The sequence below is a fragment of the Planktothrix sp. PCC 11201 genome, assembly GCF_900009135.1.
In the GTDB taxonomy this organism is placed as follows: domain Bacteria; phylum Cyanobacteriota; class Cyanobacteriia; order Cyanobacteriales; family Microcoleaceae; genus Planktothrix.
Map to the genome: position 1 here is coordinate 359142 of NZ_LT797711.1, position 57671 is coordinate 416812.

The 57671-nt window shown below is 40.3% G+C and carries 51 protein-coding genes and 1 pseudogene (2 of these 52 cut by a window edge); 17 read left to right on the plus strand and 35 right to left on the minus strand.

What is annotated here, in order from left to right; all coding sequences use genetic code 11:
• Window positions 1-1371, plus strand: the 3' portion of a protein-coding gene (locus PL11201_RS23905; protein WP_234996826.1) for a serine/threonine-protein kinase. Its footprint begins 315 nt before the window's first position; only the last 1371 of its 1686 coding nucleotides appear in the window; the start codon falls outside the window, past its left edge; it ends in the stop codon at window positions 1369-1371.
• A 233-nt stretch (window positions 1372-1604) separates the two neighbouring features.
• Here the strand turns inward: PL11201_RS23905 and PL11201_RS23910 are convergent, their stop codons facing one another.
• Window positions 1605-2144: a hypothetical protein gene (locus PL11201_RS23910; protein ID WP_079681349.1), complete on the minus strand. Its 540-nt coding sequence runs from the start codon at window positions 2142-2144 to the stop codon at window positions 1605-1607.
• Window positions 2141-3499 (minus strand): tRNA (N6-isopentenyl adenosine(37)-C2)-methylthiotransferase MiaB, encoded by a 1359-nt coding sequence (gene miaB / locus PL11201_RS23915; protein WP_079681350.1) that lies wholly within the window; start codon window positions 3497-3499, stop codon window positions 2141-2143. Before miaB ends, PL11201_RS23910 begins: the two co-directional genes overlap by 4 nt.
• Before the next feature lie 106 nt (window positions 3500-3605).
• On the opposite strand from miaB, the gene PL11201_RS26600 reads away from it, so the two are divergent.
• The 3 genes from PL11201_RS26600 (at window position 3606) to PL11201_RS23925 (ending at window position 4619) form a co-directional block, all read left to right on the plus strand.
• Entirely contained in the window at window positions 3606-3773 is a 168-nt protein-coding gene (locus PL11201_RS26600; RefSeq protein ID WP_159451576.1) for a hypothetical protein, read from the plus strand.
• Between the two features lie 109 nt (window positions 3774-3882).
• Window positions 3883-4128 carry a UPF0175 family protein gene (locus PL11201_RS23920; RefSeq protein WP_079681351.1) on the plus strand — a complete coding sequence of 82 codons (246 nt, stop codon included), beginning with the start codon at window positions 3883-3885 and terminating at the stop codon, window positions 4126-4128.
• Window positions 4125-4619, plus strand: a complete 495-nt coding sequence (locus tag PL11201_RS23925; protein ID WP_079681352.1) for a PIN domain-containing protein — start codon at window positions 4125-4127, stop codon at window positions 4617-4619. The genes PL11201_RS23920 and PL11201_RS23925 overlap by 4 nt, the downstream gene beginning before the upstream one ends.
• 46 nt (window positions 4620-4665) lie before the next feature.
• On the opposite strand, the gene PL11201_RS23930 is transcribed toward PL11201_RS23925, so the two are convergent.
• The 4 genes from PL11201_RS23930 to PL11201_RS23945 form a co-directional block, all read right to left on the minus strand.
• Complete coding sequence (locus tag PL11201_RS23930; RefSeq protein WP_079681353.1) at window positions 4666-5430, minus strand: Uma2 family endonuclease; 765 nt, start codon at window positions 5428-5430, stop codon at window positions 4666-4668.
• Between the two features lie 113 nt (window positions 5431-5543).
• Window positions 5544-7457: a S9 family peptidase gene (locus tag PL11201_RS23935; RefSeq protein WP_079681354.1), complete on the minus strand. Its 1914-nt coding sequence runs from the start codon at window positions 7455-7457 to the stop codon at window positions 5544-5546.
• Window positions 7458-7541: 84 nt separating this feature from the next.
• Window positions 7542-7967 carry a hypothetical protein gene (locus PL11201_RS23940; RefSeq protein ID WP_079681355.1) on the minus strand — a complete coding sequence of 142 codons (426 nt, stop codon included), beginning with the start codon at window positions 7965-7967 and terminating at the stop codon, window positions 7542-7544.
• Window positions 7946-8347 carry a HEPN domain-containing protein gene (locus PL11201_RS23945; RefSeq protein ID WP_079681356.1) on the minus strand — a complete coding sequence of 134 codons (402 nt, stop codon included), beginning with the start codon at window positions 8345-8347 and terminating at the stop codon, window positions 7946-7948. The genes PL11201_RS23940 and PL11201_RS23945 overlap by 22 nt, the downstream gene beginning before the upstream one ends.
• 195 nt (window positions 8348-8542) lie before the next feature.
• Between PL11201_RS23945 and groL the strand changes: the two genes are divergently transcribed.
• Both groL and PL11201_RS23955 read left to right on the plus strand, forming a co-directional pair.
• Entirely contained in the window at window positions 8543-10219 is a 1677-nt protein-coding gene (gene groL, locus PL11201_RS23950; RefSeq protein ID WP_079681357.1) for a chaperonin GroEL, read from the plus strand.
• A gap of 422 nt (window positions 10220-10641) precedes the next feature.
• On the plus strand, window positions 10642-14184 hold the full coding sequence (locus tag PL11201_RS23955) for a WD40 domain-containing protein (protein ID WP_079681358.1): 3543 nt from the start codon (window positions 10642-10644) through the stop codon (window positions 14182-14184).
• A 3-nt stretch (window positions 14185-14187) separates the two neighbouring features.
• Here the strand turns inward: PL11201_RS23955 and PL11201_RS23960 are convergent, their stop codons facing one another.
• The 4 genes from PL11201_RS23960 to PL11201_RS23975 form a co-directional block, all read right to left on the minus strand.
• Entirely contained in the window at window positions 14188-15855 is a 1668-nt protein-coding gene (locus PL11201_RS23960; protein ID WP_079681359.1) for an efflux RND transporter periplasmic adaptor subunit, read from the minus strand.
• Between the two features lie 110 nt (window positions 15856-15965).
• A complete protein-coding gene (locus tag PL11201_RS23965; protein ID WP_079681615.1) occupies window positions 15966-17471 on the minus strand; it encodes an RNA-guided endonuclease InsQ/TnpB family protein in 1506 nt (501 codons plus the stop codon).
• Between the two features lie 103 nt (window positions 17472-17574).
• Window positions 17575-18510: a cysteine synthase A gene (gene cysK, locus PL11201_RS23970; RefSeq protein WP_079681360.1), complete on the minus strand. Its 936-nt coding sequence runs from the start codon at window positions 18508-18510 to the stop codon at window positions 17575-17577.
• A gap of 59 nt (window positions 18511-18569) precedes the next feature.
• Window positions 18570-19007 carry an RrF2 family transcriptional regulator gene (locus tag PL11201_RS23975; RefSeq protein ID WP_079681361.1) on the minus strand — a complete coding sequence of 146 codons (438 nt, stop codon included), beginning with the start codon at window positions 19005-19007 and terminating at the stop codon, window positions 18570-18572.
• A 100-nt stretch (window positions 19008-19107) separates the two neighbouring features.
• Between PL11201_RS23975 and PL11201_RS23980 the strand changes: the two genes are divergently transcribed.
• The 5 genes from PL11201_RS23980 to PL11201_RS24000 all read left to right on the plus strand — a co-directional run bounded on the left by PL11201_RS23980 (window position 19108) and on the right by PL11201_RS24000 (window position 25281).
• Window positions 19108-21243, plus strand: coding sequence for a SpoIIE family protein phosphatase (locus PL11201_RS23980; RefSeq protein WP_079681362.1), 2136 nt, complete (start codon window positions 19108-19110; stop codon window positions 21241-21243).
• A 142-nt stretch (window positions 21244-21385) separates the two neighbouring features.
• Window positions 21386-21979, plus strand: coding sequence for an REP-associated tyrosine transposase (locus PL11201_RS23985; RefSeq protein ID WP_079681363.1), 594 nt, complete (start codon window positions 21386-21388; stop codon window positions 21977-21979).
• Window positions 21980-22070: 91 nt separating this feature from the next.
• Window positions 22071-24185, plus strand: coding sequence for a SpoIIE family protein phosphatase (locus PL11201_RS23990; protein WP_144017880.1), 2115 nt, complete (start codon window positions 22071-22073; stop codon window positions 24183-24185).
• A 110-nt stretch (window positions 24186-24295) separates the two neighbouring features.
• Window positions 24296-24889, plus strand: coding sequence for a slr1658 family protein (locus PL11201_RS23995; RefSeq protein WP_079681364.1), 594 nt, complete (start codon window positions 24296-24298; stop codon window positions 24887-24889).
• A 38-nt stretch (window positions 24890-24927) separates the two neighbouring features.
• Complete coding sequence (locus PL11201_RS24000; protein ID WP_079681617.1) at window positions 24928-25281, plus strand: slr1659 superfamily regulator; 354 nt, start codon at window positions 24928-24930, stop codon at window positions 25279-25281.
• A gap of 22 nt (window positions 25282-25303) precedes the next feature.
• Here the strand turns inward: PL11201_RS24000 and PL11201_RS24005 are convergent, their stop codons facing one another.
• On the minus strand, window positions 25304-25921 hold the full coding sequence (locus PL11201_RS24005; RefSeq protein ID WP_079681365.1) for a LysE family translocator: 618 nt from the start codon (window positions 25919-25921) through the stop codon (window positions 25304-25306).
• Window positions 25922-26028: 107 nt separating this feature from the next.
• On the opposite strand from PL11201_RS24005, the gene PL11201_RS24010 reads away from it, so the two are divergent.
• Both PL11201_RS24010 and PL11201_RS24015 read left to right on the plus strand, forming a co-directional pair.
• The gene (locus tag PL11201_RS24010) at window positions 26029-26766 is read left to right on the plus strand and encodes an HAD-IIB family hydrolase (RefSeq protein ID WP_079681366.1); all 738 of its coding nucleotides are present in this window, start codon (window positions 26029-26031) and stop codon (window positions 26764-26766) included.
• 36 nt (window positions 26767-26802) lie between these two features.
• Window positions 26803-27750: an NAD(P)H-dependent glycerol-3-phosphate dehydrogenase gene (locus tag PL11201_RS24015; RefSeq protein ID WP_079681367.1), complete on the plus strand. Its 948-nt coding sequence runs from the start codon at window positions 26803-26805 to the stop codon at window positions 27748-27750.
• A 269-nt stretch (window positions 27751-28019) separates the two neighbouring features.
• Here the strand turns inward: PL11201_RS24015 and PL11201_RS24020 are convergent, their stop codons facing one another.
• Complete coding sequence (locus PL11201_RS24020) at window positions 28020-29096, minus strand: DUF3616 domain-containing protein (RefSeq protein ID WP_079681368.1); 1077 nt, start codon at window positions 29094-29096, stop codon at window positions 28020-28022.
• Between the two features lie 192 nt (window positions 29097-29288).
• Here PL11201_RS24020 and PL11201_RS24025 point away from each other — a divergent pair, with 192 nt between their 5' ends.
• The gene (locus PL11201_RS24025; protein WP_079681369.1) at window positions 29289-30944 is read left to right on the plus strand and encodes an alpha-amylase family glycosyl hydrolase; all 1656 of its coding nucleotides are present in this window, start codon (window positions 29289-29291) and stop codon (window positions 30942-30944) included.
• 44 nt (window positions 30945-30988) lie between these two features.
• Here PL11201_RS24025 and PL11201_RS24030 read toward each other — a convergent pair whose 3' ends face one another.
• The 8 genes from PL11201_RS24030 to PL11201_RS24065 all read right to left on the minus strand — a co-directional run bounded on the left by PL11201_RS24030 (window position 30989) and on the right by PL11201_RS24065 (window position 39854).
• Window positions 30989-32431, minus strand: a complete 1443-nt coding sequence (locus PL11201_RS24030; RefSeq protein ID WP_079681370.1) for an FAD-binding domain-containing protein — start codon at window positions 32429-32431, stop codon at window positions 30989-30991.
• 283 nt (window positions 32432-32714) lie between these two features.
• On the minus strand, window positions 32715-33269 hold the full coding sequence (locus PL11201_RS24035) for an NUDIX hydrolase (protein WP_079681371.1): 555 nt from the start codon (window positions 33267-33269) through the stop codon (window positions 32715-32717).
• A gap of 31 nt (window positions 33270-33300) precedes the next feature.
• A complete protein-coding gene (folK, locus tag PL11201_RS24040) occupies window positions 33301-33783 on the minus strand; it encodes a 2-amino-4-hydroxy-6-hydroxymethyldihydropteridine diphosphokinase (RefSeq protein ID WP_079681372.1) in 483 nt (160 codons plus the stop codon).
• Between the two features lie 201 nt (window positions 33784-33984).
• Window positions 33985-35418 (minus strand): calcium-binding protein, encoded by a 1434-nt coding sequence (locus PL11201_RS24045; protein ID WP_079681373.1) that lies wholly within the window; start codon window positions 35416-35418, stop codon window positions 33985-33987.
• Between the two features lie 242 nt (window positions 35419-35660).
• Complete coding sequence (locus tag PL11201_RS24050) at window positions 35661-35978, minus strand: hypothetical protein (protein WP_079681374.1); 318 nt, start codon at window positions 35976-35978, stop codon at window positions 35661-35663.
• Window positions 35979-36038: 60 nt separating this feature from the next.
• The gene (locus PL11201_RS24055; RefSeq protein WP_079681375.1) at window positions 36039-37886 is read right to left on the minus strand and encodes a globin domain-containing protein; all 1848 of its coding nucleotides are present in this window, start codon (window positions 37884-37886) and stop codon (window positions 36039-36041) included.
• A 93-nt stretch (window positions 37887-37979) separates the two neighbouring features.
• Window positions 37980-38918 (minus strand): bestrophin family protein, encoded by a 939-nt coding sequence (locus tag PL11201_RS24060; RefSeq protein WP_079681376.1) that lies wholly within the window; start codon window positions 38916-38918, stop codon window positions 37980-37982.
• Between the two features lie 48 nt (window positions 38919-38966).
• Complete coding sequence (locus tag PL11201_RS24065) at window positions 38967-39854, minus strand: LysR family transcriptional regulator (RefSeq protein WP_079681377.1); 888 nt, start codon at window positions 39852-39854, stop codon at window positions 38967-38969.
• A 133-nt stretch (window positions 39855-39987) separates the two neighbouring features.
• Here PL11201_RS24065 and PL11201_RS24070 point away from each other — a divergent pair, with 133 nt between their 5' ends.
• Window positions 39988-40482: a hypothetical protein gene (locus PL11201_RS24070; protein ID WP_079681378.1), complete on the plus strand. Its 495-nt coding sequence runs from the start codon at window positions 39988-39990 to the stop codon at window positions 40480-40482.
• An 82-nt stretch (window positions 40483-40564) separates the two neighbouring features.
• Here PL11201_RS24070 and PL11201_RS24075 read toward each other — a convergent pair whose 3' ends face one another.
• The 14 genes from PL11201_RS24075 to PL11201_RS24140 all read right to left on the minus strand — a co-directional run bounded on the left by PL11201_RS24075 (window position 40565) and on the right by PL11201_RS24140 (window position 55227).
• On the minus strand, window positions 40565-41923 hold the full coding sequence (locus PL11201_RS24075) for a hypothetical protein (protein WP_079681379.1): 1359 nt from the start codon (window positions 41921-41923) through the stop codon (window positions 40565-40567).
• 84 nt (window positions 41924-42007) lie between these two features.
• The gene (locus PL11201_RS24080) at window positions 42008-42532 is read right to left on the minus strand and encodes a YqhA family protein (protein WP_079681380.1); all 525 of its coding nucleotides are present in this window, start codon (window positions 42530-42532) and stop codon (window positions 42008-42010) included.
• A gap of 28 nt (window positions 42533-42560) precedes the next feature.
• Window positions 42561-42905, minus strand: coding sequence for a hypothetical protein (locus tag PL11201_RS24085; protein ID WP_079681381.1), 345 nt, complete (start codon window positions 42903-42905; stop codon window positions 42561-42563).
• A 231-nt stretch (window positions 42906-43136) separates the two neighbouring features.
• The gene (locus tag PL11201_RS24090) at window positions 43137-44171 is read right to left on the minus strand and encodes a chemotaxis response regulator protein-glutamate methylesterase (RefSeq protein ID WP_079681382.1); all 1035 of its coding nucleotides are present in this window, start codon (window positions 44169-44171) and stop codon (window positions 43137-43139) included.
• Between the two features lie 60 nt (window positions 44172-44231).
• Entirely contained in the window at window positions 44232-46475 is a 2244-nt protein-coding gene (locus tag PL11201_RS24095; RefSeq protein WP_079681383.1) for a hybrid sensor histidine kinase/response regulator, read from the minus strand.
• A 2-nt stretch (window positions 46476-46477) separates the two neighbouring features.
• Window positions 46478-47218: a chemotaxis protein CheW gene (locus tag PL11201_RS24100; RefSeq protein ID WP_079681384.1), complete on the minus strand. Its 741-nt coding sequence runs from the start codon at window positions 47216-47218 to the stop codon at window positions 46478-46480.
• Window positions 47219-47235: 17 nt separating this feature from the next.
• Window positions 47236-48945: a HAMP domain-containing methyl-accepting chemotaxis protein gene (locus PL11201_RS24105; protein ID WP_079681385.1), complete on the minus strand. Its 1710-nt coding sequence runs from the start codon at window positions 48943-48945 to the stop codon at window positions 47236-47238.
• A 1-nt stretch (window position 48946) separates the two neighbouring features.
• Window positions 48947-50206, minus strand: coding sequence for a CheR family methyltransferase (locus PL11201_RS24110; protein ID WP_079681386.1), 1260 nt, complete (start codon window positions 50204-50206; stop codon window positions 48947-48949).
• 8 nt (window positions 50207-50214) lie between these two features.
• The gene (locus PL11201_RS24115; protein ID WP_079681387.1) at window positions 50215-51813 is read right to left on the minus strand and encodes a methyl-accepting chemotaxis protein; all 1599 of its coding nucleotides are present in this window, start codon (window positions 51811-51813) and stop codon (window positions 50215-50217) included.
• A gap of 116 nt (window positions 51814-51929) precedes the next feature.
• Window positions 51930-52388 (minus strand): chemotaxis protein CheW, encoded by a 459-nt coding sequence (locus tag PL11201_RS24120; protein ID WP_079681388.1) that lies wholly within the window; start codon window positions 52386-52388, stop codon window positions 51930-51932.
• A gap of 6 nt (window positions 52389-52394) precedes the next feature.
• Complete coding sequence (locus tag PL11201_RS24125; RefSeq protein ID WP_234996827.1) at window positions 52395-53204, minus strand: ligand-gated ion channel; 810 nt, start codon at window positions 53202-53204, stop codon at window positions 52395-52397.
• 327 nt (window positions 53205-53531) lie between these two features.
• Window positions 53532-53939: a fluoride efflux transporter CrcB gene (gene crcB / locus PL11201_RS24130; RefSeq protein WP_079681389.1), complete on the minus strand. Its 408-nt coding sequence runs from the start codon at window positions 53937-53939 to the stop codon at window positions 53532-53534.
• 62 nt (window positions 53940-54001) lie between these two features.
• Window positions 54002-54397 (minus strand): fluoride efflux transporter CrcB, encoded by a 396-nt coding sequence (gene crcB, locus PL11201_RS24135; RefSeq protein ID WP_079681390.1) that lies wholly within the window; start codon window positions 54395-54397, stop codon window positions 54002-54004.
• A gap of 440 nt (window positions 54398-54837) precedes the next feature.
• Window positions 54838-55227 carry a hypothetical protein gene (locus PL11201_RS24140; RefSeq protein WP_079681391.1) on the minus strand — a complete coding sequence of 130 codons (390 nt, stop codon included), beginning with the start codon at window positions 55225-55227 and terminating at the stop codon, window positions 54838-54840.
• Between the two features lie 82 nt (window positions 55228-55309).
• Here PL11201_RS24140 and PL11201_RS24145 point away from each other — a divergent pair, with 82 nt between their 5' ends.
• Together PL11201_RS24145 and PL11201_RS24150 are read left to right on the plus strand one after the other, a co-directional pair.
• On the plus strand, window positions 55310-56245 hold the full coding sequence (locus tag PL11201_RS24145) for a LysR family transcriptional regulator (protein WP_079681392.1): 936 nt from the start codon (window positions 55310-55312) through the stop codon (window positions 56243-56245).
• 129 nt (window positions 56246-56374) lie between these two features.
• Window positions 56375-56587, plus strand: a pseudogene (locus PL11201_RS24150) (transposase); the annotation flags it as partial.
• 138 nt (window positions 56588-56725) lie between these two features.
• On the opposite strand, the gene PL11201_RS24155 reads toward PL11201_RS24150, so the two are convergent.
• A protein-coding gene (locus tag PL11201_RS24155) for a hybrid sensor histidine kinase/response regulator (RefSeq protein WP_079681393.1) crosses the window boundary here: on the minus strand, window positions 56726-57671 show its end. It continues 3152 nt past the right edge of the window; only the last 946 of its 4098 coding nucleotides appear in the window; the start codon falls outside the window, past its right edge; its stop codon occupies window positions 56726-56728.

Consider the following 57671-nt stretch of genomic DNA (forward strand, 5'->3'; position numbering starts at 1 on the left):
CAATTGGGAAAACATCCTCAAATTCCTCAACTGTTGGCTAACTTTGAACAAAATCAACAATTGTTTATTGTCCAAGAATATATTCAGGGAAAAACCCTATTTGATGAATTAAAACAAGATGGATTATTTACAGAAAAAAAAATTTGGCACGTTTTAAAACAAATTCTGCCTATTTTACAATTTATTCATGAACAGAATATTATTCATCGAGATATTAAACCTGCTAATTTGATGCGACGTTGTTCTCTCCCCGCCTCTGGGGACGAATCCTTAGATCCCGTGGTTGATTTAACCCAAATTCCTCCTACTATTCAAATGGGAGATCAAGAACAAGCTCAAATGAGTGCCAAACTCAAACAAAAAATTAGTGATATTTTTTCAGAGGAAAATTCTGACTTGAAAATCAGTAAAAATCTCAATAAAAATGATATTGTTTTAATTGATTTTGGGATTTCTAAACTATTAACAGGAACGGCTTTACTTGAGAGTGGAACTCGGATCGGAACACCGGATTTTGCTGCTCCTGAACAAATGAGAGGAAAGGTTTACCCCGCCAGTGATTTGTATAGTTTAGGAGTAACTTGTTTATATTTAATCACGGGAATTTCCCCCGGAAGATTATATGATGATCATGATGAAAAATGGAATTGGCGGAGTTATTTACCCCCTCAACAAATTATTAGCGATCGCTTAGAAACCATTTTAAATAAATTAATTGCGATCGCCATTAATCAACGTTATAAATCCGCCGAAGCAGCCTTAAAAGCTATTCAATCTTCTGAAACGCCTGTGAATCTGGCGGTTAAACCTGTTATTCCTATTAGAAAAACATCTAAAAAAGTTATCCAGACTCCCGCTAAAACACCTAATTTATTAGAGAGAATTAAACAAAATTTAGGCTATCAGCCCTTAAATGATCCTTTAAAATCCGCCGTGGGAGTTGATTATACTCAACTCCAAACCCTCTTAGCTCAAAAACGCTGGAAACAAGCGGATCAAGAAACTTGGGCTGTCCTCTGTCAAGCCCTAAAAAAATCTAAAAAAACCTATTTATACGCCCAGGATTTAGTAAATTTACCCTGTGAAGATCTACAAACCATTAATCATCTTTGGGTAAAATATAGTAATAGTCGCTTTGGATTTAGTATCCAAAATCAAATTTATCAAACTGTCGAAGGAGATTATGGAAAATTTTGTCAGCAGGTGGGATGGTTAACCTATAATCCCCATAATCCTGATTATGGCATCGAATATAAAACATCCGCTCCTATTGGACATTTACCCACCCGCAATTGGATAGTTAGCACCGGAAAATGGTGGAAAAACCTAGAAATTTTAGCCGAAAAATTAGAAAGTTGTAAAATTAATTAGTAATGAATAAAAACCCAGTTTTTCCCAGAATACCTTCACCTTGATTATCCTTCTTTGTGTCTTCGTGCCTTTGTGGTTACTTTAAAAAGACTACGGTATTGTCGAAAAAATAGGGTTTTTATGGTATAGCAGTTGCCACATCTATTAGGACATTCTTGAAAGCTAAAAGCTACTTATAGTAAGTATTTACCTATTGCCCATTGCCCATTCCCTATTGCCTCTTGCTATATAATTCAATTAGCAGCAATCGGTTGTACAAACTGTTGATTGGCTCGCACAAAACAGTGGGAAGGAACGCTGGTTTGATCGGTTTTTTCAACATAAATCCAAGGTTGTTGTTTCGTATCGTAAACCACACCAAACCCCGCCGGGCCTAAATTAATTTCAAAGTCCTGTCCTGGGGGAAGTTTTCCAACCACAGGCCAATTTTCAATATTTAATTCGGTTTTATTACCGGGATTTTCTAATTGTGAATAATTGGTATTTCCTAACATCCGACAATCAATTCCTTGAATATTGGATTGGGCTGCTTCCCAGGAAAAATGGGGCGATCGCTGATAATCTCCATTCGCCCGAGGTTGGGGAATAGACCCCTCCTCTGTCTGGGTTTGGGTAACGGGAGACTCCGAACTTAATCCGCCGTTATCAAGGGGGACTTGGGAAGGTGTATTGAGGGAATTTTGACAGGCGATCGCCCGGACACCGATCCCCGTTAACACCAAACCCAAACCCAAAGATAAAATCACCGATCTTAAATCATTTTTAGCGGTCATACAGGTATACACAACTCAACAGGTTCCCCAGTTAAACTAAAGGGTCTTACCTGGGTTATTTTCACTTTCACCTGTTGACCTTTCAATTCCGCTAAATTTCCTGAGAAAAAGGTTAACCGATTTCCCCGGGTGCGTCCCATCACTTGAGATGGATCTTTAGAGTTTGTACCTTCGACTAACACTTCTTCAATTCTGCCCAAATAACGCTGGGAACGTTCAGCCGCCTTCACAGAAACTAAGCGATTTAATTGTTGTAACCGATCGGCTTTTACCTCCTCACTCAGTTGATTTTCCCACAACGCCGCCGGAGTTCCAGGACGGGGAGAATAGGCGGCGGTATTTAATAAATCAAAGCCAATATCATCCACTAATTTCATGGTATTTTCAAACTGTTCCTCGGTTTCCCCTGGAAAGCCCACAATCGCATCCGCACTAATAGAAGCATCGGGGATATATTCCCGAATGGTATGAATAATTTGGCGATATTTTTCTTGAGTATAACCCCGGGACATGGCTTTCAAAAGTTGATTATCTCCCGACTGAAAGGGAATATGAAAATGTTCACAAATTTTCGGAAGTTCTGCACAGGCTTGAATTAATCTTTTGGTAAAATAACGGGGGTGACTGGTGGCAAATCTAATCCGTTCGATGCCAGGAACATCATGAATAAAATATAATAAATCCGTAAAATTATATAAATTCCGACCTCCAGGACTTGAACCGGGCAAATCGCGGCCGTAGGCGTCAATATTTTGCCCTAATAACGTGATTTCTTTATACCCTAAACGGCTTAATTCTTCGATTTCTTCTCGAATAGCTTCTGGGCGGCGCGATTGTTCAATCCCGCGGACATTGGGAACCACACAATAGGTACACCGTTCATTACAACCATAAATCACATTAACCCAGGCTGTTACCTGACTATCTCGACGGGGTTTTGTAATATCTTCGATGATTTCTATGGGTTCTGTTGCAACAATTTGATTGCCTTGAAAGACCTGTTCTAATAAGTCTTGTAAACGGTTAGCGTGTTGTGGCCCCATCACCAAATCCACTTCAGGAACCCGACGCAGTAGGGTTTCTCCTTCCTGTTGGGCAACACATCCGGCGACAATAATGGTTAAATTTGGTTCTTCCTGTTTGCGTTTTGCCTGTCTTCCTAAATAGGAATAAACCTTTTGTTCGGCATTATCTCGAATCGTACAAGTGTTATAAAGAATCACATTGGCATCATTGGGATCTTCGGTAAAATCAAAGCCCATTTCTTCTAAAACGCCAGCCATGCGTTCGGAGTCGGCTTTGTTCATCTGACAGCCGAAAGTTGTAATATGATAACGTTGGGAATTTGTAGTCATCGAATTTTAGAAGTCTCCTATGTCTATAAAAAGGTTAATTCTGCCTTTCTATACAGTTGATTATAATTCATTTTGTCTATTTTTGTGAAATTTACGTTTGAAAACGATGAAACCCAAACAGATTGTCTACACGGTGGCTGCCATTTCGATTATTGGGTCTTTCCTATTAACGACTCAAAACCCGGCTTTAGAATTATCATTTTTGGTCGGATTTTTATTAGCGATTTTAACCAAAGGAATTAGAAAACGGCGTTCTGTGTCTAAAGATATTTAAAGATTATTCTTGAAACTGGCAATGATGCTGAATTTGGAAAATTTATCACAAATTCAATATTATCGCTTATACTAAAATTATACCATCAATCATTTTAGGTATAACCCTGATGAGTGTTCTGATTCCAGATGAGATCCTCCGAGCTACAAAGATGACTGAGGATGAATTGAAGTTAGAAATTGCTATTTTGCTATATCAGCAAGAAAAAATTAGTAGTGGTAAAGCTCGGACTTGGACTAAGCTAACTGTGATTGAGTTTCAACATGAACTTGCTAAAAGAGGTTTGTGTATCAACTATGGCGTAGAGGATTTTGAAGCAGATATAAAAACATTGCAATCAATGGGGTTATTGTGATTGTTGTTAGTGATACTTCACCTATTACCAATTTAGCCGCAATTGGGAAATTAGAACTGCTGGAAAAACTTTATACTCGTGTACTCATTCCCACAGCCGTTTATAATGAAATGGTAGGAGTTGAATCTCTAGTTCCTGGTGCTGTAGAAGTTCAAACATTACCTTGGATTGTCACTCAATCTGTTGTCAATTATGAGCGAGTAAAAGAAATATTGGAAAGCCAAGAAAATATTGATTTGGGGGAAGCAGAAGCAATTGTACTGACTTTAGAATTAAGTGCTGACCTTCTGTTAATCGATGAACGTCGAGGTAGATTATTAGCAGCAGAATATGGGTTAAAAGTAACAGGTTTACTAGGAGTTTTACTACAAGCTAAACGGAATGGTTTGCTCTTGATTCTTAAACCGCTTCTTGACCAACTAATTGACGAAGCGGACTTTCGAGTTAGTCACGAGTTATACACAACTATTTTGCAAGCTGCGGGTGAGTAACCTACTCATAAAAGACTTGTTTTATTTCCATATCCTCTGAATAAGGTTAAACCTCTCCAATATCTAAACCCAAAGCTTCAGCAATTTGTTCATTCGTTAACCCCATTTCTCGTAACCGAGGAATAGCATTCCGCCGAGATTGTTCAGCAATTTCTGCCCTTAAATGTTCCTTTTCAGCCAGTTCTTTTCCGGTGGGAATAATAACTCCTTGATCATCGCACCACCGTAACCAAAGCTCCTGTTTTTCTTCATAGATTCCTGACCAAATAGTTAATCCTAAACCAATTTGTTCTAACCAAAATATTGATTGATTTTCAATTTCTGTTGTTTCCAATAATTGATAGTGTCCCTCGCGTAGAACATAAACTCGTAATAAAATATCGCCCAATTGTTGTAAAGGGTCAAATACAACATAATAGGTGACCCGCATCCGTGCATAATTAATTAACTTACTGCCAAGTTCATTTCCTTCTTGATTAGAAACAATTTCAATTACCACATCGGGCGGTTTACCAAACTCCCAAATAAAATAAGTCCGATTTCGTTTTTCTCGAAAATCTGGTGGGACTTCCACATCTAAAGATAAAAATACATCCGGTACAATGGGAGGATGACGGAGTGCATAGAAAATACCCACATTGGCATCCGCTAAAAATGTTGAATTTTCTCCCAATCTTTGCCAAGAACTATATAAACATTCAACTAATAAACGCTGTAACTTTGCAGATAGAAAATTATCCACAGGAGTATCATCCTCGGTAATAACTTCTGTTAAATCAATTGTTGGAGGTTGAATTGGTGTGACAGACATAATTATTCATGCTATCTGTTTATAGACCATTATAGCAATTCTTGCCAACATTGTAGGGGTTGGGTCTTCAAACCCAAACAATTTTTTTTAAAAACCCCTACAGTGAAATGGGTTTATTTTGCAGGTTTAAAACCAAAGACCTTGGCATAAAAACCAAATTCACCATCAATAGCAAGTTTAATATTTTCTGCTTTTCTGAAGCCATGTTGCTCTCCTTCAAACAGAACATAATCCACCGTAACACCCTTAGCTTTTAACGCTTCTACCATCATTTCTGCTTGGTTGGGAGGCACAATTTTATCCTCTGACCCCTGAAAAAATATCACCGGACAGGATAATTTATCAACGTGATAAATCGGAGAACGCTGTTGATAAATAGCCTTTTCTTCAGGATAAACCCCAATTAAACCATCCAAATAACGGGATTCAAATTTATGGGTATCGGTTGCTAAAGCTGCTAAATCACTGACTCCATAATAACTCGCCCCCGCCTTAAATACATCCTTAAATGTTAAAGCACATAAAGTGGTATAACCGCCCGCACTTCCGCCTGCAATTGCCATGCGGTTTCCATCGACTAAACCCTGTTCTGCCAGATATTTTGCCCCGTTACAACAATCATCAACATCCACAATTCCCCAACTTTTATTTAACCGTTGACGGTACTCCCGTCCATAACCCGTACTTCCCCCATAATTGACATCTAAAACGGCAAATCCTCGACTTGTCCAGTATTGAATTTTTAAGCTCAAACTACTAGAAGTTGCTGATGTTGGCCCCCCATGACTTTTCACAACTAAAGGCGGTTTTTCTGCCTCTGAAACTTGATAATCTTTGTTTTGAGGCGGATAGAAAAATCCATAGGCGGTTTTCCCATTTTCTGTCGGAAATTCTATGGGTTGTGGGACGGATAAATAGCCTTTATCTAGTACAATTTGACTGGAACGCCGTAATACTTCTAGTTCTCCTGTTTCTAAATTAAGCCGTACAATAGCACTACTTTCAGTAGGAGAACTCCCAATAAATAAGACTTGATTTCCAGAAACGGTCAAGCTATCAATTGCAGTATAAGGAATATCAATATCCTCTAATTTATGAGTTTGAGTATCTAAACTCGCTAGATAGGAAGTACCCTTTTTACTGTAGGTACAAATAATTTTTTCTGCCGAACTAAACCCATAGGTTGACATGGAAAATACCCACAGGGGTAAACCAAATTCCGCCGCCATGGGATGTAACGCTTCTATATCTCCTGTATAGCGATATAAGTTCCACCAATTCGAGCGATCGCTAACAAAATATAAGATTCCATCCGGTGACCATTGGGGTTGAAAAATCGATTCTTCTAAACCCCCCGCAATTAATTGTTTTTCTCCTAATAACCCCTGGGAATTAACCTCAGCCACCCATAATTCCGTCCCATCCCAAGGCATATTCGGATGATTCCATGAAATCCAAGATAATTTGTTACCATCAGGGCTTAAACGAGGAAAAGCATAAAAATCATTTCCCTCAACTAAAACCCGAATATCCTCACTATTATTCAGATTAATACTAACAATTGTATTAACAGGTTCTCCCCCTTGGGTATGATCTTCTCTGACACAAATTAACCGTTGATTTTGAGCATCAATTATCCCATCTGCATAACGATATTCTGCTTCTGGAGTAATAGGTTCGGGAGTAATTTGATAGGGGGTATTTTCCCCTTGAATGTTCTGTTTGTAAAGACGTTGATCAACAAAATTAGAAAAATAAACTGTTCCTTGATTAACAATATAGGAACCCCCGCCATATTCATGAACACGAGTTCTAACATTAAAAGATTGAGGTGTAACATCATTTAATTGTTGGTCAGGTGTTAGACGAACAATAACGCTGCGTCCTGCTTCCGATGGCCGTCCTTCTATCCAATAAATATTATCCCCATCCCAGCTTACTCCCCCTAGTCCAACGGTTCCTTCTACCATTAAATCGGCGGTAATTGGAGATTTCCAAGTTCCGTATTTTTCAGTTTTTTTGCTCATATTTTGATGATCTGATTTTTGACAATATTAAAAATTTTAACACTTGTAGTGAGTCCTTTAGGACTCTGAGGCGTGAACGCCTCACTACAAGGAACCTGGTAAAATTCCGAGTTGTAAATTCTCGCCAATTTGGTAAATATAAGCATCTTCAACCAACATTCGATTAACTATACTATTGGTCATGCGTCTTCCTGATAAGTCTATATTCCAATGTTGTTGATCTTGACTTAAGCCCTGAATTAATTCATCGTTAGGACTAACAGCGACAATTGCTGTCCAATCAATTTTTAATTCGGGTTTAACTTCGCGAAAAACGGATAATATCTGCTCATAAGTTTTAAGAGGCCCTTCATCATCATAGAGAGGTAAAGCAAACATCAGATGCCATGTTTCCGGTTCTGTCGCATACAGCCACAAAGCTGAATGAATTGATACACCTGCGGTATTGAGAGCATCTATTAATCTTTGACCTTCTTCTATTTCTTGATTTACCAATGTTGCTGTAGCCATTGTAAAACTCCGTGATTAGGATCGGTAATTGCTGAGTAAATATCGTGGGCTTCTTTTTGGTTATATTTTTTATAACGGCTTTCTTCTGACCATACTTTAATTATTAACCATTGAGCTTTATAGGTTAACTCTAATTGTTCAAGAATATCATACCCAGCAAGTTGCGCCAGTTCTTTTAAATCATGGGTGTAAATTTTCCTCACACTTTTTAGGTCAGGGAAATCATATTGTTGAGTTTTTTTAGCGATGCAAGCCTTCAAAGCACATTCAATCACATAACCGCTTAGATAGTAAGCACCGGAATATTGGTGATTGTCTAAAAGCACTTTTGCGTCTTGAAGTCGAGTAAGTGCTAATTCCTGGAAATCCTGTCTATTCAAAAAATTAGTATACCTCCAAAAAACTCGCCCTATTGATTATAGAACCCATTTTAATATCTTTTAAACTTGCCTTTTTCAATCAGCAACCGAACAGAGACAGATTAACCCGACCTACCGATAATGACGGATTTCCGAACTAGCACTCGAAACCCTTGAGTGCTAAAGTAACTTATTGGTGATTAATGATATTGTAAGATGGCTAAAATTGTTTCGTTTGGTGAAGAATCCCGTAGAGCCTTAGAAAAAGGTGTGAATGCCCTAGCCGATGCGGTGCGAGTCACCCTTGGCCCCAAAGGTCGGAATGTCTTATTAGAGAAGAAATTTGGTGCTCCCGAAATCGTCAACGATGGGATTACCGTCGCTAAAGAAATTCAACTGTCCGACCCCCTGGAAAATACTGGCGCCCGACTGATGCAGGAAGTCGCCTCTAAAACCAATGAAGTCGCCGGAGATGGGACAACCACCGCCGCCATTTTAGCCCAAGCGATGATTCGTGAAGGGTTGAAAAACGTCGCAGCAGGCGCCAACCCTGTCGCCCTCAGACGGGGAATGGACAAAATTACTCAAATTTTGGTCGAGGAAATTCAGGCTATTGCTAAACCCGTAGAAGGGGATGCGATCGCTCAAGTCGCCACGATTTCGGCCGGAAACGACCCTGAAATCGGTCAAATGATCTCTTTGGCGATGGAAAAGGTGACGAAGGACGGGGTAATTACCGTTGAAGAATCCAAATCCATCACCACAGAATTAGATGTGGTCGAAGGAATGCAACTCGACCGGGGCTATATTTCCCCCTATTTTATCACCGATAATGAACGGATGGTGGTGGAATTTTCTAACGCCAGAATTCTGATTACTGATAAAAAAATTAGTTCCATTCAAGACCTAGTGGCGGTCTTAGAAAAAATTGCCCGTTCGGGTCAACCTCTGTTAATTATTGCTGAAGATATTGATGGGGAAGCCTTAGCAACTTTGGTGGTGAATAAAGCCAGAGGCGTGTTAAATGTGGCGGCTATTAAAGCCCCCAGTTTTGGCGAACGTCGCAAAGCTTTATTACAGGATATTGCGGTTTTGACGGGCGGACAATTAATTTCTGAAGAAGTGGGATTAAGCTTAGATACCGTTTCTTTAGAGATGTTAGGAACGGCCAGCAAAATTACCATTGAAAAAGATAATACGATTATTGTTGCCGATAGCACCACTCAATCGGATGTGAAAAAACGGGTTGAACAAATTCGCCGTCAACTGGAAGAAACCGACTCTGAATATGATGCGGAAAAACTCCAAGAGCGAATTGCGAAATTAGCCGGAGGGGTGGCTGTGATCAAAGTGGGAGCCGCCACGGAAACGGAAATGAAATCTCGGAAACTGCGGATTGAAGATGCCTTAAATGCCACTAAAGCCGCCGTAGAAGAAGGGATTGTTCCTGGGGGCGGGACAACTTTAATTCATCTGGCTAAAAAAGTCGATGAACTGAAATCCCAACTCAGTGATGAGGAAAAAATTGGGGCGGGAATTATTGCCAAAGCCCTGGAAGCTCCTTTATATTATATTGCCAGTAATGCTGGAGCCGAAGGCGCTGTGGTGGTGGAAAATGTCCGCAATACCGAGTTTAATATTGGTTATAATGCCTTAACTGGAACCTATGAAGATTTAATTGCTTCTGGGATTATTGACCCGGCAAAAGTGGTACGTTCTGCCCTACAAAATGCTTCCTCGATTTCAGGGTTAGTATTAACAACTGAAGCCTTAGTGGTAGAAAAACCCGAGAAGAAATCCGCCGATATGGATGCTATGGGCGGCATGGGCGGTATGGGCGGTATGGGCGGTATGGGCGGTATGGGTGGCATGGGTGGCATGGGTATGATGTAATAAGAAACCTATCCTCGGCGATTAGAAATCGCGGCTATACAGACGAAACCCACCTTCGTGGGTTAGAAACCTGAGTTTTCTCTTAGGACTTGGTTTCTGTAGAATACTTTTAACTTACACCGCCGGGAAGTCCCCCGCTCTACCTGTACCCAGGTGAGCGGTGGGATCAAAGGCGGGTCAACGTAGGTACGGAGTTGACCAAATCTTTTTTCAGTATATAGAAGGCAGGGAATGGGGAATAGGAATAGAATAGGAATAGAATATCCCCGGCGATTGGAAATCGCAGCTACACAGACAAAACCCAGCTTCGTGGGTTAAAAACCTGAATTTTCACAGACAAAACCATTAGTCCGCGAAGGCGGACTTCGTTTGTGTAGTAGCGAATTATATTCGCCGAATACTTGTAAAACTTGTAAAACTACATGATTGATTCTGTCTATCAAATTGGGGGAAGTTTAGCTCAAGACGCTCTGACTTATGTGGTGAGAAAGGCGGATTCTGATTTGTATGAGAAGTTGCAACAGGGGCATTTTTGTTATGTTTTAAATTCTCGGCAAATGGGAAAATCTTCCCTACTGGTTAAAACTCGTTATCGTTTACAACAAGAAGGGTTTCAATGTGCGACTTTGGATATGACTCGCATTGGTAGCGAAATGGTGACGGAACAACAATGGTATAAAGGAATAGTTACTGAGTTATGGCGCGGATTTAATCTTTTAGGTAAATTTAATTTAAAAAATTGGTGGAAAGATGAAGAAGATGTTTCTGTGATTCAACGTCTGAGTAATTTTATAGAAGATATTTTATTGGTGGAGTTTCCCGATCAAAAATTAATTATATTTGTTGATGAAATTGATAGTATTTTAAGTTTAAATTTTAAAGTAGATGATTTTTTTGCCTTGGTTCGGTTTTGCTATAATCAACGGGCAATTAATCCTGAATATAACCGCATTAGCTTTGCCTTATTTGGAGTTGCCACACCTTCAGCTTTAATTTCCGATCGCACTCGCACCCCCTTTAATATCGGAAAAGCCATTGAATTATCAGGATTTACCCTGAATGAAGTTCAACCTTTAATTGAAGGATTAGAAGCAAAAATTACTAATCCTAAAGCCATCATGGGAGAAATTATTGCTTGGACAGGGGGACAACCTTTTTTAACGCAAAAATTATGTCAATTAGTGATCAATTCCACGAAAGAAACAATTCATGAAATATTAACTATTCCCCCCGGAACCGAAGGATTTTGGGTAGAATCCTTAGTGCGATCGCATATTATTTATAAATGGGAATCCCAAGATGAACCAGAACATTTAAGAACTATCCGTAACCGCATTAAAAATAACCCCGATCACATTGGCAGAATTCTGGGAATCTATCAAGATATTTTGCAAAAATTAGAAGTTTTAACCGATGATAGTAACGAACAATCAGAACTCATATTATCCGGTTTAGTCATTAAACAGACCGGGTTTCTGCGGGTGAAAAATCGAATTTATCAAGAAGTCTTTGATTTAGATTGGGTTAACCAACAATTGAGTAACCTGCGGCCCTATTCTCAAGCCTTTGATGCCTGGGTAGAATCTCAACAAAAAGATAGTTCTCGACTATTACGAGGACAGGCATTAAAGGAAGCCCAAAACTGGTCAAGTGGTCGCAGTATTAGTGATTTAGATTATCAATTTTTGGCTAAAAGTGAAGAATTAGATCGGCAAGAAGTTCAACAAGCATTAGAAACTGCCAGAATGCGGGAAGTAGAAGCCCGACTTACCCAAGAAAAACGAACAGCAAAATTGCAAAGGTTTTTACTTATATCGGTTAGTAGTGCCTTAGTAATTGCAATAGTATTAGGTGGAATTAGTTGGTTTCAATATCATCAAGCTAGGGTGAATGAACACCAGTCAAAAACCAACGAAGTTAAGGCTCTTAATCAATCTGCTGAATCCTTATTTGCCCTAAATCAAAGATTTGAAGCCTTAATTCAATCCATGAAATCCTATCGACAATTGCAAACCCTATCGGATGTGGATACAAAAATTCGCCAGAATGTAAAATTGACCTTACAAAAAGCTGTTTATGGGATTCAAGAATATAATCAACTGTTGGGGCACACCAGTATTATTCATACGGTAAAATTTAGCCCCAAAGGAGATTTAATTGCCTCTGGGAGTCAGGATAAAACCATTAAACTGTGGAAACCAGATGGCACACTTTGGAAAACCCTGGCCAGACACCAGGATGGAATTGTCGGTGTCGCCTTCAGTCCCCGTCAACCCCTTCTCGCCTCAGCTAGTTACGACAAAACTATTAAACTCTGGAACACCAATGGTACCTACTTAAGAACCCTGACCGGACATCGGGATGGGGTCGTGGCGGTAAGTTTCAGTCCGACTGAGGATAAACTGATTTCTGCGAGTTTTGATCAAACCCTGAAATTATGGACAACAGAGGGGAAACTCTTAAAAACCATCGCCGCCCATACCAATAAAATTAAAACCGTTGTCTTTAGTCCCAATGGTCAGGAATTTGCCTCGGGAAGTGCCGATAATACGGTTAAAATTTGGACATCCGATGGCACACTATTGAAAACCCTCACCGGACATCGGGCTGAAATTATGTCGGTGGCTTGGAGTCCCGATGGTCAAACCCTAGCCTCCGCCAGTCGAGATAAAACGGTTAAATTGTGGAGTTGGGAGGGGGAGTTAATCCATACCTTCGGCCCCTTTGAGGATGAAGTCTGGGGTGTGACCTTTAGTCAAGAGGGCAAATTATTAGCAGCGGCAATTCGTAATCAACAAATCCAAATCTGGCGTAAAGATCCCACAACTTCCTCGTATAACCCCTATAAAACATTATGGCAACATCAGGCAGAAGTGAGTGATGTTGCCTTCAGTCCCGATGGTCAAACCATTGCTTCCGCCAGTTGGGATAAAAGCGTTAAACTCGCGAAAACCGGATATTCTTTGGTGATGCCCTTGATAGGACATCAAGATACGGTTTGGGGCATTGCCTTTAGTCCCGATGGTCAAACTATTGCTTCATCTTCCCTGGATAAAACCATTAAACTCTGGACAAAGAAAGGGCGATTATTACAAACTCTAACTGGACATGAGTTGCGGGTGAATCAGGTAGAATTTAGTTCCGATGGTCATTGGTTAGCTTCAACCTCCGATGATGGCACGATTAAACTGTGGAAAAAAACTGCTCAGGGACTGTTTGCCCCCCAGCCCGATAAAACCCTATTGGGACATATTTGGGGGGTTTGGGGCGTAAAGTTTACTCCCGACAATCAATCAATTGTTTCTGGAAGTTGGGATAAAACCGCTAGAATTTGGGGCATCGATGGCAAACTTCGCTATACCTTTAGCGGTCATCGAGGTCAGGTTTGGAGCATTGTCATTCAGTCAGAGGGTAAATGGGTTGCTTCAAGTTCCGATGATAATACAATTAAACTCTGGAAATTCAACGGTCAACTGTTACAAACCTTAACTGGTCATCAAGATGGGATTTGGGGACTGGCTTTGAGTCCCGATGGACAGATTTTGGCTTCCGCCAGTCGAGACGAAACCATAAAATTATGGCGTTGGAGTCCTAGGATTAAATCTTTTATTTATGAAAATACCCTCAAGGGACACACCGCCAACGTGATGGCCGTCGCCTTCAGTCCTGACCAAAAATTATTAGCATCAGTCAGTCAAGATAAAACGATTAAACTTTGGAAACTCGATGGTACTTTAATTAAAAGTTTGAATGGTCATAATGGTGAAGTTTATAATGTTAAATTTAGTCCCGATGGTCAAACTCTGGCTTCCGTGAGTGAAGATAAAACGGTGCTGTTATGGGATTTAGATCAAGTTTTAAACTTGAATGAATTCGCCTATGCTTGTAACTGGATAAAGGATTATTTAAAAAACAATACACAATTGAGTTCCGAGGATAGAATGTTATGTCCATCCCGCCCCTAGGGATTATTTATCTATTTTCTCCTTAAAAATAGCGTCTAATTTTTGTCCTTTGGGTAACTCAATAAACACCCGATCTCCGGTTTGTAAACCTTTTAAAACCTGAATTTGATTCCCGATTTGGGAACCCACGGTAACCGGGTGGAATTGGGGTTTATTATTGGCATCAGGAAGTAAAACCCCCGCTTGACCTTTATTGGTAACAATGGCCACGGTGGGAACCACTAACGCCTGTTTGAGTTTCTCCCCAAGAAAACGTAAATCCACATTCATTCCTGACTGAAGTTGATCTTTTCCGGTTTCGATGATAATTCGAGCTTGAAATAACGTTACATCCCGTTCTTTTACCGCTTCGGGTGCAATAATATTAACTCGACCTTCAAACACCTGATCGGGATAGGAGTCGGCAATAATTTCCACGGGTTGATTGGGTTTAATTTGAGAAATATCCGCCTCGGGAATTTTCGCTAAAACTTCTAAATCTTTGGCTAAGGCTACAATTGATGTGGAAGTGGCAGAAGTGGCATCGGAAGCCGAAGTCGCTGGAGTTACAAAGGCGCCTTCCACGGCATAACGTTGGGTAATAATTCCTGAAAAGGGAGCGCGAACTTTGGTATCTTCGAGTTGCACTTGATAGAATTTTACCTGTCCTTCGGCTTCAGCAACTTCCGCTTTTGCCGCGGTAATTTCTTCTGAACGAGTGCCATTTTTTAACTGATTTAATTTACTTTCGGCTTCCGCAACTTCCGCTTCTGAACGAGCAATTTCTTCTGAACGAGTGCCATTTTTGAGTTGATTTAAGGCTTGACGTTCCTGTTCGACATTGGCTTGTCGTTGTTGAATTTGCGATCGCTGAACTTGTTGTAATTGTTCTAAGCGTTGTTCCGCTTCATCTTGTAAGGCTTCTAACCGTCGTTGATCGCGCAAATATTCATCTAATCGATCCTGAGAAATTGCCCCTTCGCCTTTCAAATTTTGATAGCGTTGTACCCGTTCCGTCGCTAATTGTAATTCGGCTTTGTTGGCATCAATTCTCGCTCTGGCTTGAGCAATTTCATCATTTAAACTTCCTGATTTAGCATCTTTTAACCGAGATTCCGATTCTTTTAATCGAGCATTCGCTTGAGCTATTTCTTCGGGACGACTCCCCGATCGCAGTTGGGCTAAATTGGCTTTCACCTGATTTAAACGAGCTTGAGCTTGATCAATTTCCTCCGGCCGGGTTCCGGTTTGCAGCTTGTCTAAATTAGCTTTAACCCGATCTAAACGGGCTTGAGCTTGCAACAGTTGAGCCTCAATTTCCCCACTTTCCATCCGCGCCACAATATCACCAGCTTGGACAATATCCCCCTGTTCCACATACAATTGTGCTAACCGCCCTTGGGTTTTGGGGCTGAGGTTAACCCGGCGCACGGGCTGAATTACTCCACTGGCGGTAATTTTCACCGTCAAATCCTTGGCTTCCACCGGAACTGTGAGGGCAGCGATCGGGTCTGGTTTGTTTTGGGTACGACTGCGGGCTAAATAAAAGGTAGCGGTCAGGGTTAGGAGTCCCGTAACCAAAATTGCAACCATCCAAGGTTTCCATCGCCTTCGGGGAACTTCCGAGAACTGAACGGGATGTTTGACTTCCCCATTGCGTTGAGCAGTTTCCTCTTTTGGGCCAGTTAACATAACAGATGCGGGTATGGGTTGATGGGGAACAGAATCAGCCCTGAAGTTCGGGACGTGATTCTTTGACACTCCCACCCCTGAAGGGGATGGGATTCTTTAGGAATTTCGCCCTAAATATCCCAGAGAGACAATTGCTTATACTCTGGGTTCTCGCCCACACGCCGTTTGCCACCTCGACCTGGCTCAGTGCAGGCTTTTTGGGGCAGCGTATTATCTGACGAGCGTTCATACATTCCGACATAAAAAGGAGTCGTTTGTACTGGTTTCGACGAGTCCCGCCGTACCTTTTTCGATTTAATCATTTTGACAATATTTAACCCGTAGGTTTCTATTGCCTGAGTTTTTACATTCCTGGCCGCTTGTAAATTAGCATCATCAATATGTCCGCAATTAGTACAAATAAACTTTTCACCATGGCGACTATTTTTATCGACGTGCTTACATTTACTACAAGTTTGACTGGTATATTTGGGATTAACTTTATACAATTTCTTGCCTGACTTCACAGCCAAATATTCAAGTTTTTGAGTTAAATTATACCAACCTGCATCAGCAATAGAACGATTCAATCCCCGTTTAGCTGATTGACCGTTAGACAAAAATCTACCAGATTCAGACTTAACAGGTTTGCACCGTTTCATCATGTTTTTAACTTGCAAATCTTCAACAGCAACAGCATCAGCTTTTCTGACAATTCGATTAGCCACGTCCCATTGATAAGATTCTCGTCGCTGTTGAATTCTGTTATGTAATTTACTTACCCTAAGTTGAGCTTTACTACGATTTTTGCTTCCCTTTTGTTTACGACTAACCCGCCTTTGTCTAATTTTCATTAAACGCTTAGTTTTTTTATTAGTAGCAAAACGGGGGTTTTCAATCGCACTACCATCTGATAAATAAACCAATTTTCCTAATCCCATATCGCCGCCGATAATGGTTTTAATTTCACTGTCTGGGATGACGGGAAAATCTGGCACTGTCTGGTTTTCAATCCTAACTGAAACGTACCAACTATCGGCTTTCTGTCTAACTGTAACCGTCTTAATTTCAAATCCATTGGCAATAGGACGGGAGTTATAAAAACGCATCCATCCGATTTTAGGTAAATAAATTTTATTACCTTTAATTTTGATTCTTCCTGGTTTGTAACTAAAGGATTTAAAATCGTGACGGCGTTTAAACCTGGGAAACCCAGCACCCTTAAAAAACTTATTAAAAGATTCGTTAACCCTGGCTGGAATTAACTGCAAAACCCCAATATCAATTTCTTTGTACCAAGGTCTAGCATCTTTTAATTCTTGCAAATTTGCGTCTTGCATTAAAACTGCTGTGCGTTTAGGAGATTTATCTTTTTCCCCTTCTTTCTTGGCTTTACCACCACCATCTTTCCAGGGATTAGCTAATTGCGTCCCCTTTACTAAACTGCAAGTTAAAGGTGTGATTTCAATTTGAGTTTTTAAATCACAGTAATCACCGCAAATAAATTGCTGATGCCATCCGTCAATCCGGTCGCGCAAACACCAGTTATAAGTCGCCCTCAGCAGATCAAGCCATCCCGACAATTTTTGGGACTGTTGATTGTTATGGCGTAACTTGTACTTGTAACTCAAAATCAATTTGATCACCTCCTAAATTTATCTTATCGTAACTAACTGAAGTTAGAGGCACGAAGCCCCGTCACTTCAGTGCGGGGTGCTGACATTTCTTTACGGTTAACCGTCAACCCTCTTGGAATAAGGGTGTACTCAAATAACGTTCCCCAAAACTCGGTTGAATCAAAACAATTAGTTTGCCTTGATTTTCAGGACGTTTACCCACTTGAATCGCCGCATATAAGGCCGCCCCGGTGGAAATTCCTGATAAAATCCCTTCTTCCCGGGCAATCCGACGGCCGAAAATCATGGCATTTTCATCAGTAACTTGAATCACTTCATCAATGATATCTACATTCAAAACCGGAGGAATGAACCCGGCTCCAATCCCTTGAATTTTATGGGGGCCCGGTTTACCCCCTGATAAAATCGGACTATTGGCGGGTTCGACTGCGATCGCCTGAAAATCCGGTTTGCGTTGTTTCAGGACTTCCGCCACCCCGGTTAAGGTGCCTCCGGTTCCCACCCCGGAGATTAAAATATCTACAGAGCCATCGGTATCGGCCCAGATTTCCTCGGCGGTGGTTTTGCGGTGAATTTGGGGGTTAGCCGGATTCTGAAATTGTTGCAACATATAGGCATCGGGCAGGGTATCGACAATTTCCTGTGCCCGGCGGATACAGCCACTCATCCCTTCAATTCCCGGGGTAAGTTCCAGTTCGGCTCCATAGGCCTTTAACATCGCCCGCCGTTCTGAACTCATGGTTTCGGGCATGGTTAAAATTAAACGATAGCCCCTAGCGGCGGCCACCATGGCCAAGGCAATTCCCGTATTACCCGATGTTGGTTCAACTAATACGGTCTTACCAGGGGTGATCAGTCCTTCTTTTTCGGCGACATTAATCATATTTACCCCAATCCGATCCTTCACCGAAGCCGCGGGGTTCATGCCTTCTAATTTGACCACAATTTGAGCCACACACCCTTCCGCCTTGGGAATCCGGTTGAGTTGGACTAGGGGAGTGTGACCGACTAATTCCGTAATGTTATGGGCGATACGCATATTGACTCGAAGATAAAGAACATTGATACAAATTGTTTGAGGAACTCATCCCTAAGCCTTCAGATGTAGTACATGATATCCTTCTGCTGTCGGGCATCCCTTTGTTCACAAAGGTCTTTCAAGCTGTATTTTTGTAATACAGAATTCGCCATTTGCTCTGCTTCTTGCCAAAATTCCCAGATCACTGTACCTTCAACGGTATGAGGGCAGGAATTCTGAGGAGACGCTTCAGGATCTGATCCTTCTAAGCAGTTCACCACATCAAACAGAGTAATTTTCCCGGGTTCCTTCCCCAGATAATATCCACCTTTAGAGCCTCGTTGACTGCGAACAATACCACTGCGCCGCAAGGTCGCCAGCAATTGTTCCAGATAGCGATCGGGAATGTTATGCTGGGCTGAAATTTGCCGCACTTGCCTAGGTTCAGGGTTATCATAGTGAGTTGCCAACTCCATCAGGGCGAGAAGGGCATACTGACTTTTACAAGAGAGTTCCACGCAGAAATCATTCAAAAATGTTTCACTGTTCTAGTATACTCCGGTTCTCCCCTCGGAATTTGTTGGTTTGGCGACGTTATACCCGATACAAAATAGGTCTATGAATTTTTCTAGCAAAACTCCCTTTCGGTTTCAGCCTGCTGGCAAAATCCGATTAAAAACAGCTTTGGTATTTCCGTTTATTTTGCAGATTACAGTCGCCGTAGGATTAGTTGGTTATTTTTCCTTTAGAAATGGTCAACAAGCGGTGGAAAATTTAGCCCAGCAGCTAATTCAAAGTGTTAGTGTGCGGATTGAAAATCATGTCCTAGGATATTTTAATAAATCTTTTCAAATTCTGCGAGTTACAGAAGATAATGTTAAAGCGGGAAATTTAGATTTGAATGATTTTGAAGGGCTAAAACGGTATTTCTGGAATGTCGTGTTAGAGGGAGATTTAGAAAGTTATATTTTTTACGGAAACGAACAGGGAGAATTTATTGGAGTTGAACATTTAGAAACGGGTAAAATCCAACTAAAAATTCGCACCCTTGAGACTGAACCCATGCGGGAGATTTACCGTTTAGATGACCAGGGAAATATAGCTGAATTTTTAAAACAAGCCGAATATGATCCCCGAAAACGACCTTGGTATCAAGTCGCAAAACAAGCTAAAAAACCAACTTGGAGTTCAATTTATCCCTTCTTTTCTCGTAAAAATACCGATACAGCATTAGGAATATCAGCAGTTTTACCTATGTTTGAATATGACCAAAACTTGCAAGGAGTTTTATGTGTTAATATTACCTTATTAAGAATTACAGAATTTTTAAAAGCACTCTATATTAGTCCCCATGGACAGAGTTTTATTATTGAACGTTCGGGAGATTTAGTTGTTAGTTCTAAGATTGAAAAACCCTTTAAAATTCGAGGGAAAGGCGAAGATGCAAAAATCGAGCGTTTTCCCGCAAATAAAACCGAAGATATTACTATTCGGAATACTGCCAATGCCTTTCTGCAAAGGTTTGGTAGTTTTGTGGCGATTCAAAATAGTGAACAAGTCAAATTTCAACAGAATGGGGAATGGTATTATGCTCAAATTTTACCGATTCAAGATCAAAAAGGACTCGATTGGTTAGTTGTGGTTGTTGTCCCCGAATCGGATTTTATGACAGAAATTCAACGCAATACTCAAATTACTATTGGGTTGTGTTTAATTGCCTTGGGATGGGCTACGGGAATAGGAATTTTAACCGCCCGTTGGATTACAAAACCCATTTTTAGACTGAATGAAGCTTCCCATAAATTGGCAAAAGGAGAATTAAATCAACTCGTGAAAGTCAGGGGCATTCAAGAGCTTGAAACTTTGGCAAATTCTTTTAATGGGATGGCGGAACAATTAAAAGAGTCTTTTGATACCTTAGAGGAAAAAGTCAAAGAACGTACCGGACAATTGGCGGAAGCTAATCAAGAAATTAGTACCTTAAATACTCGACTTAAAGCTGAAAATTTACGCATGGGTGCAGAACTCGATGTTTTACGAGAAATGCAGCAATTAATTCTTCCCAAACCCCAGGAATTAGAGGAAATTCAAGACTTAGATATTGTGGGATATATGGAACCTGCCGATGAAGTTGGGGGCGATTATTATGATATTTTAGCCACCCATGGAATTGTTACCATTGGCATTGGAGATGTTACGGGTCACGGACTAGAAAGCGGAATTTTAATGGTGATGATTCAAGCCGCAGTTCGGACATTAAAGGAAGTAGAAGAACACAATCCCGTCAAATTCTTGAATACTTTAAACCGCATGATTTATTATAATATTCAACGAATGAATTCTGATAAAAATTTAACCTTAGCGATTTTAAATTATGCCGAAGGTTTATTAAGTATTAGTGGACAACATGAGGAAATATTGATCGTGCGTCAAGGAGGAAATATTGAACGAATTGATACAATGGATTTAGGTTTTCCCATTGGTTTAGATGAAGATATAACTGAATTTATCAGTCATACTTTAATTACCTTAAATTCTGGAGATGGAGTGGTTTTATATACCGATGGTATTACTGAAGCCCAAAATAGCCAGAAAAAATTCTATGAATTGGAAAAACTTTGTATTATTATTAGTAAAAATTGGCATCAGAAAGCAGAAGCAATTAAAAATGCTGTGATTGAGGATGTAAAATCATTTATGGGTAAACAAAAGCAATTGGATGATATTACTTTATTAGTCATCAAAAAGAAATAACCCCGTTGTTGCGCCGTTGTTGCGCTTCAGCGCACTCTTACAACATAGTTTATAATAGAATGACCCAACTATTGTTGTGAAGCACTGAATTTTGGGGGTTAAAGCCTAACAACAATTTTACTATAGATAATCACAGAAAAAAATGTACGAGTATCGTAAACTCAACCCTGAACAACGGCAAAAATTAATAGAAGAACGCTTACAAAAGGGATATCCACGTCATAGTCCCCCCCATTTAATTGAAAATCAACCTTTTTATCTGTTAACAGCCGCTTGCTATGAACATCAACATCGTTTGCATACGGTCGCCCGTCGTCAACCACTTTTTCAGGAGTTATCAGAAGTATTAATTCAGGAAGAAATTGAAATTATAGCTTGGGTAATTTTGCCCAATCATTATCATATTTTAACATCAACTGTTGATTTTCAATGGTTAGGTAAACAGTTAAGATTAATTCATGGGAGAACGGCCCATCAATGGAATTTAGAAGATCAGGTCAAAGGTAAATTGTGGTGTTGTTATAGCGATCGCGCTATTAGAAATAACCAACACTATTATCAAGTGATCAATTATATTCATTATAACCCGGTTAAACATGGCTTTACAGATTCCCCTTATTATTGGGAAAATAGTAGTGTTCATAGATATTTAGAAGAAAAAGGGAGAGACTGGTTAAGAAATTGTTGGGTTGAATATCCTGTGCGAGATTATGGTCAAAAATGGGATATTTGTTAAAAACCTGTTTAAGAGTGCGCTAAAGCGCAACAACGGCGCAACAACGGCGCAACAACAATGGATGATTTATTCCCCTTTGCAAATAAAGCCTATGTCCAATCAATTTCTCTATCCTTGGGTTAAACCATTGTTAAAAAAAGTTTCTCTGAGAAATCTGCTGATTTTTCCCTTTGTTTTCCAAATTTTTATCGCCGTTGGATTAGTCGGTTGGTTATCATTTCAAAATGGACAACAGGCGGTTAATGATTTAGCGAATCAACTCCAAAATGAGGTTAGCTATCGCATTAGTCAAAAGTTAGATCATTATTTAGCATTGCCCATTCAGGTGAATGAAGTTAATGTTAATTTGCTCAATTTAGGAGTCTTGAATTTACAGGATTTGGACAGTATTCGACGCCATTTTTGGAAGCAGATGAAAGTCTATCCTTCCCTGGGTTATTTTAACTTAGGTACTGTAGATAATCTGTTTCTTGGAGTCGGTCGAGAAGATGATGGAACCCTCTATGTAGAATTAATGAAACCAACGGATAATTTTTATTATAACCGTTATTTATTAAATGATCAAGGTGATCCGACAACCCGGATTATCAGGGAGGAATATCTTTACAAAGAAGATAAATGGTATAGTGATGCAGTCGCTGCGGGAAAACCAATTTGGAGCAAAATTTATCAGTGGGGTGATCGCCCGGAAGTGATTTCTATTGCTTCTAGTTCTCCTATTTATGATCAACAAAAAAACTTAGTCGGAGTGATCGGAATTGATCTGATTTTGACCCAAATTAGTAATTTCTTAAAACAGTTAGAAGTGACTCCTTCGAGTAAAATTTTTATTGTAGAACGCAATGGTTTAATTGTTGCGAGTTCCAGTGATGAAAAACCCTATTTAGAAGTCAACGGAGAATCTAAACGGTTGAGTGCTTTTCAGAGCCGTGATCCCTTAATTAAAGCATCGAGTCAATATCTCCTAAACCGATTTAGCGATCTGAGTAAAATTCAAACAAAACAGAGTATCAATTTTCAATTAAATGGGGAAAATATTTTTGTTCGGGTGCATCCTTGGCAAGATCAATTTGGCTTAAATTGGTTGATTGTGGTTGCCGTTCCTGAGTCAGATTTTATGAAAGAAATTGATAGGAATACCCGCAGAACTATTCTATTATGTTTAGTAGCATTAGCGATCGCAACCGGGATGGGAATTTTAATTGCCCATTGGATTACTGAACCGATTTTGAGATTAAATCGAGCTTCTCAAAAAATCACAACTGGGGACTTAAATCAAGTCGTTAAAGTTAAACGAATTATTGAACTGAGAGAACTGGCTAATTCTTTTAATAAAATGGCGGATCAACTTCAAGATTCCTTTGAAAATTTAGAACAAAAAGTTATAGAAAGAACGGCGGAATTAGCCTCTGCCCATGCTCAGATTTTAGTCTTGAATCAACGGTTAAAAGCGGACAACTATCGGATGAGTGGCGAACTAGATTTACTCAAAAGAATGCAACAGTTAATTCTACCCAAGGCTGAGGAATTAGCTTTAATTGAAGGATTAGAAATTGCGGTTTACATGGAACCTGCCTATGAAGTGGGAGGAGATTATTATGATGTTTTATATATGAATGATGTAGTTACTATTGGGATTGGAGATGTTACGGGTCATGGATTAGAAAGCGGAATTTTAATGGTAATGACCCAGGCGGCAGTTCGAGTGCTTAAGGAAATTCAAGAACGTGACCCAGTAAAGTTTTTAAATATTTTGAACCGAGCAATTTATCGCAATGTTCAACGCATGAATTCTGATAAAAATTTAACTTTATCAATTTTAAATTATAAAAATGGTCATCTGAGTATTAGTGGTCAGCATGAGGAAATATTAGTGGTGCGTCATGGAGGAAAGGTTGAACGAATTAATACCGCAGATTTAGGTTTACCCATCGGTTTAGATGAGGATATTTCGGAATTTATTGGTCAAGTTATGGTTGAATTAAAAGTCGGAGATATTATTGTTCTTTATACCGATGGCATCACCGAAGCTAGAAATATCAAAAAAGCTCAATATGGTTTGGAAAGACTGTGTGCAGTTGTCGGTAAAAGTTGGGATAATTCGGCGGAGAAAGTTAAGCAGGATGTGATTGCGGATGTTAAACTATTTATGGGAGAACAAAAACAGCTTGATGATATTACCCTACTGATTTTAAAGCAACGCTAACGGACATTATTAAGATAACACAAATTTTAGTTTTTATCAAGCAAAATCATGCTAGACTAGAGAAGGTGTTATTTCATAATCTGATTTGTTCTACTAAAGGTTAAATCGTTATGATCCAAATTTTCGGAGAATTTTTGCACCAATTTCCTCCCGATCATGATTCCTTAGAGTTGACCTTTACTCCCACATCCCGACCGATTAAACAGCGCTGGCGCAATAATCGATTATCGGCCCATTTTGTCGCCGATTACTTCTCATCCTTTTTACCCTTGGATGCCGATAATCCTACCAGGGAAAAACGGATTCAACAGGGAAAAGGAGCGGTGAGTTATGTCGCCAATGAGTTATTAGAAAATGCCATGAAATTTAATGATGAAAGTGTGAAATCTAAAATCAGATTTGGCATTCACTTTATTGAAGATGAACAGACGGTCACCGCCGCTATTTTTGCCACGAATTCAATTAGCTTAGAAGGAGCAAAAAAGTTTCAGGATTTTATTCAAGAATTATTGCATCAAGATCCAAATGAATTGTATTTTCATCAAGTTGAACGGAGTGTAGAAGATGACAGTGATAACGCTTCCGGTTTGGGTTTACTGACGATGATTAATGATTATCAAGCGCAACTGGGTTGGAAATTTGAATCGATCTCCAATCAAGTGACTCTGGTTTTAGTGACCACAATGGCTCAAGTAACCGTGTAGAATTAATGTATTTGCAGAATCAGATAGAGGTAGAAAAAATGGTAATCCAGGAAATTAAAGGTGAAGACCATATCGTTCAATACGATCCTGAATCCGTAACCATTTGTTTTCAAGGAGAACTCAGTTTAGGGGGGCCAATTGAATATAAACCGATTAAAGACTTACTCGAAGAAGTAACCGCCACGGAACCCACAATCATGACGCTGAATTTGAGAAGTCTATTATTTCTCAATAGTTCTGGGATTAGTTTATTGTCAAAGTTTGTTATGGGATTACGCAAAAAACCCAATATTCAATTAATTATTTTAGGATCTAAAGAAGTAGCTTGGCAAGATAAATCTTTACAGAATTTAAAGAAGTTTTTGCCTAGTTTAGAGTTAAAAGTTGAATAGTTTTTTATTATGCCTGTATCATTTAACCTTCTGTCATCAAACTGAATAATGCAGCTAAACCAAACCCAATAATTATAACTCCTGAAATCCGGTTAATCCATTGTAAAGTATGAGTGTTAATTCTATCCTGAAATAAACTAACCCCACTGACTAAGATAAACCACCATAATGCCGATCCTAAAAAGACTCCTAAAACCAGGGTTCCCGCATCCCAATAATTGTTTTTTATGCCTAAACCCAATCCAGCAAAAATAGCAATAAATGATAAAATAGTAATGGGATTAGTAATCGTTAGAAAAAAGGTTGAAGCATAAGCACTGATCATTTTTTTCGATGGGTTTGCCACTGCTTGTGTGGGTTTTTCTGAGGCTATTTTAAATCCTAAATAACATAAAAATAATCCGCCCATTAGTTTTAATCCCATTTCTTGACTCACCAAATAATTAGAAATGATGGTCAATCCAAATCCAGCAATAAAGCCATATAAGGCATCAGCAGTAGCAGCTCCTAGCCCGGTGAAAAATCCGGCCCAATACCCTTGAGACAAACAACGACGAATACACAAAATCCCGATTGGCCCAACGGGGGCGGCAATGGAAAAACCAATGATTAAACCTTTAGCTAAAAAACTGATATCCATAATCAATTTAAACAAAAAACTTAGATAGCCCTAAAGGGCTTACTACTGTGTGTCTGTTTGTCTTATGATGATCAATAGGCAGAATAATAATAACTCAAAACGCAACCATGATCACTAATAATACTTTGGTTTTAGCAACGGATTTAGATGGGACATTTTTAGGGGGTTCTCCACAGGAAAAACAGGAATTTTATAACTATTTGCAGTCAAAACGCGATCGCCTATTATTAATTTTTGTCACAGGTCGTAGTTTAGAATTGACCCTGCGTTTATATGAAGAAAAAAACCTCATCATTCCCCGACCGGATTATATTATTGGAGACGTAGGAACAACCGTTTATGAGGGAAAAACCTTAAAACCCGTGGCTCAAGTGCAAAATTGGATTGCTGATATTTGGGGAAATTCCAGCGAATTTGCTACCAAAATATTAGTCGATGAACCGGGATTAACCTTACAACCCCTATCGCCTGAATATCGAGTTTCCTATTATTATAAACCCGATCAAAATCAAGATCGAATTGTTAAAAAAATTCAAGATGCCGGATTTGATTGTATTACCTCTGCCGATAAATATTTGGATATTTTACCTAAAGGTGTTGCTAAAGGTTCAACCTTGCTCAAATTAATGGATTTTCTAACAATATCTCCCCATCAAGTGATTACATCCGGGGATTCCTTAAATGATTTATCTTTATTTGAAACCGGACTTAAAAGTATCGCAGTTGCCAACTCAGAATTAAAATTATTTGAAAAAATTAAATCATTAAAAAATGTTTATTATAGTCAGTTTCCGGGAGTTACTGGAATTTGGGACGGAATTAAATATTATGATAAAACCTTCTAAGCTCCGATTGAGATTATAATTTAAGATTCTACCATTATGGTTCACGTTCCTGTGTCCGATCACCCCTTAACCTTAGCCATTTTAGGTGCGGGAGCTTGGGGTTCTGCCCTAGCCAAATTAGCCCATTATAATGGTCATACTGTCCAGATATGGTCACGGCATTTGGGCAATTCCTTAGCCGAAAGTATCAACTCCATCGATGTTTTAGTTTCTGCGATTTCGATGACAGGAGTTGCCGCCACTATTGAGCAACTGCAAACCCTAAAATTACCCGATAAAATCCCAATTGTCACCGCCACTAAAGGTTTAGATCCCCATAGTACCCGTACTCCTTCCCAACTTTGGGGAATGGGGTTTTCTGACCATCCAATTGTGGTTTTATCCGGGCCGAATTTATCCGCAGAAATTGAACAGGGTTTACCCGCCGCCACGGTGGTAGCTAGTGAAGATTTAGAGGCGGCAAAGATTGTACAACGGGTATTTGCTTCTAATCGATTTCGCGTTTATACCAGTTCCGATCCGATGGGAACAGAATTAGGAGGAACCCTAAAAAATGTAATTGCGATCGCGGCGGGGGTTTGCGATGGGTTACAGTTAGGAACCAATGCTAAATCCGCATTATTAACCCGTGCCTTAACCGAAATTATTAGAATTGGAACCCATTTAGGGGGGAAAACAGAAACGTTTTTTGGATTATCTGGTTTAGGGGATATGTTAACCACTTGTAATAGTGCTTTAAGCCGTAATTATCGGGTGGGTTATGGATTAGCAGCAGGCAAAACCTTAGAACAAGTATTAACAGAATTAGGTAGTACAGCCGAAGGCGTAAATACCACTAATGTTTTAATTGAAATTGCCCACCGAGAACGGATTCCTATACCAATTTCCTGGCAGGTTTATCAGCTTTTAAATCATCAAATCACCCCAGAAAAAGCAGTAGAAGCCTTAATGGAAAGGGATTTAAAACCCGAATTCTATGGTTAGAAGATCAGGGGAGAAACCCATGGGGTATCAGACCCAACACTCCACTCAAGAGTCGGGTTTAACCCAACACCGTTTGATTGTTAAAGATTTTTCTGCTAATCTCTATCTATAGATAGAGGCACGATTAGAGGAGATTCCCATATATTGATAAGCGTACTGGGTGCAATCCTTTATTCCCTCTGGTTAGTCTGGTGGAAACGGAGAGTCAAGTCAATCGAGTTATCGGTTGTGACTCTCTATTATTTTTTGGGGGGTTATTTTGTCTGAGTCTAGTGGGACAAATGGAAAATATCTGCAAACACTTCCCATTCAGATAAAATTCGCCTAGGATCGGGTGAATCATACACCACTAATAAACCGGGTTGTCCTAAACTATTAAAAAGTTCTAATCCCTCTGCTTTATCCCCATCCACATCAGCAGGGATATCGAATAAAATCTCTAACTGATCAGAATTAACATCAGTAATCGTATTACCAGATTGAGTCAAAGCATTTTTCCAACGATAGACTTTCGAGGTTCCTGATAAATCCATGGTCGGCCCAGCTAAAATAATTAAATTTTCCCCCTGTAAACATAAATCTCGAATTCCTAAACCCTTTAATTCAAAAAAGTGCTTTCGATAAAGTTTTCCCTTTTCTCCGATTTCTTTGAGGGTTAAAACCCCAGGTTTTTTTTCTTCAACTTCTAATTCTAAAATAATCGCAAATCCGCGTAAAACAGGCCCCCGTAGTCCTAAGAAAATTTTGTTTTTATCAACCGCTAATCCTTCGATATCCAATCCATTTTCCTTGGAGGGGAGAGATGTTGATATAAATAAACCTAAATGTTCATCGGTTTTTAAAGCCTCCATCAGTTGATTGCCATTTTCAGTTGTTTGCAGAACAGCGGCTTTGAAGGTTTGACCGCCCAACTCAGGAGATGAAAAAGACTGAACTAACTCTCCATTTTTGATCGGGATACGGGCTAAAAGATAACGATTCTGTTCTGCTTTAATTTGGCTCAAACGCTCAATATCTAAACCAGAATCTTTGCCATTTGGTTTTTTGCGTTTGAGACTATGGGAACCGACCAACCAAAGATAGGAATTATCATAATCTAAGCCTTCAATATCAATTTCTTCGCCTTGATTCTTTAAGGGAATAAAATTTCCTAATTCAAAATGTTGATGCTGACCAAAAACCGAGGGTTCAAGGAGAGAAAATCTCTCAATTCCTGTGCCTTCATCTGCCCCTAACCATAAATTCCCATCGGGTGTTAACGCCACCGCAGATAAGTTATTTAATAGCAGATTCTGGGCTGTATCAAAACGTAAAAGTAGACGACTGAGTAAAAAACCTTCTGACATTAGTTTATCCCTGAATTAATTATTAGATTAATTTCTAGTTTACTCAATTAGATCAATCTTGACTAGGGTTGAGCTTGAAGACTCATATCAAAATATGAATAACTCAGAAATTATGTCTCATTCTTTTGATAGATGATTTATGAAATGCTTTTCTATACAATCAGGGACACACATAACTTTATCAATAAAAAAATGTCTAATTTAATTGAATTTTCTCTTTTCGCTCCTTATAACAAAGAAGCCACTTTAATCGGAAACTTTTCTAAATGGAAAGATATTCCGATGCAAAAGGATGACGAGGGTTATTTTCGGACTCAAGTTGAGTTAGAAGATGAAATCTATCAATACAAATTTCGAGTCCGTTCAAAAAGTTGGTTTTTAGAACCTGACGAGTGGATAGAAGTTGTTGACCCCTACGCCACTGATATTGATGATGAGACTCAAAACGGCATCATTAGGATTAAAGACGGGGAAAAAATTGTTGATACTTATGTTTGGAAAAATGATGACAAACCCTTACCCCCGGATCATAAATTAGTGATTTATGAAATGCACGTCGGGGATTTTTCGGGGGGAGAAGATGACATCTATTCCAGGGGTAAATATCAGCACGTTATGGAAAAGTTAGATTATTTGTGTGAATTGGGGATAAATGCGATTGAATTAATGCCCGTCAAAGAACATCCAGGGGATCATAGTTGGGGATATAATCCTCGCTATTTCTTCGCATCCGAGTCCAGTTACGGCACAACCGAACAATTAAAAAAACTCATTGATGAATGTCACGGGCGAGGAATTCGAGTATTAATTGATGGGGTTTATAACCATTCCGAAGCCGCCTGTCCCTTAACTCAAATTGATCATGATTATTGGTATCACCATAGCCAGCAAGATACGGAATGTAACTGGGGGCCAGAATTTAATTATGAACAGTATGATGAACAATTAGGCACTTATCCAGCCCGCAAATTTATCGGTGACACGATCAGATTTTGGGTAAAAGAATATCACATTGATGGGATTCGTTATGATGCAGCCAAGCAAATTGGCAACTATGATTTTATGAGTTGGGTGGTGAACGAAGCTAAACAGGAAGCTGGGGTAAAACCCTTTTATAATGTGGCTGAATATGTGCCGGAAAGCCCCAGTATTACCAACAGTGATGGGCCGATGGATGGCTGTTGGCATGATAGTTTTTATCATATTCTCACGGATCATTTATGTGGCGATACCTTTGATTTAGAACAACTCAAAGATATTTTAGATGGTAAACGTCAAGGGTTTATGGGGCCGAATAATATTGTGAATTATTTGGGTAATCATGATCATAATCGCTTAATTGTGGAATTAGGAAATCGCGGAATTTTTGATGATGAAGTCTTTAAACGGGTGAAATTAGGGGTGGCATTATTAATTACAGCCGTAGGTATTCCGATGATTTGGATGGGGGAAGAATTTGGAGAGTATAAACCCAAAACCATTGAATCTGCGAAACTGGATTGGAAACTCTTGAAAAACGACAGTAATCAGAGTTTATTTCAACATTATAAAGGCTTGATTTTTCTGCGGGAAACTAATCATGCTTTATATAGTGGCAATATTGATTTTTTCCATGAAGATCCTGATAATAAAGTTTTAGCTTATACCCGATGGAATGATCAAGGTTCTCGGATTGTGGTGGTTGTGAATTTCTCTGACAATTATTTTGCGGGTTATCAAGTTTCTCACTTCCCAGCTAATGGGACTTGGCATGAGTGGACAAGTAATTATGATATTCAATCGGGAGATGATAATATTCTGATCGATTTACCTGAATATGAAGCTAAAGTTTTTGTTTGGAAAGGGTAATGATCTGCCCATACCCTCTCTTACCCATTAATAGTCTATAGCGCCTAACTCGGCTCAATTTTTTGGGCTTGATAGAGTTGTTTAAACAGACGTTGCTGTTGATTATGATCGACAATAGGTTCAGGATAACCGCAGGATTTGCGATCGCGAGTTGATATTTTTCCAGTCACTAATAATTCTGGATCTAAACTTCTTAATTCTGGCAACCATTGGCGAATATATTCGGCTTCTGAATCGAATTTTTGGGCTTGACTGGCGGGGTTAAAAATTCTTAACGGTTTAGTATCCATACCACTGGATGCACTCCATTGCCATCCCCCATTATTAGCGGCTAAATCGCCATCTATGAGGGTTTGCATAAAGTATTTTTCTCCCCATTGCCAATTAATAATTAAATCCTTGGTTAAAAAACTAGCCACAATCATCCGACATCGGTTGTGCATCCAGCCACTTTCGTTTAATTGTCGCATGGCGGCATCAACAATTGGATAACCGGTTTTTCCTTGACACCAGGCTTGAAAATGTCGTTCATTATTCTGCCAAGGAAAGGTTTTAAAGGGTTCTCGATATGCCCCTAATTCTAATTCGGGAAAATGATATAAAGCGTGTTGATAAAATTCCCGCCAAGCCAGTTCTTGTTGCCAAGATTGAATTTGCTTTCTTCCTTCATCGCTGCGGCAAGTTTTCATGGCTTCGAGGGTTTTTTCCCAGACTTTTCTAATACTAATTACCCCAAATTTCAAGGCTGCACTCAGTTGAGAAGTGCCATCAGTTGCGGGAAAGTTTCGCTGTTCGTCGTATTCATATAAAGCGCGATCACAAAATTCCTCTAGGCGTTCTTGGGCGGCTATTTCCCCAGGTTCTAAGATTAAGGAATTTTCCCAAATAAAGCCTAATTTTTGGGCTGAAGGTAAGGGAATAACTCCAATTTTTTCGGCTAATTTCTGTTCAGATTCAGTTAAACCGATTAAGGTGGGAGAGAGGGGAGGTTTAGGTTTAGCTTTGGGTTTAAGATTAAAATTACGCCAAAAGGGAGTATAGACTTTATAGGGTTCTTGAGATTGGGTTGAGATTTGATCAGGAGAATGGAATAACTGATCCCAAGTGGTTTTTGTGATAATTCCCATGGAATTTAATGCTTCTGAAACGAGGCGATCGCGTTCTCTAGCAAAGGGTTCAATATCTAAATTAAAATAAACCACTTTCGCCTTTAATTCCCTGGCTAATTTAGGAATAATTTCTTGAGGTTTTCCCTCTAATATTAATAATTGACTGCCTAGTTTTTGATATTGTTTCTGTAGTGATTCCAAACAACCGATCATATAGTGAACTCGCACTGGAGCAATATCATCTCGGTTTAAAATATTGGGATCTAAGCAAAACAAACCGACCACTTTAGAACTACATTCACAAGCATTGAACAGTCCTAAATTATCATCAATTCTTAGATCTCGTCGATGCCAAAATAAAATTAAATCTTCAGACATAGGATTGGATTTAGCTGTAGAAACTGTGTTTATCAAAAAAATAATTTTACTGTCTATTCTATCACAATATAACCAGTCAAATCAGTTGTATCAATAATTCAAAAACCGTAGGGGGTAGGGGCGAGGTCTCCTCGCCCTCATAGAAGAATCTCGCCCTATTATATTCTGATCCTTTATTGGTATAAAAAACTCAACTCATAAGAGGGTTTGGAGACCAAACCCCTACAAATATTATCAGACGGATTTTTAGATCCTCTGTAATTTCCTCTCTTGAAATTACAGATTAAAATTGCAGATAGGGTTTGGCTAAGAGAAAACTAGAAATCGTTTTAGCATCTACTGGTTCTCCATCTAAAATGGCTTGTTCTAGTTCTTTAGGAGTCATTAAAACCGTATCAATATCTTCATCCTCATCCTGTTGCGGGGGCGTTTCTAATTTTTCTAAATCTTGGGCTAAAAACGCATAAATAATTTCATCACAATAACCTGGGGCTAATATAAATTGCCCTAATTTTTGCCAGCGATGGGCGCGATATCCGGTTTCTTCTTCGATTTCTCGCTTAACAGTTTCGGCGGGATCTTCATTAGGTTCAATTGTTCCGGCGGGAAACTCTAAAGTTCGTCCTGCGACTGCAAACCGATATTGTTTGACTAAGACTAATTCACCCTCTGAAGTCACGGGAATCACTAACGCCCCGCCCGGATGACGAATACATTCCCAGTCCCCTTCTACTCCATTGGGAAGACGTAAAGTATTGACATCAAAACTGAACTTTCGTCCTTGATAAAATAGACGATTTTGTAAAATAGTTGGGGGTTCCGATCCGGGTTTGGTCATAATATTTTAAGGGTAATTAGGATTAAAAAAATTAAAGTTTTTGAATCCCTGAACAATCAACGGTTTCTAAAAGTTGAAAGACAGTTTTTTGTGTCACCGGATCAACCCAATTCGGGGCGATTTCCGCCAGAGGAATTAATACAAACGCCCGTTCTCTCATCCGAGGATGGGGAATTTGTAACGTTGGTGTTTCCCTGATTAAATTATCAAACAAAAGTAAATCTAGGTCAAGGGTTCTTGGCCCCCAAGGTTCTCGTCTTACTCGTCCCAGTTGGCTTTCAATAGCCAATAGTATTTCTAATAGATGCTCCGGTTGTAGTTGAACTTCCAGAATAGCACAACCATTAATATAATCCGGCTGTGGAGGGCCAACAGGAGCAGTTTGATACCAACTCGAACAGGATTTTACTTCGATCTGGGGATGCTGATTTAGGAGATCTAATGCGGTTTTAACTGTTGTTTTAGAGTCTCCCAAATTACTCCCCAATGCGATCGCAACGAGCCTAGATTTCATGGTTTTAGATATAGGAAATCGGGAATGGGGAATTACGAATTACGAATTAATTAACCATTGACAAACTGATTACTGATAATGCAGATAGGGGAATGGGCACTCTTGCAATAGGGAAGAAACAGACCCGGTTATTTGTTGGAAGAAAACTCTTATCCATTGCCCATTCCCTATTCCCCATTGCCCGCCTTTTTTGATAACTGATTAACTTCCTCCTGCAAATTGAATCGGACTACCTGGTTGACCAATATTGGCATCAAATTTAAAGTCAGTGATACCATCAAGAATGGCAATCAATTCTGTCTGTTCTCCAGTTAATAAATAGATCGCTGTTCCCTGGGGTAAATTTTCCGGGGCGGCGGCGGCTAAATAATTACCAGGGCCTAAAAGAATCACATCTTCGGTGGGGATAAAATTAAGAATCAGGCCATAATCCACAAGTCCAATAATACTTCCTGCCCCATTAACATAATAGGTTTGAGTTCCATCTCCCAAAGCAAAGGTATCATTACCCACTCCTCCGCTTAAAGTATCAATTTCCACAAATCCAGCCGGTTGAGAATTGGGGTCAACACCAATCAGAACATCATTTCCTTTATCACCACTCACGAAATCATTGCCAGCACCGCCAATCAGGGTATCATCCCCTTGACCTCCATAAAGGCTATCATCACCTTTACCACCATTGACCTGATCATTTTGCTTATCCCCCCGCAGAAAGTCATTCCCTAGACCTCCGACAAGGGAATCTTCCCCCTGACCACCATAGATAAAATCATCATCCTCTGCTCCGAGTATGGTGTCATTATCTTCTCCGCCATAAAGGGTATCGCTACGCAGTCCCCCATTAATGCTATCATCACCTTTATCACCGATAATCAGATCTCGACCATCCTCACCTAAGAGGGTATCATTATTAATTCCCCCATAGAGGGTATCGTTATCCGCCCCTCCATTGAGTAAATCATCCCCTTTATTTCCTTGTAGCAGGTCATTTCCCCCTTCTCCAACCAGGGTATCGTTGTTTTGACCGCCATAGAGAATGTCATTCCCCGCATTCCCATTCAGGGAGTCATCTCCTTGAAATCCTGAAATCAGGTCATCTCCCCCTAAACCAGCGACTAAATCCTGTCTCTCGGTTCCTAATAAGGTATCATTTCCCTCACTTCCCTGAACTAAAGATGTTGTGATTGGGGTGGGAGTAGGAGTGGTCGGGGTGGGAGTTGTCGGGGTTGGGGTTGTTGGAGTTGGGGTTGTTGGTGTTATGGGGCCCGTGGGAGTCGGAGTTGTCGGTGTGGGAGTTGTCGGTGTGGGAGTTGTCGGTGTGGGAGTTGTCGGTGTGGGAGTTGTCGGGGTGGGAGTTGGTGGTGTCGTGGGTGTGGGGGGAGGTGAAGGGGGAAGGGTAGGAATCGGGGGAGTTACGGGGGGCTGAGGTTGAGGAATAACAGGGGTAGGAGGTTCAAGAATATCACCAGTGACGTCCCTACCTTGGGGAATGGGAGAGAGAATTTCGACCTTTGGGTTAAAGCTGATGGCAACTTCAGGTTGATTATAAAAGGAAGGACTAGAGTTTAACAGATTAAATACAATATTTGTGCTATTATTTTCTCGAATACGGTGGGCTTGGAATTCATTCATACAATTAACCTCAGTTCTCGGTTAAGATTAGCTTAATCCTTATATATCTCATAACTTGAACAGCTTGTAAAATTTTTTTTGATCAATTTTTGTTTTTATCGTATTTTTTCAGTATTTTTAACAATCTATGCAACTTTTTTTAAACCGAGTTTTTTAAAAAACTTTCGGTTTATTTTGTTGAGGCGATCGCTGGTTTAATTTTAGCTAAATGCTTTTCTGAATATCATCCAATTGTAGTAATATTACAATTTCAAATTATTTAATTCTTCCAATAAAGTATTAATAAAATCTTGAGTCTGTGTTAGATTCATTTGTCCAAAAGCTTGCCATTCTTCCGGTGTAATTTTATCATTACTTTGAATCACTTCTTGTATCCAATAGGGTAAATCACCTGGGTTACCAATTAATTCATAGCTTTTTTCTAAAGCATTTTGACCTAAATTTTCCCCATTGTATTGAGTCACCAAGCATAATTTTAATAACTTAGCTAAATTACTTTCAGGAGGAATTGAGAGTAAAAAAGCCATTGTTTGAGCCAGGGTATTTTTGTTAAATTCCATGAATTTTTATTCCTTTTTTTACAGGTTTATGCTAAAAGAACTGATCAAATATCATTAGGATTAAGGATGTTTTGATCCGTCAGGCATTATAGCACCTTTGAGATACGCTCCTCGCAAGTCGTACTCACTGATATTCGCACCTCTGAGGTTCGCACCTGTTAAATAAGCATTTTTCAGATCTGCACCACTCAGATTCGCGTTGCTGAGATTTGCCCCACTCAAATTTATATCCCTTAAATCAGCACAAATTAGGTTGGCATAATTCAAATTAGCACTACTCAGATTCGCGTAACTTAGTTTAGCAAAACCCAAGTTAGCATAACTCAAATTAGCCCCCGTCAGGTTGACGCGAGCCAGTAAAGCATTTCCCAGATTAGCATGATTCAGATCAGCATGATTCAGATCGGATTTAGTTAAATTAACTTCGCTTAAATCTGCTTTAGGAAGATTAATTCTGACTAATTTTGCGCTCGGCAAATCTAAATTATTTAAAGCTACTCCATCTTCATTCAAATCTTGTAAAGCAATAATTCTGGCGGGGCTAACAGTGACACCATGAGCCGCATCAATCACACTCCAAGCTTGATATCGAAATTCTTTTTTTCGGTCAGGAATTTCTTTGACATATAGAATAATAGCCACGATAATACTAATCGGTTCAACGTCTGATAAAATTCTTGATAGTACCGAATCATCAGGCGTAAAAATAACTAAGACCACCAACATAAAAGCAATGGTAATGGCTACGACCCAAGTGGGGGATTCCCAGAACCAATCCAGAATTTTTTTAAAAATATATTTGACACTATTTTGAATTAGTTTTAGGGGTTTTAATATTAGTCTAATAACTTGACTTAAATTCCGTTGCTGTGGTGCAGTTTTCTCCCTGCCTTTTCTTCCATATTGGGGTAAGACAGTTTCCCCAGTTGATGGGGGAGAGGGTATAGCTTTGATTTCAGATTTTTCTGATTTTACAACAACATCTACCCCGGCACCTTCTAACATTAATTGAGAGGTTGTTGTGTAAATTTCAAGCCAAGCTTGTGCGACTTCGGGAGTCCAATCTTCTTGCAAATAATCGGCAAAAGTTTGTAATAAAACTTCACCGACAAGGGGATAATATTCTGTAACTATACCATAGCTTTTATGTCTAGCCCCTAAATCTTTGAGGACTGGAATCAGTGCTTCAGGTGTGCGTAAACCTTCGACTAATAGAATTAGAGAGTTAAGTAGTTTTTTCTCTTGCTTATCCATATCTGTTTTTCCAAAAAAACGTTGAGTTTCTGGATAAACTTCAAACAGATTTTCATAAAAACTAGAGACAAATTCAACCGCCTGGGGCTTAATTTTTTCAAAGCTCGTCTCAACGAGTTCTATTTGTGCAGTTGTCGATAATTGCGGGGTTGTTTCTTTAGCTGAGGAAACGGATACTTGAGGCGGTGATGGAGGTTTTTCTATCTCTGGCTGTGGGCTTAACTGAGAAATGTCTACTACGGCACCTTCTAACATTAATTGAGAGGTTGTTGTGTAAATCTCAAGCCAAGCTTGTGCGACTTCGGGAGTCCAATCTTCTTGCAAATAATCAGCAAAAGTTTGTAATAAAACTTCACCGACAAGGGGATAATATTCTGTAACTATGCCATAGCTTTTATGTCTAGCCCCTAAATCTTTGAGGACTGGAATCAGTGCTTCAGGTGTGCGTAAACCTTCGACTAATAGAATTAGAGAGTTAAGTAGTTTTTTCCCTTGTTTATCCATATCTGTTTTTCCAAATAAACGTTGAGTTTCTGGATAAGCTGCAAACAGATTTTCATAAAAACTAGAGACAAATTCGACTGCCCTGGGCTTAATTTTTTCAAAGCTCGTTTCAACGAGTTCAATGGGTAAATTTGAATAAGATGATTTCATGTTCATGATTAGGATTATCCTTATTCGATTTGATGACTCCTTTCTGCTAAATGCTTGGAAAATAAAAACCTTGGTTTCAGTTAAGCAATTGCTTTAAATTAGTTGACTATTTGATTCCAAAATCCCACGATTTTTAGGTGTAGAAATATCAAAATCTACCCATTCTGTTTCGATTTCAGCTTGTAGTTGTTGGCAAAATCGATCTAAAGGTAAGTCATTGCGATCATAACCGAAAGGATTTTCAATTTCTACACCAATGTCTTCTATTCCTAATAAAGCAAAACTAATAATTCCCACAACCGGAATCGTAAACCAATCTAGTTCTTTTACAAGTTGAAAAGGTAAAGCAAAACAATATAACAATAATAAATGTTTGAGATGAATAGAATAAGGTCTAGGAAGGGGGGTGTTTAAAATTCGTTCACAACCACTCAATAGCATGATTATTTGGTCTAAAGAGCGATTGAGTTCAATAAAAAATCTATAGGGAATGACTTTTTTGTCATAATAAAGCTGGCGAAAATATTCGGCAAACCAATTAATAATTCTCAGGGGGACATTGTTGGCTTTTTGAAGTTCTAAATAATCTTCTGGACTCATTAATAATGCTATACTATCATCGATACTTTCATCTCTCAAATGCAATTTAATAGCGATTATTAATATACTCACTAATCTAATATGGGCTATTTTTTTTTCTAAGTCTTCAGTATGATTCGTGGGAACAATTGTCCAAATATTCCGACACAAAATTCGACCGGCATTAATCAAGTCATACCAAAGTTTACACCCTTCCCAAAATCTGTCATAAGCTGTATTGGTTCTAAAAACTAATAATAGTCCCAGAACGATTCCAGGAATTAAAGTGGAGAGAATCGGTTGATTTACAGCATATCCTTGGTGATAGGCAATGGTGATCAGTAAAGCAAAGATCATCGTCGCTATTACTCGTCGCCAAATAGCCAGAATAACCGAGTTTCTTAAATCAATTGCTAAGTCTAACCAAGTTGAGTTTTTAATTAATTTGATCATGAAGTTTGATTAATATTCAGAAGATAAGTAGACCATAATTATATACAACTATTCAACATAATTCAACAGAATTGTTAAAAATTTATCTAAATATTTAGCGGGTGTTTCTTTCCTCCAGACCGCAGTTGAGCGGGAGTAGTATAGGGGATGGTTGAGCTTTACAAATACCGTTTGAGGATGGGGCAATGCTTCTGCCTCGCTCGGCATAATTGCGACCCCTTGCCCTGTGGCAACCAAAGCAATCATTGAGGCATGACTATCAGCAAACAGATGTAAATTGGGGACGAAGCCAGCGCAACGGCAAACATCGTGAATCCGATCATTTCGCCCTGGAAACGTTTCTTCAGACATCCCAATAAATTTTTCCGATGCAAGTTCAGCTAGATTAATTGAGGATTGATCTGCAAGCCGATGTTTATTGGGTAGCAGCGCAACAATAGGCACTTTCTTAATACATTTGACCATAAATTCTTCTTCTAAATTATCGGGTGGATTGCCCATAAAGGCAATATTAATTCCGCCATCTCGCAACGCTTTAACTTGCTCACTTGGCGACATCTCCCGAAAACTTACAGCAACTTGAGGATAGGCAAGTCCAAAGTTCTGTAGGGTTTGACCTAGAAAACTCTGGAGGATAGTTGGGATATAGCCAATCACTAAAGGTTGATCTTGCTTGGCGTAATGAGCCTTGATGGTTTGCACAGAGACATAACTACGATTCAAAATATCTTTAGCTTGTTCGAGAAAAAATTTCCCGGCTTCTGTGAGTTTTAATCCATCCGATTGTCTTAAAAAAAGCATAACGCTCAGTTCACTTTCAAGATCTTTGATTTGGCGGCTTAACGCAGGTTGTGAGATATACAACCGAACAGCAGCGCGGCTGAAGTTAAGATCTTCTGCAACAGCAACAAAATATTTAAGATGACGTAATTCCATAAAAAACACCCTAAAAAAAATCCCTATGTTTTATAATTATATCTCTATTCTTTCTAAGCATATACATCTCAAAAAAAATTAATACAAGCATGGTAGATTATCTACATTCCTGATTTTTTGAGGACTCCAATTCATGTTTAAAGTATTCAAACGGTTTTGTTTAACAATTGTTTTAGTGGGTTTCTTACTATTGACAACTGGAACATTTTCTGTGTCAGCACAAAATGTTGATATTCAGATCAAAGATGTTCCTCCTCAAGTTTTGCTTTCCGCTAAACGGGTACTTCCTGATGCCAAATGGACAATTGCTAACTGGGATTTGGGTGATAATGGCTTACCCGTCATTGAAATTGAAGGCACTCTAAACGGGAAGAAAGTTGAGGTTGATGTTTATACTGATGGTGGTATTGAAGAAGTAGAACGTGATATTTCTGAAAGTGAAGTTCCTCCTGTGGTAATGACAGCACTGAAGAAATATGTACCTACATTTCAAATTGCTGCGGTCAATAAATCTGAAACCAGTGGTGTTGTTGATCGTTATGAATTCCGTGATTCTAATGGTCTGTCTGTTAAGATTGGAGAATTCGGTCAGCGAGTTTTGATCACATCAGAAGATGCTGGTCGGTAACAATTAGATACTAACAATATTTTCCTACCCACCTCAGTTAGTGGGCGGGAAAATTTAAGTTTTACCGGATCTAAATTTGTCCTTACTCTTGCATCCCGGCATAGAGTAATCGAGCAAATAATCGGGCTCCATCATCTTTTTTGAGTTCAGAATATTCGGGATGTTTACGAAAACCCACCGACCTCAAATCCGATAATAATTCCGGGTGAAATTGACAAGTAAAGGAGCGCCGAATCAACTTACTTTCAAAATCTTTATAGTTGATACAGGTAGCAGAACATTCGGTGACGATTTCATCTTCATGGGCTGTTGAACACAGAATTTCTATGGCATAGGGCATTTGCATCAGCCAAGATAGGGGACTTCCTGCGAGAATATGACGATGGGAAATAATTGTATCGTGCAGTAATCGATAGGCCCAATTTGCAAATAGAATTGCTTCTTCATTCACTTCATCTGAATGAAACATGGCAATATTTAGTTCGTGTTCATATTCGATAGAAGTATCAATCACCCCTTCAAATTCATCGGCGGTTACTTCATGGGCGGTAATTAATTCTTGGGGAATTCCTGAACTTTCACTATCAGGAGATTCATAATGATGTAACTGGCGATCGCCCACTTCTTTAAATTCGTTTGGCCCCACAGCAAATTCAGGATCATGCCAGTTTTGAGCCACGATATTACCATTCTTTTTCTGAACAGAAAGAGAATTCCCAATCCTTTCAATTTCTTGACAAACATTTTGCAAGGCTTTGAGGGTTTTTCCTGATGAATCGTTCTCTAATTGGTTTAAATTAAGTACCTGCTGCACCGCCTTTTGAATCAGATTAATGTGTCCTTGGGCAGCTAATTGATGTCCTAAACAAATAAAAATTGCAGGCGCACTGGTTGGTGTTCGAGATAACAGCAACTTCTCCACAAATAAATGTAAATCTGCGAGAGAAGATTGGCTTCCTGCAAAACTAGAAGCATCGCGTACTGATGGATCTCCTCCTTCCACAACAACAGCTAACCCGGAAGAAATTACCGGAATAATTGTTTCAGGATCGAGTAATCCTGATGACCATAAAGGAAACAAAATTGAGTCACAGTCTGCAATAGTTTGAGCAATATAAGCAACATTAAGGGAGGCTCTAACGTGTTCCCCTAATGGATTATACCCAACGTGTTCCCAAGGTTCAATAATCGCGATCGCATTCCGAAAAAGCCGAGGGTGCTGCATCAGAAATTCAAAATCCGACTGACAGTTAATTACCTTTTCTAAAGGTTTGCCCTTTCCCCACTCAAAGGCTTCATTTTCCGTGAGCAGAGACTTATTCGGTAAGGGGGTTGCTGAATGACGATTTGCGATAAAATATCCTAGCAAAATGTGTACAGATTCAAAATCAGAGCAACCTTCGTTTAAATATCCGGGTTTGAGTCGCCAATCTAAAGTCATAATTTTCCTGAGTTGTTGGGTATCTATTTTAATCGGAATGATCTACTGTAAAGAAACAATCCTTAAGTTCCAGAATCGTCCTTACTAATGATGGTTTGAACTCGATTTCATCAAGTAGGCACTAGTGGCAATCAGCAAGATTGATATAGCCAGAAGCAGGATATCTAGGGAGGTTTTAACTTCTAACTCGATTAATCGCTTGAAAAATCCTACAACCATGACCATGACGATCACTTTCAGAATTTTATCTTTGAGTTGATCTAGGGAAGTAATTGTTAGAAGTTGAACCTCTGTTTCTTCTTGTCTTCCTACATCAATTTTAGAGATAAATAGCTCATAAATTCCGTAAGCAAACAAGATCATCACAATACCAATCAAGTAAATATCTATTCCCCCGATAATACCTGTCATGATCTCAGGGAGCATTTTTTCTGGATCTTCATTGATATGTAGAAGGAGTCGTAAACTTCCTAAAATCTCGATACTTCCCAAGATAAACAATATGAACACACTCAGGATACTAAAGACAACTGGAACCAGTGTGATAAATCGGAGTAACCAAAGACATTGTTCTACAAAATTCTCTAAACTTTTAAAAAATCTATTCATACGACATAATCAAAATTACTATCGCTATTTACTTTTGAATCTTTAAACGCAATTGATTTAACTCATCAATGGTGTTTACAATTTTAATTTTCCATTGACTATCGCTATTTTTCTGAATCAACGACTCAACGATCGCGTCTAAAGAAGCGAGTAACCAGTTTTCTTCTCTTTCATCTCCATCATCGAGTTCCATAAAACCAAAGAAATAGTCTTGATTTCGGGCTATCAAATTACGCCAGACCTCTGATGGAGGAACAGACCAGTCAATTTGCCAAACCTGTTTTAGCATTCTAATAAAAAACTGTTCTTCTTGACTGCGATGGGCTTCCTTTGACAGATTCTCTACGGCATCAATTAATTTTTTCTTGTTCATAATAGAGGGGAGTATTCTTAGGTGATATCAGAATCAAATCTATCTTTATAGAATACCATGTGATCGCCCTTTAAATCTTTACTAATTATTAATTTTATTTGATCCCAATCTTAACTTTTATATCGGCTCAATTGAAGAATAAAATTAAGTAGAAATACTGAATTTATTGAAAATTTTAGAACAGAAAAAAAGGTTGACTAGAGGAATATTATAGGATAAACTTCAGCCTAACTAACTACCCTTATTGATTCGCTGAATTAAAGTATTAGCGATCGCTTCGGGAGGCAAAACTTCAACGGCTGCATTTAACTGAACTGCTGCTTTAGGCATTCCATAGACAATCGAACTCTTTTCATCCTGAGCGATCGTATGCCATCCAGTCTCACGCAAAACCCTGAGTCCATCAGCACCATCTTGTCCCATCCCCGTCAGTAATACAGCAATTTCTTTATGATGCCAGTGTTGGGCAAGGCTCTTAAAAAATACATCTACAGAGGGTCTATAAGGATAATTAACAGGTTCTTTTGTATAATATAATGTGAGATCAGGACGCAGACTCAGATGATCGTTAGTCCCGGCAATATGGACAATACCTTTTTCTAAGCGATCGCCAATATTAGCTAATCGCACCGTTAGAGGGGTTTGTTGATTCAGCCAATCTACCAGACCCGCAGAAAACTGCTGATCAACGTGCTGGACAATCGCAATTGCCGCGCCAAAGTTAGCTGGAAGTCGGGAGAGAATCGTGGCTAAAGCTTTTGGCCCACCCGTTGAGGAGCCAATAGTCACAAGGCGAGGAAGTAGGGTAGAGGGTTTAGAGAATGAAGTCAGTTTTGAGGTTTGGAGTGCAGGCGTTGAGGGGGTTGATGATTTGCCTATCAGCTTACTGAGAGTAACAATTTTTGCCAGTAAGGGTTGGTGAGAACTTGAGCTTCCTTGAGTTCCTAAGATCGGCGTGTCCACCGCATCACGGGCACCATATCCCATCGCCTCAAACACTTTTCCGGCATTGTTTCCCACGCTTGCCGTCACGATCAAGATGGCGCAGGGACTCTGTTGCATAATCTGCCGAGTCGCTTCCACACCGTCCATAATCGGCATAAACAAATCCATCAAAATCAAGTCAGGAGTATCTTTTGCACAACGGTCAACGGCTTCTTGACCATCTCGTGCAATCCATACAACTTGGTAATTGGGAACAGTTAAAACCACTCGTTTGAGTGCTTCTACTGCCATAGCCGTATCATTAACAATCGCAATTTTCATAAGAAGGAATAGGGAATTACGAATTACGAATTACGAATTACGAATGGGGAATTTAGTAACCTATCTTCCAATCAGATCAATGATTGCATTGATTAATGTATCATCGTGAAAGCTGCTTTTGGTCAGATAATAATTTGCCCCAGCTTCCATGCCTTGAATGCGGTCATCCTCCCGATCCCGATAGGACACAATAATTACAGGAATAACGTGAAACTTAGGATGTTGTTTAATTTGCTTCACTAATTCAATTCCGTTCATCCGAGGCATATCAATATCGCTAACAATCAAATCATAAGAATTGCTGCGAATTGCTGTCCAAGCATCCATACCATTCACAGCAACATCAACATCATAACCTTGATTTTGTAACAATTTCCGAGTCATTTCTCGCACCGTAATCGAATCATCTACCACTAAAATTCGTTTATGGTCGTCGCCCTTTTTAGCTTTAGCTTTGACTTTATTAACATCAACAGGTCTTAATTGACCACTGTTGAGCATATTGTCAATTGATCGGACTAAATCAGAAACATCTAAAATCAAAACCGGGGAGCCATCATCCATCAAAGCAGAAGCACTAATATCCCGAACCTTACCCAAACGGGGGTCAAGGGGACGCACCACCAAATCTCGCTCGCCGAGAAACTCATCTACAAAAAGACCATAAGCGTTAGATTGGTCACTAATTACAACGACGCAAAGGGCATCAGAATCAGGGAGTGTTTCGGGCAAATCTAAAATATCGTGGGCAGCAATTAACCCAATATTTTGACCATCCTTCGTAAAATATTGGCGACCTTCAACAACATAAATCTCAGACTTGTCGAGTTTAACAATTCGATCCACCCGTGCCAAGGGAAAGGCATAAGGTTCATCAGAAATAGTAACAATCAGCGTCCTCACCACCGAGAGTGTCAGGGGAAGCTGAAAGTGAAAACTGGTTCCATTTCCCAATTGAGATACAGCACGGATAGTGCCGCCCACCTCTTGCACCATGCTCTTAGCAATATCTAATCCCACCCCTCGCCCGGAAATTTCCGTCACTTGGTCAGTAGTCGAAAATCCAGAGAGAAACAGAAATTCAATGATTTCAGCTTCCGTCAGTTGCGCCGCCGTTTCCGATGAAGCTAAATTGCGATCGACAATATGTTGACGAATAAAATTAGGATCAATGCCTTTACCATCATCAGAAACACTGATCGCCAGCATTCCACCGCGATGAAACGCTTCTAGGCGAATTGTCCCCTCAACTGGCTTTCCTGATGCCTCACGAGCTTCTGGGGGTTCAATCCCATGATCAACAGCATTGCGGATCATGTGCGTCAGGGGAGCTTCTAGTTTTTTGAGAATATCTCGATCAACCAGGGTAGACTGACCGACAATCTGGAACTTCACCTGTTTCTCTAATCGTCGGGAGAGGTCACGAACCATGCGCGGAAGTCCCTGTACCCCATCCACAAAGGGACGCATATGGGAGGCAATCACTTCTCGGTAAAGGCGATCGCTCAAATTAGTGGTGCGACGGGCATAGAGTTCCAGTTCACCCAAACGATCCGTGAGAATTTCCCGGCATTCTTGGGCTTTCTGTCGAGCCGTATCCACAACTTGTTGGCTTTCAGGACTAATCGCCGTATTCGCTAAGGCAGTATGGAGGGTTTCCAGAAGTCGGGAAAGCTCTAATTGGCGGTATCTGAGAACCGTGAAGGAATCGGCAAAGGGTTGTAACCAATTGGCCTCAACCAAAGATTCACCCGCGAGTCCCATAATTCGATTCAAATTCTCGGCGCTCACCCGCACAACCCGATCATTTGGGATGGTGATTGCTTCTAAAGCCCCATTTTCTTGACGAGGAGTTGGAGTAATCTCCGAACTCTGCTCAACGCTGACTAAGGATGATCGAGCGTTAAAATCTGGAGGTAGCAGGGCTCTAATTGCAGCACAGCAAGCCTCAAACTCTCCGATATTTTCCGTTAGCCAAGAGAGCATATCGGTTTCGGGGACTTGACTGACAGCCTGAAATAAGTCAACCCCTTGGAGTAAGACATCAATTTGTTCTGGGCCCAAGATAATAATCTTGTTCTGTGCGGCTACAAAACAATCTTCCATACAGTGAGCCAAGTTAATCACCCCATCCAGAGAAATAATCCGAGCCGCACCTTTAATGGAATGGGCCACTCGCATTAAGGCTTGCAAGATTTCCTCCGATTGGGAATTGCTTTCTAAGATCAGGAGTCCCTGAGTCAAGATCGCAACCTGCGTCTGAGCTTCTTGGCGAAATAGCTCGATCATCGAATCATCACTCATGATTAAAAAACCTTATGACTTAGGGTGTAGAACAAGAGTTCGGAGTCCAAAAAGTTGATCTTCTTGCCTTGCCAGGTCACGACCCCTTTGGTGTAAGCTTCCGATGCCTTGGAAATGACAACGGGAGCGTCTTTAAACTCATTGATATGGAAGCGATAGGTTCCATGAACTTCATCCACCGGAAAAACCCACTTATTCTCATTTTTCCCCGCTACAATCATCCGTTGAGGATTAATCGGATTCGAGAAATCTACGGATTCGGTGACGGGTTCTAAGCCCAGCAAGTCTCTGATCGAAATACAGAGCAGGGTTTCGCCGCGAATATTGATCAATCCCAAAAACACCGAGTTTCTGCGGTGAGGGACGGTATGAATGGTGTAGAGAGGAGTGACTTCTTGGAGGATATTAACGGGTAATGCTAATCGTTCGTTACCCAGACGAAAAATGATTACCGAAAGGGTGTCTGTCGCCCGAACCAACGTACCTTCCCCCACTTCGGTTTGCTGGGTGGAAGATTCTGATAAGATATCCGTCCATTCTTGGAGATATTCGGGTGGAGCCTCGCGCTCTAATAAGCTGCGTCCCGCCGCCGAATACACCTTGCAATTTCGGCAGTGGATCACGGTCTTGAGTTCGTCACAGGAGCGATCGCCCATCACCCCAATTTTATTCCAACAATCATTGAGAGTTGGAGGGTCAGAAGTGGCGGGTATGATAGATACCGTATCAATATAACTTTCCATGATTTAATTCCTTATTTTTATGCTATTACTTTAAATCGTGAAATCTCTGTTTTTAAGCTATGACTGGCTTCATCAAGCTGTTCTAAGGCATGACTGGTTTCTCGTAACGAGTCGGCCGTCTGTTGAGAGGCTTGACTCAGATGTTCCATAGCCTCGCTAATTTGCTGCGCTCCTTGAGATTGTTCATCAACGCTCTGACTCACCTGCTCAAAGCGGGGGGTTAATCCCTGTACCTGTTGAATTACTTCGGCTACTTGGTCGCTAATGCGGTCTACGTCTTCGACGCTGTTAACGACGGATTTTGTAAACTTATCCATCTCAGCCACACCAATAGACACGGCTAATTGCATCTCCTTAATCATCTGCTCAATTTCTAAAGTGGCAACGGCGGTACGATCAGCTAATCGCCGGATCTCCCTAGCTACAACCGCAAAACCTGCCCCATATTCTCCGGCTCTCTCCGCTTCCAATGCGGCGTTCAGGGACAGTAAGTTAGTTTGATCGGCTACAACTGTAATCGTTGTCACCACCTGGCTGATATTGTTAGCCCGTTGGTGCATAACTTCGAGCTTAGAAGAAATTACCTTAGTCCCTTCTAACAACTGGCGCATGACAGAATCAATGTGATGCAGATTATCTTTACTGTTACCTGCGGCTATGGTTGTCTGTTCAGCCATGGCGGCTACCTGTTCCATGGTTTTCACCAATTGCTTTGAGGTCGTGGCAATTTGATGGGCTGTTGCTGAGACTTCATTGGTTGAAGCCACCTGTTCTGCCACGGTTGCTTCTAGGTTTTTGCCAGAAGCCGTAATTAGGTCGGTAGAACTGGTGATTTGATTTCCTGAGCGTTGAATGCGATTAACCAGGGCATTCAAGTCTTTATTCATGGTATAAAAAACATTCTGTAATTGCCCGACTTCATCTTGTTGCTCCGCTAGGGAAATTTCACTGGTTAAGTCTCCCGATGAAATCCGGTGAGCAATATCAACGACCCCAGCAATCTTTGCTCCAAGGGGTTTAGCGATGGTATTACTAAAGAAAATTCCAAATAAAATAGCCGTTCCTGGCCCAATGATAATGGCGACAAAAGCCCAAAATCCGACTTGAGAAACATCTTGTTCTGAGATTTTTTCGGTTTGGGATGCTAAGTCTTCATTAATTTTTAACAATGTCAATAGCAGATTGGTGACTGCTTGGGAGGGTTGACGGTTTGCCTCAACTTGGTTCTCCAGAGCTTTTAATCCAGAGTCTACGGGCTGAAATTCTCCGGTAAAATTATTCAATACATTGACAGTTCCCTGACTCTCGAACCGAAGATTAAGTCTCAAAAACTGATCATGGGCTTTCTTCCATACATCCCACTGATTCAAAAATTCTTGATAGACTTTCTTTTCTTCCGCGCTCGACTTCGGAGCCGCTTCGTATTGATGAAATCCCTCTTGAATTTGCTTCCAAGCATTATCCATACGACCGATTTCATCTTGTCGCCCTTCTTTGGTCAAATTGATATCCAGCAAACCCCTTTCTGATGATTGAATTTGGGTTTTTCCTTCATTAATTTTCCACAGCCCAGAAATACTAGGAACATTATTCTTGGCTAAGGTATTAATGTGCTTACTCAAGCGAGAACTGCCACTCAGACCAACCAAGGCGACTATCAGCACCAGAAGCCCCATAAAGATGAAAGCGACGATCAGGCGAGCCTGCATGGATTGATTTTTGAACATATTAGGTTTCCCCTTCTAAACGTCTGTTCTGAAACCGTGATCCCAGGGCTGAAATTCGCTGCTGAATGAGGTTTGCTCCAACTGGATCGCCTTGATTTTCTTTCAACAATGCTAGGTGAACTAAGGCGGGGTAGGAATTGGGATCGAGATAAATAGCCCGTTGAAAGCACTGTTCTGCTTGCCTATTTTGTTGGTTAGCCTGATAGAGTTCCCCTAAAAGCACATAAGCATCCGCACTGGTGGGATGATCACTCAAATAGCTCTGACAAAGGGTCATTGCCTCTACAAGTCGCCCTTCATCCGCCAGTTGTCTCACGGCTTGTAAATTAAGAGAGGGTGTCGGGTTTCGGGTTTCGGGTTTCGGTTCAAAGTCACCAATTGAGGACGCTCCCCCTGCTCCCCCTGCTCCCCCTGCTCCCCCTGCTCCCCCTGCTCCCCTTGCTCCCCTTGCTCCCCCTGCCTCCCCTGCTCCCTCTTGCTTGCGATAGGCAAAGGTGAAGGGCTGACGGATGGATTTATAGGGTTCTGCGACAATTTTTCCCGTTTCAGACGCTCCCACAAACAGTAATCCTCCGGGTATCAGCAAGCGATCCAGGGCTGCTAATACCTGTTCGCAAACTTCGGATTTCAAATAGATTAATAAGTTACGACAGAAGATAATGTCGTATTGCTTTTGAGTCAGAGCCAAAGCTCTCATCACATTCCCCTGCTGAAAATTAACCAACTTACGAATAGATTCGGAGAGTTCATAACCCTGCTCTGTTTGCTGAAAGTAGTGCGATCGCGGTTTCCAGTCCTCGCCCCGAAAGGAATTTTTAGTGTAGACTCCCTGCCTTGCTTTGGCCAGTGATCGATGGCTAATATCAATGGCATCGATCTGGAACTGTTTGGGATGCAGACCCGCTTCGAGTAAAGCGATCGCTATGGAGTAAGGTTCTTCCCCTGTAGAGGATGGCACACTCAGCACTTGCAGAATATTCCGGTTGAGCGAGGGTCGCCATTCTGAGGTGATGTATGTTTTGAGGTAATCAAAGGGTTTACCATCTCGGAAAAACCAAGTCTCTGGAACAATCAGAATTTCGATTAGTTCTTCTAATTCGGTCGCGGAGGTTTGTAACTTTGCCCAATAGCTTTCCAGATCCGGTAATTTACATCTGACTCGACGAGTCTCGGCAGATCTGGCAATCTGGTTAGGGCTGGCGATATCGGGATCTAAGCCAATGGTTTGGCTCAACAATTTGGCGATCTTCTGTAGTACCATATCTAACCCTATGCGGTTTTAAACTTAGCAATTTCTTTTCGCAATCCATTTGCTGCCTCGTCAAGCCGATCTACGGCACTGTTTGTCTCTCGTAAAGAGTCTACGGTCTGCTGGGAGGCTTGACTAAGTTGTCCCATCGCTTCACTAATCTGTTGTGCTCCTTGGGATTGCTCCTCAATGCTCTGACTCACACGCTCAAAGCGGGGGGTTAAGCCTTGCACCTGTTCAATGACTTGAGTGACGCGATCGCTAATTTTGCTCACATCGGCAACGCTATCAACGACTGATTTACTGAATTTATCCATTTCCATCACACCCGTAGAAACAGCGGACTGCATTTCTTTAATCATCTGGGCAATTTCTAAGGTAGCGACGGCGGTTTGATCAGCCAGTCGGCGAATTTCCCGTGCGACCACCGCAAACCCGGCTCCATATTCCCCGGCTTTTTCAGCTTCGATCGCCGCATTCAACGAAAGCAGGTTCGTCTGGTCAGCCACTTTATTAATAGTCGTCACCACGCTATTAATATTGTTTGCCTTTTCATTCATCACTCCCAGTTTGGTAGTAATACTGTTAGTTGCGCCCGAAAGTTCGCGCATGACCGTTTCCATGCGGTTGAGGTCATTGTGACTGGCTCCGGCGGATGTGGCTGTGGACTGTGCCATCTGTGTCACCTGCTCCATGACTCTGACCAATTCTTTAGAAGTGGCGGCAATCTGTTGGGAGGTAGCACTAACTTCATTCGTCGAGGCTAGTTGCTCGACAACGGTGGCTTCTAATTCTTTTCCGGCGGCGGCAATTTGAGTGGAAGAGGTACTGATCTGAACTCCTGACTTTTGCATCTGGAGAATCAGGGCATTCAGCTTTTTGGACATATAGTGAAACGCGGTCATCAACTTGCCCACTTCGCTAGAATCGTTGCTTAACTCAATATTTTGTTGTAAATCTCCCTCAGCAATCTGTTCTGCGGCTTTCACTACCTTGGGTAGATCTCGTCGGATCGGTAATGCAATCAAAAAGGCTGCCGCCAGGGTTGCCGCGATCGTGATCAGGGTTCCCAAAATGATCATCAAAGTCTGAAACTGCTTGGCTTTCTGGGCTTGGAGTAAATTATCCTGTAGTCTGGCTTCAAGAATAGTATGGGCCCGATCACTGGCTTCAGCGAGTTTGGCAACGCGAGGAATTAAAATTTGTTGTTTGGCTTCATTCAGCTTATCGGCATCAACGAGGGGATAAACACCTGCTGCAACGCTATCGTACTCATCCCCAATCTGGATCATGGCGTTTACAGCTTCTCGCGTCTGTGGATCGGTAATCTTTGCCAATTCCTCCTTGTTGAGAAGCATACTTTCTCTGGCTTTATCATAAGTTCCGCGATAGTAAGGATCTTTCGGATAAAGAGCATATCCTCGGATACTGGCAATAATCCTAGTGACATCATAAGCATAGGAATCTGTAGCGCTGATGTTATCACCGACTTCCTTTGAGTCGGACTGCAATTCGACTAAGTGTTCTGTGCCTGAAAATAGTATGGAGCCTAGCACAATTAAAAACAGAATCGGAACGGAGAAGCCCAGGATTAGGCGGTTAGTGATATTGTTAAACATGGTATTAGGAATTGGGAATTGGGAATTGGGAATTGGGAATTACGAATTACGAATTACGAATTACGAATTACGAATTACGAATTACGAATTACGAATTAATTAGGACTCCTATTTAATTAAGTGTTTTCACCCATGAGCAGGTAAGCGTGTTGTTCATCGCTGAAAAGCTTCTCAAGCTGGAGACATTGAATAATTCGTTTTTCATCAATAATTGTGCCACTTAAGTAGGGGGCTTCATCAACCCGAATACTGGAATCTTTAATGTCTGTAGTTGATATATTTAGAGTCTCCGTTACCCGCTCGGCCATGAGACCTAAATATTGTGAATCTCCTTTTTGATTAGGATATTTAACAATAATAATCCGGGTACTGAGGTGCGATCGCCCGGGAGTTCCTTGGATTAATTGGCACAGGTCAATTACGGGAAGAATTACTCCTCGGTAATTAAATAAACCCGCGACATATTCGGGTACATGATGTACTTTCCTGAAACTAACTCGCGGAATCACCTCAACAATATAGGAACTACTAATCGCAAACAGGTCTTTTCCAGCGTAGAAAAGTAGAATTAGCATTTTTATTTAACCCACGATTGCTGCGTGAGCAATAACAACAATATTAAGAACAACAAATGAACCGGACAGGATCGGAACAGCAAAACGTCGCATTAAATCCCGTGACAATTGTTCCTGTTCTGATTCACTTAAAAATCGAGTATAAACTAGCAGACTGGCTGTGATGAAAATGTAAATAATTGCCATGATATGAATGAAATCAATCAGGGTGACGGAATTGCTACTTCCTAACTCGGATGTTGCTGTTTGCATATTAACTAAAACGGCAAACAAAGTCCCGACAAAAATACCCATTCGATCCCCAAAATCTTCATCCAGCAGCAATGTGATAATTGACAGTGCTACCGCGGCATAAACGCCCAAAGAAAGTTTAAAGAAGCTAACTTTACTCTCGCGATTAATCGTAACTGAAACCACGATGCGGGAACGACGGTAATTAGGATCTTTTTGAATGGACGGATTACCAAAGCTGGTTTGATAAGGAAAATTAACTTGAGAAATCTTAAAATCTGTAATTTTCCAACCCGCCAAATTCATATCTTTCTGATAACTGGAGCCAGAATAATCTGGGGTATGAACGAAACTAGACGCATCTAACTGGGTTTCCTCTAGTATAATTTGCAATATATGGCGATCAAATGGATAGTTATTTGTGTCCCAGTTGTAATAGAGAGTTGTACCAATTTCCTGTCCAGACCAGAAGACATTTTTACTAGATCCAAATAGATCGGACAGATTTTCATTCCGCGAAAACCTGTCGTAATTTTTGCTAACTTCCTTACTATCTAAAACCTTCAGGGTTTCTAAAGGTTTCATATTCTCAAAAGGACAGACACTCCAGATCCAGAAATTGGCAGCAAATGAGTTCTCTGCTGGGTTAAAATCTCGCAATGATGTCAAATAAACTCCAATTTGACAAGTTTTGGGAGGGGTTAAATCCTCCGCACTAACTGGCAAAATTTGATAGATCCAGCAACTAAAACTAACGGTCAGCAAGCAACTAATTAGATATAATTTATTGATCACTGCTTTAACAGCAGAATGCTGAAGTTTAGAAATATTTTCCCTCAACCATCAACTCCTTTACTAATTAGGATTAGAGCCACTGTAAGCCTGCCTCATTTGACTACAAACCGCTACAATTTAAGTTTTTTGCAGACTTGCTCTTGCTAATAAAACACCGATTTGGACACAAATCATACCGACTACGGCACTTCCAAAAAAATAAAGGAACATCGTCTGGTTATCTCCCTTGGTTAAGAAACCATTAGTTTCTAAACCGTAGGTTGAAAAGGTTGTATAGGCTCCGCAGAAACCCGTTGTCGTCATCAGTCGGAATTCAGGGGAGATCAACCGAATATTCTCGATCGCTAGGGTCAAAATATAAGCAATCAATAAACAGCCGGTGACGTTAATAAAGAATGTGCCATAAAAGCCAAAATCTTTGCCAAAAATTGCTTTGGCGGTTTCGGTGAAATAGAAACGACTCAATGCACCAAAAATTGCCCCGATTGCTATAGCCAGGGAATAACGTCCTTTCAAAAATTCCATTGTGTTTTGCCTAAAATATTGAGGATTTGCGGTTTTTTGTCAGCTAAATTTCAACCTGTTTATTAGGTTGGGACTACGACAATATTGGCGATCGCAACGCCTATCATCACCGCTATTAAACCTAAAATTGCACTCCCAGCCCAATAAAAAGCTGTGAGAAAGGTTTGTTTATTCCGCCATAAACTTAGGGTGTCAAAGCCATAGGTTGAAAATGTGGTGTAAGACCCTAAAAACCCAGTTCTAATCAGTAAATCTAATTCTTTGGGATAGCCTGTAATTCCTTTGGAAATGGTGAAGAAGAAACCCATCGCCAAACATCCAGTTAAATTAATCATAAATGTTCCGTAGGGAAATTTGGCTCCAAATTTGGCTTTTGTCCATTCGGTAATTTGATACCGAGATAGTGCCCCAGGAACTGCCCCAGCAGCGATCGCTAAAACATTAGTTATGTCTGACATTCGTTAATATTCACCCTATACTAAGTAAGTTGCCGTTTTTTGGAGTATTTTGGGTTCATAATAGAAATGTAGCTGAAATTACAAAATGTTGTTTTTAGAAAACCAAAAATTCTCTATCTTGATCAACATCAGTTTCATTGATTTCCTTATTCCCAAAAAAAGTTGTTTGTTGTTTGAATTCAAACAACTTTTACCCATCCGTCGCCATTATGCCATCAAAATTCAGAAATTTGTATTTTAGCAACATGAATATTTTTAATTATAGATATGCAGCAAATCGATATTGAGCAAATAGACCAAAATTTGTTAATCTAAATTTTTAGTGTTTGGATACAAAATCAGGTTTCTGTGAATTGAGAAACCTCCGTCAAAGCAACTTTAAGATTGACGGAGGTAAGGATCAATTTAAGCTTTTGACTTAAAAATTCTCTTTATTTCTCTTAGTAATTAGTCTGGCTCTGATATTTTCCGTTTTGGTTTTTACCATCAGTTGTTTGGATTACAAGGATTTCATTACCACCGCGAATCACTACACCAAACTGTTTGTATGGTTGAGATGGTCTTCCATCTTCATAAGACTGGGTAGCATCCAGAGAGAATGTGCCATCATTGTTAACTTTGTAAGTCCCGGTCACGCTATAACCTACTTCCTGCCCGTCAATGCTAACAAAACCCTTACCTGTATGAGCTCCATTACCATCAAAATTAGCTGTTCTCAAAGCAGAATAGGATACAGTAGAAACTGTACCATCAGGATTGGTAGTTTTGCGAGTACCTTGATCTTGAAATCCGAATCCACCTTTGAGGCTGCCATTGTTAAATTCAGTCATAACAAAATTCCTATTTGTAAATACAAGATTAATTATTAGTTAACTTGATTCTTTTGTAAAATGAATATTTTTAATTATAGGTATGCAGCAAATAGATATTAAGCAAATAGACCTAAATTTGTTAACAATTTTAAAAGTTCTACTGGAGGAAGTTAATGTTACTAAAGCCAGCCAAAAATTGAATTTAAGTCAATCCGCAACTAGCCATGCTTTAAAAAGACTCCGAAAAATGTTTAACGATCCCTTGCTGGAGCGCTCATCTGCGGGAATGCGTGCTACGCCTAGGGCTTTAGCTTTGCAAGCATCCCTAGAAAGCATCCTGCTTGATATTGAAAAGTTAGTTACAGAACCAGTTTTTATCCCGGAATTAGCTCGGGGGACGATTCGGATCGCCGCTTCAGATTACGCCACCACTGTGATCCTGCCTTCGGTTTTGAGAGAACTTTCTTTGAAGAATCCTTATCTTGATATCGAATGTTATGACTGGCATCCTGAAACTTTGGATCGGCTCAAAAGTGGGGAGATTGATCTCGCTTTAGGAATAGTAGACCTAGATAAAACTCATGAATTTGGATATGAAAAGCTATTTACGGAGGATTTTGTCTCAATCGTCAGGGTAGAACATCCTATTATTAAAAAAGGGATTACTCTGGAATCCTATATTGCTTCGCCCCACGCTTTAATTACGATTACAGGCTTACCCATTAACTCAATTAAGAAATCATCTAAAAGTCATGTTGATCGCATTTTAGAAGAATTGGGAGTCGAACGTCGAGTCAGGTTAAAGTTACCCCATTTCCTATCTGCGGCTCTAATTGTGGGTCAAACCGATATGATTTTGACTTTACCCCGTCGGATTGCTTTGATATTTGCCAGTATAGCTAAGATCACCATATTTGATCCCCCAATTGATTTGGGTCAGTATAACTATATGCAAATTTGGTCTAAGAAGTCTGATCATGTTCCCTTTCAAATCTGGCTACGCGATTTGATCAGAATCCAAACTCAAGACATCTAAGAAACAATCATTCTGTCTCTTTTTTTCTATCCCCTATCTCCTATTCCCTTGCCATCTGTAGCACTAATTTCAGGATTTCATATTAGACCTCTTGCAAAAAAAATCTATGCTATAATGCCAAACTTTCACTATAAACCGGATAAGCCTCTGTCAGTATTGATCGGTAATCTTAAAACTGTTAGTAGTAGGCTGATTCGCAAAGAATTTCCTTTGTTGGCATCAAAGTATTTTTACAATAAACATTATTTTTGGACAGGTTCTTATTTTGTCGCTAGTTGTGGTGGTATTACAGTTGAACAGTTGAAAAAATATGTTGAGCAACAATCAACTCCAGAAAATTAAATCGAATTCGCTATCGCTCATGTTTTCTTTGGTCGTGATTCATCTCACCGCCAAGCTAACGCTGTGGCGGGTGTCCTCTCACGACGTTAAGATAGAGGCTGAGATGATCTGCCCCTATTCACTATTAACAAGTAACTATTATCCCGCGGCAACCATCGTATTTCCCACCACTTCACCCTGTAACATTCGTCCGGCTGCTTCTAATAATTGCTCCTCCAAATAGGGTTTGGTAAAGTAACCTTTCGCCCCCAAATTAAAAGCCATTTGACGGTGACGATCCGCACCGCGAGACGTCAACATGGCAATGGGTAAATTTGTTAACGCCGGATCTTTTTGCATCCGAGATAACAACTCCAACCCATCCATCCGGGGCATTTCAATATCGCAGAAGACAATATCGCAGGGTAAACCCGATTTCAGTTTTTCCCAGGCTTCCTTACCATCCCGGGCTTCTTCCACACGATAACCAGATTTTTCAAACGTAATCGAAAGGAGCGATCGCACCGTAATCGAATCATCCACAATTAACACCGTCGGCTCCGACTTCTGAACCACAGGTTCCGCCGTGGCACTACCCATCTGCCAAATCTTGCCCGAAGCATCCCGACGAATCCGACCCATGGCCAAATCAATCAGTTCTAGGACATCGGCGATCGCCACAATTTGACCATCCCCTAACACCGTCGCCCCAGCAATCCCAATCGGTTTTGGTACGGGCCCTTCTAAGGGTTTGATCACAATTTCCTGTTCAATCAACACCTGATCCACCTGCACGGCCAAATAACTATTAGAAGACCGTAGGACAATCACCGAAATCATGTCTTCTTCTACATTTGCACCATAGACATTCCCCCGACCCAAATGGCGATGATAGGTCAACAGTTCCCGCAAATGACGTAGGGGCAAAATTGTACCCCGCCATTCCAACACCTTACTGCCATCGGACTCCGTGCGGATTTGTTCCCGAGGAACGTCAATCATATCTTCCACCCCATCCATTGGGAAAGCAATCCGAACCCGATCGCTCACGCAACACAAGGCCCGGGAAATACTCATATTCAGGGGCAAACGAATCGTAAACGTC

Coding starts and splice junctions, on each gene's coding strand:
- PL11201_RS24125 (WP_234996827.1), bottom strand. CDS start 53,204: ATGAAACCTTTAGAAACCCTGAAGGTTTTAGATAGTAAGGAAGTTAGC.
- PL11201_RS24085 (WP_079681381.1), bottom strand. CDS start 42,905: ATGAACAAGAAAAAATTAATTGATGCCGTAGAGAATCTGTCAAAGGAA.
- PL11201_RS24010 (WP_079681366.1), top strand. CDS start 26,029: ATGATCACTAATAATACTTTGGTTTTAGCAACGGATTTAGATGGGACA.
- PL11201_RS24095 (WP_079681383.1), bottom strand. CDS start 46,475: ATGAGTGATGATTCGATGATCGAGCTATTTCGCCAAGAAGCTCAGACG.
- PL11201_RS24055 (WP_079681375.1), bottom strand. CDS start 37,886: ATGAAATCATCTTATTCAAATTTACCCATTGAACTCGTTGAAACGAGC.
- PL11201_RS24070 (WP_079681378.1), top strand. CDS start 39,988: ATGTTTAAAGTATTCAAACGGTTTTGTTTAACAATTGTTTTAGTGGGT.
- PL11201_RS24090 (WP_079681382.1), bottom strand. CDS start 44,171: ATGAAAATTGCGATTGTTAATGATACGGCTATGGCAGTAGAAGCACTC.
- PL11201_RS24100 (WP_079681384.1), bottom strand. CDS start 47,218: ATGGAAAGTTATATTGATACGGTATCTATCATACCCGCCACTTCTGAC.
- PL11201_RS24000 (WP_079681617.1), top strand. CDS start 24,928: ATGGTAATCCAGGAAATTAAAGGTGAAGACCATATCGTTCAATACGAT.
- PL11201_RS23940 (WP_079681355.1), bottom strand. CDS start 7,967: ATGGCTACAGCAACATTGGTAAATCAAGAAATAGAAGAAGGTCAAAGA.
- PL11201_RS24075 (WP_079681379.1), bottom strand. CDS start 41,923: ATGACTTTAGATTGGCGACTCAAACCCGGATATTTAAACGAAGGTTGC.
- PL11201_RS23990 (WP_144017880.1), top strand. CDS start 22,071: ATGTCCAATCAATTTCTCTATCCTTGGGTTAAACCATTGTTAAAAAAA.
- PL11201_RS24050 (WP_079681374.1), bottom strand. CDS start 35,978: ATGGAATTTAACAAAAATACCCTGGCTCAAACAATGGCTTTTTTACTC.
- crcB (WP_079681390.1), bottom strand. CDS start 54,397: ATGTCAGACATAACTAATGTTTTAGCGATCGCTGCTGGGGCAGTTCCT.
- cysK (WP_079681360.1), bottom strand. CDS start 18,510: ATGCGTATCGCCCATAACATTACGGAATTAGTCGGTCACACTCCCCTA.
- crcB (WP_079681389.1), bottom strand. CDS start 53,939: ATGGAATTTTTGAAAGGACGTTATTCCCTGGCTATAGCAATCGGGGCA.
- PL11201_RS23995 (WP_079681364.1), top strand. CDS start 24,296: ATGATCCAAATTTTCGGAGAATTTTTGCACCAATTTCCTCCCGATCAT.
- PL11201_RS24020 (WP_079681368.1), bottom strand. CDS start 29,096: ATGTCAGAAGGTTTTTTACTCAGTCGTCTACTTTTACGTTTTGATACA.
- PL11201_RS24030 (WP_079681370.1), bottom strand. CDS start 32,431: ATGTCTGAAGATTTAATTTTATTTTGGCATCGACGAGATCTAAGAATT.
- PL11201_RS26600 (WP_159451576.1), top strand. CDS start 3,606: ATGAAACCCAAACAGATTGTCTACACGGTGGCTGCCATTTCGATTATT.
- PL11201_RS23985 (WP_079681363.1), top strand. CDS start 21,386: ATGTACGAGTATCGTAAACTCAACCCTGAACAACGGCAAAAATTAATA.
- PL11201_RS24045 (WP_079681373.1), bottom strand. CDS start 35,418: ATGAATGAATTCCAAGCCCACCGTATTCGAGAAAATAATAGCACAAAT.
- PL11201_RS24060 (WP_079681376.1), bottom strand. CDS start 38,918: ATGATCAAATTAATTAAAAACTCAACTTGGTTAGACTTAGCAATTGAT.
- groL (WP_079681357.1), top strand. CDS start 8,543: ATGGCTAAAATTGTTTCGTTTGGTGAAGAATCCCGTAGAGCCTTAGAA.
- PL11201_RS23910 (WP_079681349.1), bottom strand. CDS start 2,144: ATGACCGCTAAAAATGATTTAAGATCGGTGATTTTATCTTTGGGTTTG.
- PL11201_RS24005 (WP_079681365.1), bottom strand. CDS start 25,921: ATGGATATCAGTTTTTTAGCTAAAGGTTTAATCATTGGTTTTTCCATT.
- PL11201_RS24145 (WP_079681392.1), top strand. CDS start 55,310: ATGCAGCAAATAGATATTAAGCAAATAGACCTAAATTTGTTAACAATT.
- PL11201_RS23920 (WP_079681351.1), top strand. CDS start 3,883: ATGAGTGTTCTGATTCCAGATGAGATCCTCCGAGCTACAAAGATGACT.
- PL11201_RS23930 (WP_079681353.1), bottom strand. CDS start 5,430: ATGTCTGTCACACCAATTCAACCTCCAACAATTGATTTAACAGAAGTT.
- PL11201_RS24115 (WP_079681387.1), bottom strand. CDS start 51,813: ATGTTTAACAATATCACTAACCGCCTAATCCTGGGCTTCTCCGTTCCG.
- PL11201_RS23935 (WP_079681354.1), bottom strand. CDS start 7,457: ATGAGCAAAAAAACTGAAAAATACGGAACTTGGAAATCTCCAATTACC.
- PL11201_RS24015 (WP_079681367.1), top strand. CDS start 26,803: ATGGTTCACGTTCCTGTGTCCGATCACCCCTTAACCTTAGCCATTTTA.
- PL11201_RS24140 (WP_079681391.1), bottom strand. CDS start 55,227: ATGACTGAATTTAACAATGGCAGCCTCAAAGGTGGATTCGGATTTCAA.
- PL11201_RS24080 (WP_079681380.1), bottom strand. CDS start 42,532: ATGAATAGATTTTTTAAAAGTTTAGAGAATTTTGTAGAACAATGTCTT.
- PL11201_RS24105 (WP_079681385.1), bottom strand. CDS start 48,945: ATGTTCAAAAATCAATCCATGCAGGCTCGCCTGATCGTCGCTTTCATC.
- PL11201_RS23960 (WP_079681359.1), bottom strand. CDS start 15,855: ATGTTAACTGGCCCAAAAGAGGAAACTGCTCAACGCAATGGGGAAGTC.
- PL11201_RS23980 (WP_079681362.1), top strand. CDS start 19,108: ATGAATTTTTCTAGCAAAACTCCCTTTCGGTTTCAGCCTGCTGGCAAA.
- PL11201_RS24035 (WP_079681371.1), bottom strand. CDS start 33,269: ATGACCAAACCCGGATCGGAACCCCCAACTATTTTACAAAATCGTCTA.
- PL11201_RS24065 (WP_079681377.1), bottom strand. CDS start 39,854: ATGGAATTACGTCATCTTAAATATTTTGTTGCTGTTGCAGAAGATCTT.
- PL11201_RS24025 (WP_079681369.1), top strand. CDS start 29,289: ATGTCTAATTTAATTGAATTTTCTCTTTTCGCTCCTTATAACAAAGAA.
- PL11201_RS23955 (WP_079681358.1), top strand. CDS start 10,642: ATGATTGATTCTGTCTATCAAATTGGGGGAAGTTTAGCTCAAGACGCT.
- PL11201_RS24120 (WP_079681388.1), bottom strand. CDS start 52,388: ATGCTAATTCTACTTTTCTACGCTGGAAAAGACCTGTTTGCGATTAGT.
- miaB (WP_079681350.1), bottom strand. CDS start 3,499: ATGACTACAAATTCCCAACGTTATCATATTACAACTTTCGGCTGTCAG.
- PL11201_RS24110 (WP_079681386.1), bottom strand. CDS start 50,206: ATGGTACTACAGAAGATCGCCAAATTGTTGAGCCAAACCATTGGCTTA.
- folK (WP_079681372.1), bottom strand. CDS start 33,783: ATGAAATCTAGGCTCGTTGCGATCGCATTGGGGAGTAATTTGGGAGAC.